The sequence below is a fragment of the Hyphomonas sp. NPDC076881 genome, from assembly GCF_050269995.1.
GTDB lineage: Bacteria > Pseudomonadota > Alphaproteobacteria > Caulobacterales > Hyphomonadaceae > Hyphomonas.
In genome coordinates this window covers 219,435-273,878 of the sequence record NZ_JBNNJJ010000004.1, presented here as the reverse complement: position 1 = coordinate 273,878, position 54,444 = coordinate 219,435, and the positions used below count along the sequence as shown (strand labels likewise).

Sequence of the window (54,444 nt, the reverse complement as noted above, 5' to 3'; positions counted from 1 at the left end):
AAGCGAGACCTTCATCCGCGAAAGCCGGTCTGCCAGCCCATTCCCCAGCCCTTCGGGCGAGACATAGAGGAGGTCCATCTCCCCGCGCGCGGCGGCGTCCAGCGCGGCGGTGCGGGCATGGAAATCCATCGAGCTGTCAAGGCGCTCGGCGCGCACCCCGGCGAGTTTCAGCGCATCGACCTGATCGGCCATCAGCGCGATCAGCGGCGAAACGACGATGCCTACCCCTTCCCGCAGCAGCGCGGGGATCTGGTAGCAGAGGGATTTGCCCCCGCCGGTCGGCAGCACGGCGAGGCCATCGCGGCCCGCCAGCGTGTCGGCAATCACCGCTTCCTGCAGGCCCCGGAAGGCATCATAGCCATAGACGCGCTTCAACAGCGCGCGGGCATCAGTGAGGGTGGGCGGCGACGGCATGGCCCCGTTCTGGGGAGATGCGGAGGCAAGAGCAAGGGGTGGGCTGCCCGTATTCGCTCAGGCAACCCGCAAGGGCTTTATCTCCATGATTTCATTCGCTGGGTCTGCAGTCAGCAGATCATAATGCATCTGAAGGTTCAGCCAGAACTCGACACTCGTTCCAAAAGCGCGGGCGAGGCGTTTGGCGGTATCGACCGTTACGGCTGTCTCTTCCCTGACAAGACGCTCGATCCGCGTCCGCGGTACGCGAATATGTTTGGCTAGCCCGATGGCGCTCAGCCCCATCGGCTCAAGGAATTCGTGCTTGAGAATCTCACCGGGATGGACCGGCACTTGCAGGGTTACCATAGTCATTTCCTTTCAGTGGTAATCCACAATCTCAACGTCTTCAGGCCCCCTATCCGTCCATTTGAAACAGAGACGCCACTGGTCATTGATGCGGATCGAGTGCTGGCCCGCCCGGCCGCCCGTTAACGCTTCCAGCCTGTTCCCGGGCGGTACCCGAAGGTCGTCCAGCTGCACTGCGGCCTGAAGCAATGCGACCTTCCGGACTGCAACACGGAATATATCCGCAGGAAATCCCTTACGGGCTTTTCCTGCCAGAACCTGCCCGATCAGATCGCCTTTGGTGCTCTGTATCATTTATCGAGAGATGTATCACGATACGATACATTGTCAAGGAGAGTTGCAGGTTCGGGCCATCGCCGCGCGTTGCGATTTGCAAGAAGGACGGCGGGCACTGTCCGAGACAAGTTTTCCAAGATTGGATGCGTGATGGATTAATCCACAAAGTCGATCCGGTTGTCGTGGATCAGCGTCTTGAGGCTGGGGGCTTGGCGGCGGCGGGTTTCTTCGGCGAGGAAATTTAGGATGTCGTCGCGTTCGGTGAGGGGCTGGCCGGTGGCGGCTTCCCATTTGTCCGGCGGCGGAACATCTATGCTGAAATGCACCGGGCGGATGCACATTTCATGATAGAAGCGCAGGCGGATGTCGCCGTCGATATAGATGATGGTGCCCGCGCGGGCGTTGCCTTCAAATTCGAGGCGGCGGGAGAAGCGCGCGGCGATTCTTTTCAGCGCCGCTTCGCGCATCTCAAGATCCGTATCCGGAATTATATTTCCAAATCCGTCGCGGTAGACGATGGGGCCTTTGGCGGGCTCTGGCGCCGGGGCGGGGTCTGGCGGCGGGATTACGCCTGCCTCCAGCTTCTGGAGGGCGAGCGTGTGGGCCCAGCCTTCAGCATGGGTGATGTCGATCCGGTACTCACCGGGGGGCCAGGGATAGGTATCCACCAATATCTGGACGCGGCCATTGAGGCGGGCGGTGAGCGGGCCTTCCTCGATCAGCGCGCCTTCGGGGCCGGTGATGCGCAGGGTGTCATAGCCCGACCAGCCATCGGCCGGCAGCCAGAGGATGACCTGCTGGACGCCGGGATAGACGGCGGTTTTTGCGTGCAGTAGGCCTGCACCTTCGGGCGCGCCGGTATTTTCCGCCGGGGCGAGGATGAGGTGTCCGTCAAAGCCGGGCTGGTCTGTCATCTGCGTCTCCCGACACTTCCATAGCAGGGCGCGGGCCGGCCTGCCAATTCATGCGCGCTCCGCATGAATGCTATCTCCCCGCAGGGTCTGCCCTGCCCCGGCGAATATCCCATATACCTCTCAACCGTAACGTTCTGAGAGGAGACATCCCATGATCGAACTCCGTCCCTTCGATAAGCTTGGCCGGTTCCGCAATGACTGGCTGAACGCGCATTATCACTTTTCCTTTTCCGGCTATCATGATCCGAGCCGGGTTCACCATGGCGCCCTGCGCGTGTGGAATGATGACGAGATCCAGCCCCATACTGGCTTTCCCCCGCATGGGCATGAGTCCATGGAAATCATCACCTATGTTCGCCAGGGCGCGATTACCCACAAGGATTCGCTTGGCAATCATGGCCGCACCGAAGCGGGCGATGTGCAGGTGATGAGCGCAGGATCAGGTGTTCAGCACTCGGAATGGAATGCCGAGGATGATGTGACCAAGATATTCCAGCTGTGGATCATTCCCCGCACTCGCGGCGGCAAGCCAAGCTGGGGGGCGCGCCAGTTTCCCAAGGGCGACCGGTCTGGCCAATGGGCCGTGTTCGCTTCGGGCACCGGCGAGAATGACAGCCTGCAGATCAATCAGGATGCCAAGGTTCTGGGCGCAACCGTGAAGGCCGGTGAAACGCTGACCTATGAACTGCCCCAAGGCCGGTATGGCTATCTGGTGGTGGCGGACGGCGAAGTGGTTCTCAATGGCCAGACGCTGAAAACGCGGGATGGCGCAGCCATTTCCGGCGGTGAGACGCTGATCCTTGAAGGCGTAAACTCGGCAGAGCTGGTTCTGGTCGATACCGTCTGAAGGCTCACAGCCTCGTGACTTTCTTTGCCCGGCGGGCGCCTGTTACCTAGATGAAGGAGCAGGCGCCCGCCGGGCGCATCATGTCTGAAGAGGAGTTTTCCGCCATGCACAGAGAGACAGGACTTGCCGCCGCCCTGGCCGCGCTGATTGTGGCAGCCTGCGGCGTCAGCACGGCGCAGGGGGAGACGAAGACGGCCACCGCCACCGGCCATGATGTGTCCCACCTCACCGAGCAGCAGAAATACGTCACCCTGCATGACGGCACCGAGCCGCCCTTCGACAATGAATACTGGAACCACAAGGAAGAAGGCATCTATGTCGATGCCATCTCCGGCGAGGCGCTGTTTTCCTCCACCGACAAGTTCGATTCCGGCACCGGCTGGCCAAGCTTTACCAAACCCATCCATGAGAAACTGGTGTCAGAATTCCAGGATGACAGCCTCGGCATGAGCCGCACCGAAGTGCGCTCCAGCGGGGCGGACGCGCATCTCGGCCACCTCTTTGATGACGGCCCGAAGGAGACCGGCGGCCAGCGCTATTGCATCAATTCGGCCAGCCTCAAATTCATCCCGAAAAATGAAATGGCCGCCAAAGGGTATGGCGAATATCTCTATCTCTTTGCGGGCAAGGAGAAGGCGAAGAAGTGAAGCACCCGCGCCCGCGCGGCGAGCGCCTCACGCTTGTGTGACTTCTTTCGCCCGCCGCCCTGCCCTATATTGAGACTATGAACATGGCGGGCCCCACTGGCCGGCCAATTACCGGAGAGAAACCATGAAACGCCTTTTTGCAGCCGCCGCGCTTGCTGCGGTTCTGGTTCAGGGCGCGCAGGCGGCCGAGATATCGGTCGGCTACGCGCCTGAGTTCACCAAGAAACTCCAGGAGGATTACGGCGAGAAGGAAGGCGAAGTGCTCGCTGGACGGATCGAACGTGATCTGACGCGGGAACTGGCGAAAGCCGGTGTGGATGTGGCGCGGGTGGAGGTGACCATCCTGGATGCGCGCCCTTCCCGGCCGACCTTCAAACAGGCCGGTGACAAGCCGGGGCTCGACATGATGCGCTCTGTCAGCGTTGGCGGCATGAAGCTGAAAGCCGTGGCGTATGACGCGGCCGGCGCGCCAGCCGGAGAGCTGGAATATGACTGGTATGAGAATGACATCCGCCAGGCTGGCCTGACCACCTGGCATGACGCCAGCCGCGCGTCTGACCGGTTTGCCCGCCGGTTTGCCGAAGCTCTGGACTAGGCCCGCACCCCTCGGGCCGTCCCGCCGCTGCCGCCACCCCTCCAGGCGGCAGCGGCCTCAGCTTTCCTGATCGCCGCTTTTCTTCAGATCACCCGATTCAATCCGCACGCTGAGCGTGTCGGGTGATTTGATGTGCAGGTCGCGCTGCGGCATCGAGACATGGATCTCGTATTTCTCCAGCGCCGAATGCATCGCCCAGATATAATCAGCCATCACCTTTTGCGGGCGCAGCACGGCCTCATCCGTCAGCCAGACGATCAGTTCGAACTCCAGGCGGAACTCGCCGAACTTCACCAGCCAGACCTGCGGGGTATGCTCGCCCCGGTCGTCATAGGTCCAGGGCACGCTGCCGGCTGCTTCGAGGCCCGCCTTCTGCACCAGCTCCTTGGACGTGCCATAGGCCACCCCGAACGGCACATGGATGCGCCGGCGGGCTTCGGTCATCGTCCAGTTGATCAGCTGCGCCTTGATGAAGGCTTCGTTGGGCACGATGATGTCGACATTGTCGTTCGTCATCACCACGGTGGAGCGGAAGTTGATCTCCTTCACCACGCCCGACAGGCCAGACTGAAGCTCGATGAAGTCTCCCACCTTCAGCGACTTTTCCATCAGGATGATGACGCCGGAGATGAAGTTGGAGAAGACCGACTGCAGGCCGAAGCCGATGCCGACGCCGAGCGCGCCTGAGAAGAAAGTGAGCGCGGCGATGTTCACGCCGAGGAAATTCAGCGCGATCAGCACGGCGACGATCATCACGCCGATCTTGATGCTCTGCCCCAGGAGCCCGCCGACCGAGGCGGGCAGGTCCGGCGAGCCGCGCAGCTGGGACTGGGCCACATTGCCGATGAGGCGGCCCAGCCAGATGGCAAACCAGGCAAGCGCCAGGCTGACCAGGATGCGCAGCAGCGAGACTTCATGCTCGCCAAAATCGAAGGTGACACTGTTCAGCCAGCCGGTGAACGGGCGCAGCCAGCCGACGATGTAGAGCGCGGTGATCGCCCAGGCGAAATAGGCAATCGCCTTCGACCAGAAGCCGCGCCGCATGCTGGCGGTGAAGATGCGCACGATGATCCAGGCCAAGAGGAGACTGGTGGCGATGTGCAGCGTGTTGTTGCCAAGGCCCAGGGCCTCGAAGGCCGCTGTGGCTGCGGCCAGCAGGATGACGGTGAAAACCGGCCAGACGATGCGCGAGAGGGAATGATAGGTTAAGAGGACAAAATCGATCCGCCCGCGCTTTTCCGCCGCCTGCATCAGCATGGTCTTGGGGAAGCGCGAGAGCAGATAGCCCAGCAGGGCGGACGCCACCAGCGCGCCGGCCTGCCAGAGCGTATCAGGCGAGCTCAGCTCATTGCGGGCCGCATCGATCAGCCGGGTGACCGACTCCTGCACCTTGGCAATCAGCGGAGCGGCCGTTTCCGGCTGGAGAAGGTCGAGGCTCATCCCTGTGGCCAATCCTCAAAGGCATTGAATCGACAAGAGGAAACCTTATCGGCCTCGCCTATGCATGCAAGCCCGGGAAGGCTCCCAAGCTGATGCGAAAAGCGATGCTTGGCAAGGTCCAGCAGTATTGGTGTAGGTATTGGCAGCAGCAACCGCTCAAAGCGAAAAATCGCCTGAAATGGCACCCCGCTACTGTGTGAGCGATGGGGACATTTGCACTGAAAGGCACCAATCTTAGCGCTTTTGCGCAGCATATGCATTTGTTGTCAGTTGCTGAGGAATAGCGTTTGGGTAGATTTGGGCGTTGAGTTCGAGTGCCCGCAAGCGTTGATATCCTTGAAGAATGCCCGAAATATGATTTAAATGTCAATTCGTCGCATAAATTTGATATCATATATTCTTTAATTGGCCACAGAGTTGATTTATATGTCAATCCAACAGGAGATAGATTACCGGATATCGGAGGGAAGGCTCAGCCTCCTCGAACCTTTGATCGCTAGCGATCCGAAGGTTAGGAAAATATATGTTGGCGAAGAGGTTCGTGATTTTGTGGAAGGACCTTGGCAGAATGACAACGACCACGAACGAGCGAAGCGTTTACGAGCGGATCTTGATACGTTCATTCGCGGCGCGCCGATCAGCATCGCAGCAGACCCCTATCAGAAGCCCAATGACAGCTTTCTTGCCCCAATCGACCCCATGTCCGATCGCGTATACGCGATTCGCAACCGCATTAAGCCATCCATTCGCTTGGTCGGATGCTTTGCTGCCAAGGACGTCTTCGTTGCTTTGGTGTGGGCCTATCGCATCGACCTTGGACAGAACAAGAGGACATGGCGAAATTTGAGCAAGAGATGCAAGGCCGAGTGGAAGTCTCTTTTCAATACTTATCAGCCGTTACCAGGAGCAGATCGTGACCAACTCGCAAGCAAAATCATTCGTGTCTGAGGTATTGGCGGAGACGCCGATCTCAGAAGGCAACAAGATTTATTTTCAGGAGCGTCTTAAGTCTCGTCTTCACGAAATTCTGGTGAATACTTTCCAAACGGCAGAACAACAGGGAACGATCACAAAGACGGAACTGGCTCGCAAGCTTGGTAAGCGACCCGAACAAATCTCTCGTTGGCTAAATTCGTCCAGCAATATGCAGCTAAATACGCTTAGCGATATGCTGCTCGGTCTAGGATATGAACCGGATATATCCGTGCGCGAACTTTCGGATCAATCCGCGCAAACGGCTAGTTCTACAGTTTCTGGAATTGAAAATAACGAAACGTTTGCGCCAGTCAGTTGGCTGATAGTGCACCAAGTTCAGCCCAACCAAACCAATAGACCCATTGCCGCATCTACTTACTCGAATTGGCCAAATACTTATCGCGAGAATGAGCGTATAAATGCTTGAAGTAGGTCCTTTTAGAATTTTGAATGCTATCGTTTGCGACGATGCTCGCAGGGAAGATAATGGCAAAGCCATACTCATTGGAGTTTACACTGGCTCAATTCTGATTTCGAGGTTCCCAGCGCAAATGCAGCTCGCCGTTTGGATAGAGCATGAAGTCACAAAAATCGGAAATTTCCAATTCTCATGCCGGATTATTTTGGATGATGAGCTTGAGATTTTCCAAGTAACCGGCGACGCGCTTCTAAACGAGCTTGCTCCAGGCGTGCTCGCTTTCGGAGGGGTGCCACTTCAACTGCAGAGGCCTGGAAGCTTGAAAGTAGAACTTCGTATCGCCGAAGAGGAATGGACCACAGTCCGAACGATTTCAATAATCAAGGGCCAAGCTCCAACCGGAGCGGTAAATTTCTAATCATTCTACCAATTAGCGCGAGGTGCGCGCCGTTCTCACAACTTGGTAGCTGAGACAATAACAAACAAAACCAATCGCCAGCACGCCTCAGATACGCTTGAGGACGAGTTCGCAGCGTTCGTTGAGGCTGGGGCGGGCGACGGCGACGCGGGCGAGGCCGGGGAGCGTCTTGCCGAGGTCTGCGGCGGCCCAGAGGCAGATGCGCTCAAGGGTGGGCACTTCCAGGCCTTCGATTTCGTTCAGCAGCTTGTGGTCGAGCTTGGCAGCGGTCGCCTCAAGCGTGGCGGTGAGGTGGCTGAAATCCTCCACCCATTGCTCGCCCGGCTTCACGACGCCGGCCACGGTCGCCTCCAGGCGGAAGGAGTGGCCATGCACGGAGCGGTAGGGATGGCCTTCGGGCTTGCCGCCCATGAAATGGGCGGCCTCGAAGAACACCGCCTTCGAGATCTCGAAAATCTGACCCTCGGCCTTCAGGGTAGACCGGTCAGTTTGTGGGTTTGCAAGCTCAGTCGCCATTTTGGATTCTTCAAGCAATAGGCCGCCACCGCCGCCACATGGCTGACGCCGGGTCCATCGTCCCTCGGTTGGAGGAAAAAGTGCTCAAAGTCCAGTGTTTCAAAGCATTCCGGTTGCGCTTCCGGCTCATTCTGAGGGTAAACCAGCTTTAACTCATTGCCGCGCGTCTGGGCCAGCGGGGCGTTCGCCTTGGGGCTGACGCAGATCCAGTCAATCGAAGCGGGCGCGGGCAGCGTGCCATTGGTCTCGATGGCGATTTCGAAGCCGGCCGCGTGGAGCGCATCGATCAGCGGCGCGTCCAGCTGCATCAGGGGCTCGCCCCCGGTGCAGACGACATAGGGGCGCCCGCCGGAAGACGCATTGGCCTCCCAGATGGCCTTCACATGCGCGGCAAGCAGGCCCGGCTCGCGGAACTTGCCGCCCCCTTCGCCATTGGTGCCGACAAAATCGGTGTCGCAGAAGCGGCAGACGGCCTTTTCCCGGTCGCGCTCCAGCCCGCTCCACAGATTGCAGCCGGCAAAGCGCAGGAACACGGCCGCGCGCCCCGTATGCGCGCCTTCGCCCTGCAGGGTGTAGAAGGCTTCCTTGACCGAATAGGTCACGCCGCGCTCCCCTTCCCGGCCTGCCAGCGCTGCCAGCCATTTGCCCGCAGCTCGCAGGCCGGGCATGTGCCGCAGCCATAGCCCCAGGCGTGACGCGCCCCGCGCTGGCCCAGATAGCAGGTATGGGTTTCCTCCGCGATCAGATCGACCAGCATGTCCCCGCCCAGATCCTGGGCGAGCTGCCAGGTGGCAGCCTTGTCGAGATACATCAGCGGGGTGTCGATGCGGATGTCGGCGTCGAGGCCGAGGCGGAGGGTTTCTTCCTGCGCTTTCAGGGTGGCGGCGCGGCAGTCGGGATAGCCCGAATAGTCCGTCTCGCACATGCCGCCGACCAGCACGCCATGCCCCCGCCGCACGGCCAGGGCGCCTGCCAGGGTGAAAAACAGAAGGTTCCGGCCCGGAACAAAAGTGTTCGGCAGGCCCGCCGCCGTGAGCGTGATTTCGACATCATGCGTCATCGCCGTGGCGCCGAGCGCCTTGAGTACGGAGGCATCTATTATGTGATCGCCATCCAATTTCTCGCCCCATGCCGGAAAATTCTGGCGAATCGCATCCAGAAATTTCGGCCTGCAGGCGAGTTCGACGCCGTGGCGCTGGCCATAGTCGAAGCCGATCGTCTCGACCCGGTCAAACCGGGTGAGTGCCCAGGCAAGGCAGGTGGCCGAATCCTGGCCGCCGGAAAACAGGACGAGCGCGGAAGAAAGGGGCTGTGTCATGCCCGCCGCTGTACCAGCGCGCCCCGCCCGGGCCAAGGCTACGTTGCGGAAGGCGTTACATTTTTGACACCGAAGTGAAGACTTTCGCCTTTGGAGCGGACAGGACAATTGACACGCGCCACGCCATGGCATTGTGTTGAACTTGAAGCCGTCCCGCCAATGAGGATGGCTCATAAACACATCAATGTATTCGGGACCGGATAACCGGCCCGAGGGGAGGAAAAATCGAAATGAGCCGAAACACAGACTCGAAGTATGTCTTGTTGGCAGGGGCCTCTGCCCTTGCCCTCAGCTTCTTCGGTAGCGCGTATGCCCAGGAAGAAACCGCTCCGGATGACTCCCGGCGCCTCGGCACCGTTACCGTCACCACACAGAAGGTCGAACAGTCCATCCAGGACGTTCCGATTGCCGTTTCGGCCTTCGATGAGGAAGCGCTGAACAAGATGCAGCTGTCCGGGGGCCCGGACCTCGTCAAGTCGATCCCGAACGTCTCCTTCACCAAGGGGAACTTCAACGGGTTCAACTTCAAGATCCGCGGGATCGGGGCTGACCTTGTGGCCCAGTCGGGCGATGCCGGCGTCGGCGTCCACCAGAACGATGTGCCGCTGACCGCCAACCGCCTGTTCGAAGCCGAATTCTTCGACATGGAACGGATCGAGGTGCTGCGCGGTCCTCAGGGTACGCTCTATGGCCGGAACGCAACGGGCGGCGTGTTCAACGCCATTACCGCCAAGCCGGTGCTGGAAGAGTATCAGGGCAATGTCTCTGCCACGCTCGGCAATTACGGCACCAAGAAAATAAAGGGCATGCTGAACATCCCGATCGGGGACAAGGTGGCCGTGCGTCTGGCCGGCAACTATCTCGAGCGGGATGGCTACGCCACCAACACCGTGACGGGCGAGTCGATCGACGGGCGTGAGCTCTATGGCTATCGCGCCACGATCCTGGCCGAGCCGACCGAGCGCCTGCGCGGCTGGCTCTCCTATGAATATTTCGAGGAAGAAGATGACCGCCTGCGGTCTGGCAAGCAGCTCTGCACCAAGAGCCCGCTGAAAACCTCCTATGCGGGTATTCCGATCGGCTTCCTGGATCAGACAGTCACCTCTCAAGGTTGTGTGGATACTCCGCTCAGCGATATGAAGGACCGCCTGAATTCGGTCGCGACACTTGGTGGCGGCATGGGTGTTGTGGCAGGCTTGCTCAGCGGCGACGCCTTTACCCAGCCCGCCAACCTGAACATGCGCGAGATCGAGTCTGCTTATGATCCGCAATACTATGCGGATCAGGAACTGATCACCGGCAAGATTGAGTTCGATGTTACGGATTCCCTGAAGCTGACCTATCTGGGCAGCTACAGCACCAGCGCTTCTGTTTCGATCGAGGATTATAACAAGCAGGCAGCCGACGTTGCGTTCAATACCAATGGTCAGGTGCTCTTCGGCTCGCTCGACGCAACCCTTGGAGCTGGCGCCAGCGCGGCGATATACCAGATGCTATTCCCCGGCGGCGTGGTGAACGATCCAATCCTCGGCGCATCCAACCTGTTCCGGTCATTTGACGTTGCCGGCGGCACCTCGGAGCAGACCACTCACGAACTTCGCCTGCAGTCGTCCTTTGATGGCCCCTTCAACTTCAACCTCGGCGTCATCTCGATGGACTTCGAGGCGATTGATCCGACCGCAAACAATACCGACGGTTATTATGTGATCTCCAACTCGCTGACAGCTGTAGCTCTGCTAAACAATGCATTGGGCGGCGCGCTGTTCTGTGGAACAGGCTCGGCCTGCGCATCAGCCATCCCGGCTGGGGCCGGACGGCTCGTTCCGATTGATGCGGCCGGCACGCTCGAAGGGCAGGATTTCTCGGGCCTCGGCGGCCAGTATTTCCGCTCTCTGTCGCCCTATGAGATGAACTCGCTGGCTGTTTTCGGCGAAGGGTACTATGATATCAGTGACAACCTGAAGGCGACTGTTGGCCTACGTTATACAAAAGACGAAAAAAGCCAGCAGAATATTCCCACCTATCTGTTCGTACCTGCCGGAGTCTATGGAACCGGCACGGCGCAGGACGGGAGCCCGATCAATCCGAGCCCGAATGCGGGGACGGATGCCAATGGCTATTATCATGCGGAGTTCGAGGAAATCACGGGGCGCGCCGGTCTCGACTGGCGTCCGGATCTGGCCTTCACGGATGACACGCTGATCTACGGCTTCTATTCACGGGGCTATAAAGGCGGCGGCATCAACCCGCCACAACCAGCAGACAACCCGAACGCCTTCAGCCAGTTCTTCGATCCAGAGTTCATCAACTCTTACGAAGTCGGTACGAAGAACACCCTCGCCAATGGCGCACTGCAGCTGAATGCGACCGGCTTCTACTACGACTACAAAGGGTATCAGATTACCCAGATCATCAACCGGACTTCGGTGAACTTCAACGTCGATACCAAACTCAAAGGCCTTGAACTCGAAACAATCTGGAATCCGGTTTCCACCTTCGTCGTCAATGCCAACCTCGGCCTGCTCGACTCCGAACTGGGTGATCTGTACTCGATCGATGTGATCGACCGGACCAATGGCCGCTCGGACCTCGTGGTTCTCAAGAACACGTCCAGCTACAGCAACTGCGTGATCTCTGCGCAGGGCTATGCGACGGTTCTGGGCGCCATCCAGGCCAACCCGGCCCTGACGGGCATCACGCGGAACCTCTGTAACGGCGACCTGGCCGCTGTGGGTGGCCGCGCGGGCTTTGAAGCCCTCCTCGGCCTCACCGGCGTGACCGTAACCTACACTGATGTCAATGGTAACACGCAGACGGCCACCGCTCTGCAGCCGATCGAAGGCGACGCGAAAAACCTGAAGGGCAATTCGATGCCAGGCGCACCGGAAGTGACCTTCAACATCGGTGCCGAGTACACCTGGCTGCCGGGTTCGTTCGGCGACTGGGGCCTCACCGGCCGCGTCGACTACTACCGCCAGTCCGACAGCGTATCCCGGGTCTACAACTCCCCGCGCGACAAGCTGCCGAGCTGGGATAACATGAACGTCTCGCTGGCGTTCACCAACGACCCCAACGGCGTGCGCGTCGAACTGTTCGGCAAGAACATCTTCGACGAGACCGCCATCACCGGCGCCTATCTGACGGACGACTCGTCGGGCCTCTACACCAACATCTTCCTGAACGAGCCGCGCACTTACGGCATCGCTGTCACGAAGTCCTGGTAAGCGGGCGTCACGCCTGAAAACTTGCGGGGCGGCCTTTCGGGGCCGCCCCTTTTTCATTGGCGCAGAGACCGGAACGGCCTATCTCTGCCCCCAATCAGATTTCTGCGCACTTACAGACCCTCAACTCTACAGGAGCCGGTATGTCCGTCTTTTCCCGCCTCGCCGCTCTCGGCCCGCTTGTCCTTATGCTGTCTGCCTGCGGAGAGCCTGCCGTGCCCCCGCAGGCGCCGGTCACAGCCCCGGCCGAGCCCGGCGCGGTCAAGGGTGTCAGCCTGGAACTCATCACCCCGGCCGAACAACCCTGGGGCATGGCCTTCCTGCCCGAGGGCGGCCTTCTGTTCACGGAGAAGGAAGGCGGCCTGAAATTCTTTGCCGCCGCGGGTGAAGCAACGCCTGTAACCGGCCTGCCGGAAGCCTATGTCGAAGGCCAGGCCGGCTATCTGGGTATTGCGCTGGACCCGGACTTTGCCAGCAACCGCCTTGTTTATGTATCGCTCTCCACCGGCACCAAGGCGGCCAACTCCACCGCCGTCGTGCGCGGGCGCCTTAGCGATGACAATACCGCGCTGGAAAATGTGCAGCAGATATTCAAGGCCGATGATCGCGACACGGCCTACCATTATGGCTCCCGCCTTGCCTTTGGCGGGGATGGCACGCTGTTTGTCTCCCTCGGCGAGGGCTTCAAATATATGCAGGATGCCCAGAACCCGAAGAATACCCATGGCACCCTCGTGCGGATCAATTCCGATGGCACGATCCCTGCGGACAATCCGTTTGCGGACGGGGTGAATGGCAAGCCGGAAGTCTGGTCCTATGGCCACCGCAACGTGCAGGGGCTCTACTATGACGCGGCCACCGATACGCTCTGGGCCACCGAGCATGGCCCGCGCGGCGGGGATGAACTCAACATCGTCAAACCCGGCAACAATTATGGCTGGCCGAAAATCACCTATGGCGTGAACTATGACGGCACGGTCATCACCAAGGAAACCGCCGCCGAAGGCATGGTGCAGCCGGAAACCTATTGGGTGCCCTCCATTGCGCCCTCCGGCCTCACCATGGTGACCAGCGACAAATATCCCGGCTGGGAGGGAGACCTTTTCGCCGGCGGCATGAATGGCCCGGACGGTCTCGTCCTTGTGCGGATCGATCTTCAGGAGGGCAAGGTTGCCGGCAAGGAAAACCTGCTGAAGGGCGAGTTGTCGATCCGGGATGTGGTTCAGGGCCCGGACGGCTATCTCTATGTCGCGGGCAAGGATTTCGACGGCATCTTCCGGGTGGTTCCGCAGGAATAGCCCCCGCGCGCCCTCCCCCAACAGAAAGCGGCCCCGTCATCAGGCGGGGCCGCTTTCTGTTGGGGCGAAAGATCAAGGGCGTTTCAGCCCTTGTCTTTCTCGGCAATCGGCACGCCATAAAGCTCCAGCCGGTGATCCACCAGCCGGTAGCCGAGCTTGCGGGCGATCTCTTCCTGCAGCTTCTCGATCTCTTCGGAATGGAACTCCACCACAGCGCCCGTCTTCACATCGATCAGGTGATCGTGATGTTCGGCGGGCACTTCTTCATAGCGCGCGCGGCCATCGCGGAAGTCGTGCGCCTGGATGATCCCCGCATCCTCGAACAGCTTCACTGTCCGGTAGACCGTGGCGAGCGAAATCGAGGCGTCGAGCGAGTTGGCCCGGCGGTGCAGTTCTTCGGCGTCCGGATGGTCATCCGCGACCGAAAGCACACGCGCGATGATGCGCCGCGGCTCCGTCATGCGGAGGCCCTTCTCAATGCAGAGTTTTTCTAGTCTGTCCATGGTCCCTAAATGCCCTTCCGAAGCGGGAAAGTCCAGTTCAACCTTGTCAGCTTTCGCGCAGATGGGCCGCAAAGAAGGCCAGCGTGCGGGACCAGGCGAGCGCGGCGGCCTCCGGATTAAAGCGCGGCGTGGTATCATTATGGAAACCATGCTGCGTGCCTTCATACCAGTGCAGCTCGTAAGGCTTGCCTGCGGCCTTCAAGGCCGCCTCATAGGACACCCACCCCTCATTCACGCGCGGATCATCGCTGGCGAGGTGAATCTGGAGGGGCACGTCCAGCTTCGCGGCGTCCTCATCCGCCGGCCAGCCGCCATAATAGGGCACAGATGCCTTGAGCCAGGGCAGGCTAACCGCAAGCTGGTTGGCCATCGCCCCGCCAAAGCAGAAGCCGGTGACGCCGACGGCGCCATTGACCGCCTGATGCCCGCGCAGAAATTCGGCGGCCGCGACGAAATCGGCGAACATGTCCTCCCGCGTCCGCTGAGCCTGCAGGGCGCGGCCATCATCATCATTTCCGGGATAGCCGCCGAGCGGATAGAGCGCGTCCGGGCCGAAGGCGACATAGCCTGCCTTGGCGGCCCGGCGCGTCACATCACGGATATAGGGGTTAAGCCCCCGGTTCTCATGGATCACCAGAATGGCGGGCAGCTTGCCGGCGGCATTGGCCGGGCGGACGAGATAGCCGCCCATCGTTCCGGCGCTGCTGGGGGTGGTGTAGGTGATGTCTTCCTCGATGAGGTCAGTGTCGCCTGTCAGCGTCTGGGCCTGGCTGTAATCGGGCATCACGCACGCTGCCAGCATCGAAACGGTAATGCCGCCCCCGGCGAAGGCGCTCAGCCGCGAGAAGAAGGCCCGGCGCGAAAGGTCGCCATGGCAATAGGCGTCGTAAAGCCGGAACACTTCGGGCGGAATGTCGATCTTGCCTGGATTTCCGTCTGCCATGGTGTGCCTCCTTCTCGGGTTCGTGAGAACTATAGACCGGCAGGCGGCAGAGGCCAGCTTTTCAGACGCCCCGCTATGCCCCGATCGGCCGGGACATCAGAATGGCGTCCACCGGCGCGGGGCGCCCGGCGGTGTAGTAGCGCTTGCGCCGGCCATCCTCGGTGAAACCGAACCGGGCATAAAGGCGCCGGGCCGAGGTGTTGTCCTCAGCCACATCCAGAAGCAGCCGGCTGTCGCCGCCGGCCACGAGCACCGGGATCGCCGCATCCAGCAGCGCGCCGGCAAGCCCCTGCCCGCGCCGGGCGGGGGCCGTGGCGATGGTCAGGAGTTCGCACTCCCCCGCAGAGGACTGGAAGAGGGCAAAAGCCATGAGGGTGCCCCCCTCTTCCCAGCCGAGGGCGAGCACATTCGGGCTGGTGATCAGCCCCTCGATCGAAGCCGCGCTCCACGCATCGGCAAAGCCCGCCGCATGCAGCGCGGCGGCGGCCGCCGCGTCGGCTGGCGTCAGTCGGCGAATGGGGTCAGTCATCGGGCAAAAGCCTTCGGAAGCGGCAGAAAGATCGCAGATCAAGGACAATCAGGATTGATTGGCAATGCCTGCCTCTGTTAGGTCGCCTGCCCTTTGCCCCAGCACAAGGCAGCAAGATGACCCAGGCGACCTCGACGCTCGGCCTAGACTTCGGCACGACCAACAGCGTTGCCTCCCTCGCCCGCCCCGATGGCAGCACGGAGGCGATGAGCTTCAGCCATGGCGGCGAGGAGTTTTCCGCCTGCCGCTCGGTGCTCTGTTTCTGGCGCGATGAAGATGAAGCGCGCGCGATGATGGAGATCGGCCCCTGGGCCATTGACCAGTTCCTGGAGCTGGGCGGGGATTGCCGGTTCATCCAGTCGTTCAAGACCTTCGCGGCCAGCCCGCTTTTCGTCTCCACCGTGATCCATAACAAGAACTGGCAGTTCGAGGATCTGCTGGCCGCCTATCTGCGGCGTCTGGCCGAGCGGTCGGGCGCGCCCTGGCCGGCCCAGGTGGTGATGGGGCGCCCCGTGCGCTTTGCCGGCGCCCAGCCGGATGAGGCCCTGGCGCAAACCCGCTATGAAACGGCGCTGAAGCGGCTTGGCTTCGAGACGATCCATCATGTGTATGAGCCCGTCGCGGCGGCCTTCTTCTATGCCCAGCGGCTGACGGAGGCCTCGACCATTCTGGTGGCAGACTTTGGCGGGGGCACCAGCGACTTCTCGATCATCCGGTTTGACCCCGCGGGCGGAAAGCTGCGCGCCCAGGCGCTCTCCCATTCCGGCATCGGCATTGCGGGCGACGCCTTCGACCAGAAGATCATCGAGCATGTGGTGGCGCCGCTGTTTGGCAAACACAGCAGCTTCCGCAGCGGGGAGAAAACCCTGCCGGTGCCCTCGTCTTTCTACAGCCGGTTTGCGCAATGGAACCAGCTGTCGATCATGCGCCACACGCGCGATTATGCTGACCTCCAGAAGCTGCTGCAGGCGTCAAACGAGCCTCGCCTGATCCAGGCCTTCATCGACTTTCTGGAGGCAGATGCCAGCTACCTGCTCTACCGCGCCGTGGCGCAGGTGAAGTCTCAGCTTTCGCAGTCAGACACCGCCCGGTTCAGCCTTCAGGCCGGCAGCCTGAATATCGAGCGGGACATCGCCCGCGCAGAATTTGATGGCTGGATCGGAGAAGATGTCAGCGCCATCCGCGCCACGGTCGATCTGGCGCTGGAGCGGGCGGGCCTTGGGCCAGGCGGCATCGACCGGGTGTTCCTCACCGGGGGCACATCCTTCGTGCCGGCTTTGCGGCGCAGCTTCGAGGACCAGTTTGGCGCCGGCAAGGTGGAAACCGGCAGCCAGTTCGTATCGATCGCCCACGGACTATCCCTGATCGCCCAGCAGGATGATCTGGAGCCCTGGCTGGCGCGGGCGAGCTAGTTTTTCGGCGTGGGCAGGGTTGCGTCCGGCTCGCGGGCATAGACCGGCTGGGGCGGATGTTTGGCCGGATCGAAGCGGGCCGCTTTCAGCGCGGCGGTCACCGCGCTTGGGCGCATGGGGCGGATGTCGAGCTTGGCGGCCTGATCGCCGAGCGCCTCGGCGCCGTCCATAAAGATCGGCGCATGGAATCCGTCCAGCATGGCGGACAGCGCGGCGAGGCCCACCTCCTGCACCGGGGCGATGCCCGCGTCCTCGCTGATGCCCTGCACCCACCAGGTCTGGTCGGGCGGGCGGCGCTGGGCCATCAGGGCGCCAAGGCTTGGCCCCTCCATCCCGGCGGGGATGGCCGCTTCAAGGCTCGTAACGCCAACAGCCGGCGCGCCGGTGACGAGGGCCAGGCCGCGCACATAGGCAACGCCGATGCGCAGGCCGGTGAAACTGCCCGGCCCCGTGACCACGGCAAACCGGCCGACATCGCCAAAGCCGGCGCCCTCTTCCTTCAGCAACGCCTCGACAAAGCCCGGCAGGGCCTTCTCCTGGCCACGCGGCAGGGTCTCGCGCGCATCGGCGAGGATTTCGCCATCGCGCACAAGCGCCGCTTCCATCGTGGTGAAGGCCGTGTTCAGGGCAAGGATCAGCATCTGATCCCGCTAGAGGATGCGGCAGCCCTCGTCAAATTCGAGACGCGGCAGGCGGTCCATGATCTTGGTCTTGTCGCCATAGCCGAGATTGCAGATGAAGTTGGCGCGCCAATGCTGCTCCTCGCCCTCCTGGCTCTCGAAGAATTCGCGGTTCACGCCCGCCATGTCAAAGCCGCTCATCGGCCCGCAATCGAGGCCAAGGGAGCGCGCGGCCAGCATCAGATAGGCTGCCTGCAGCGTGCCATTCCGGAAGGCGGTCTCTTCGGTGTTGTTGTCAAACCAGTGCTTGGCATCGGGATTGTGCGGGAAGAGCTGGGGGATCTTCTCTGCAAAGCGCATGTCGTAGGCGAGGATCACCGTCCAGGGCGCGGCAGCGGTCTTCTCGCGGTTGCCCGCGCTCATGAAGGGCAGAAGGCGCTCCTTCCCTTCCGGCGTGGTGACGAACACGAAACGGGCGGGCGAGCAGTTGGCACTCGTCGGCCCCATCTTGGCGAGATCGTAAACCGCGCGGATCAGAACCTCCGGCACCGGCCGGTCAAGATAGCCATTCTGGCTGCGGGCATCGCGGAAGATGATGTCGAGCGCGTGATCGTTGACCGGGTGGGCCATGAGGCAGTTCCTTCCTTGCTGATGGCACTGACCACCGGTGACGGGCGGGCTCAGGACCGGATTTTTTGCTGCACACTCGTTAGAGTTTTCAGGCGGCTTGTTGGAGTAACCGTTGGAGTTTTTTGCGCGCCTTTTAAAGCGCTGCCTCTACCGCAGTCACTTCTGGCACATAGGTGCGCAGCATGTTCTCGATGCCCTGTTTCAGGGTCATGGTCGAGGACGGACACCCCGCGCAGGCCCCGCGCATGGAGAGGTGAACGATGCCCGTCTCGGGATCGAAGCGCTGGAAGGTGATGTCGCCGCCATCCTGGGCCACGGCGGGCCGCACGCGCGTTTCGATCAGTTCTTTGATCTCGTTGACGATTTCGGCCGCCTCGCCCTCATATTCGATCTCGTCGGAGAGGCCGGGGGCGCCCTCTTCGACCACCGGCAGGCCGGACATGTAATGATCCATGATGGCGGCCAGCACCATCGGCTTCACATGCCGCCAATCCTTCGCCTGTACCTTGTTAATGCTGACAAAATCGCTGCCGAGGAAGACACGCTCCACCCCGTCCACCTGAAACAGGGCGCGGGCCAGCAGGCTCATGCGCGCGCTGGCCGCGTCGGGGAAGTCAAACGGGCCGCGATCTCCGGCAACGGGTTGACCCGGAAGGAATTTTATCGTGTCCGGGTTCGGGGTAGCTTCGGTCTGGATAAACATGGCGGGCCTTTTTACGTCTGGCCCCTGACATGGCCCGCGCGCGCGGTGAGATCAAGGGAGCGCGGCTCAGGGCAGCGCAGTCTCTGCATCCCCGGCCGTCTGGGCAACAGAGGTTTCCTCAATCACCTCATCGCCCGCAGAAGGCTCCATCAGCGCAATCAGATGCCGCGAGGCAACTTCTGCCTCCAGCAGGAAATAAGCCATGCTTGCCAGATGGTTGGGCGTGAGAACCGCCGAATCCGACTGGTTGGAAACCAGAAGCGGCTTCATCTTTGCGGCGCGTTCCCAGGCCGCTTCCACACGGTCAGCCGCCACCAGAACGGCTGTATCCGTCAGCGTCAGGGCCTTGGCGGCATTGGCGGCGAACATCTCATGGGCGACATGGGCGCGGGCCTTGGCGCGGTAAAAGGCGGCGATGTCTTCCTTGCTGGCGGGCCAGCCGCCTTCCTGAGTGGCATTGATCCGGTCAGACAGGGCCGCGCGGTCTTCCCCCGCCCAACCGGCAAAGAGCGCCAGTTCCTCCGGCATGATCTCTTCCGGCATCGGCCGCATGGCAAGGCCGCGCGAGGCGCGCGTGTCAAACCGGTTGAGCGCTTCAGCCGCCGCCGTCAGGCGGGGACGCATCGGCTCACCGGGCACTTCCATCAGGAGGCGCGAGGCGGCGGCCAGATCGCTATCCGGCGCGCCTTCATAAGGGGCGAGTTCCGAGATGAGCTTCACATGCTGCGAGAGGGCTTCGGTGGTGCCGGCCTGCCAGGCGGGCAGCGCCGTCAGGCGTGCCTGCGGGTGCCAGACCGGGCGGTTGCTGGCCCAGCCAGCGCCTTCCAGTTCCCGCGCAATCTTGTGAATGGCGACTGCAATGCCCGGCACGGCCCAGCTCTGCTCAGCCGGGATGCCCACGGGCCTGTCATTGATATGGCTGGAAAGAACCACAGCGGCCGGATAGGCGCCGACCAGGGCCACCACCGCGCCGATCTTCAGCATACGTTTCAGCGCGCGCCAGCCCTTCTGGAAACCGATCATGATCGGGCTGGGCTCGGCATAATCGAGCGAGATGAAGTGGTTGGGGTCTGAGGCGGGGGCGGGAACGTGTTCCTGCTCCTCGTAAGCTCGTGGGAGTTTCACTGCCGCCGCTGCCGCCATGACTTTACGCCGCTTCTTCCTGGGTGCTGTGGATTTGTCCATCCTGTGCCGTTTATGAAGCCGTTAAACCGTTATTAACAGGCCAGTTGCGCATGAAATTTCAGCAAACCGGGCGGTGTGGTAAATTCGGGCACCAAATCACCGCCTGCTGATACAATTCCAGCCGCAGCAGGTGTCCCGGCCCGCTACCCCAACTCGCCTACGAGGCACTACCCAATCTACACCCGCCACCCATGCGAGAAGAACTCTCCGCAGAGGATGGCGTGATTCCCCACACAGCCGAAAACAATGCGCAGCGCCTGCGGCGCTTTTAAGGCAGCGCGGCGCAGTCTCTGCAGTCAGGCGCCCGGAAGGCGCCTAGGGGCGCCAGAAGCCGACGATCCGGCGCACATCATCCATGATGGGTGCGGCCACGGCATTGGCCCGCGCGGCGCCGTCTGCGAGGATGCGGTCGAGACCTGCCTGGTCGTCCAGGATCTCGCGGAATCGCGCCGTGATCGGAGCAAGATGCGCCACGGTGACATCGGCCAGCGCCGGCTTGAACACGCCAAAGCCCTTGCCTTCGAACTCGGCCAGCACATCCTCTGCGGTGCGGCCCGAGAGCGCTGCGAAGATGCCGACGAGGTTTTCAACTTCTGGACGGCCCTCCAATTCTTTGACCGTACCCGGAATGACGCCGGCATCGGTGGTGGCCTTTTTGATCTTCTTGGCGATCGTGTCGGCATCGTCCACCAGGTTGATGCGGGAGAGGTCTGACGGGTCAGACTTCGACATCTTCTTGGTGCCGTCCTTGAGGCTCATGATCCGCGCGCCGGGGCCTTTGATCATCGGCTCAGGCTGGGGGAAGAAGCCTGGCACATCATATTCACGGTTGAACCGCTCGGCGATGTCGCGGCTGAGCTCGAGATGCTGTTTCTGGTCTTCGCCGACGGGCACATGCGTTGCCTTGTAGACGAGAATGTCTGCCGCCTGCAGCACCGGATAGGTGAAGAGGCCCACAGACGCGCGCTCGGCATCCTTGCCGGCCTTGTCCTTGAACTGGGTCATCCGCTCGACCCAGCCCATCCGCGCCACGCAGTTGAAGATCCAGGCGAGTTCCACATGCGCCAGCACCGAAGACTGCGCAAAAATGATCGATCTGGAAGGGTCAACGCCCGCAGCAATGAAGGCCGCCGCGATCTGACGTGTCGTCGAGATCAGCGCGCCCTTCTCCACCGGCATGGTGATGGCGTGCAGGTCCACGACGCTGAAGATACAGTCATGGCCTTCGCGCTGAAGGTCAGCGAACTTCTTGAGCGCCCCGAGATAATTCCCGAGGTGGAGATTGCCGGTCGGCTGGACGCCGGAGAATACGCGCTGCGGGCCGGTATAGGCGGGGGTCTGGTCTGTCATGGTCTGGCGCCTTTAGCGCGTTTGATCAGCGGCGCAAAGCCTGCCGGATGTCGCTTGGCCGCACCGCGCCGGTCAGCAGGGCAGCGAAGGCATAGATGAAGCCCCCGGCCAGCACGATGACAGCGGCGGCGATCTCCTTGGAGCCGCCCAGCGCTCTCTGGATTGCCGGGAGCTGCCATAGCATCAGCCAGATGGCCGCTGACAGGATCAGCGTGGCCAGCAGCGCCCGGACGAGGCCGGACACCGCGCGGGGGCCGGGCACATACCAGCCGCGCCGGGCAAGCGTCGCCGCCAGCAGCAGAGCATTCACCCAGGAGGCGGTAGAGGTGGCGACGGCGAGGCCGGTAAAGCCCAACTGGCCGGACTGCTTGAGCCAGAAGAAGAGGCCAGCCCCGAGCAGCGTATTGATGACCACCGAGACGAGCGCAAAGCGCATCGGCGTCTTGGTATCTTCCCGCGCAAAGAAAGGCGGGGCGAGCACCTTGATCAGGACGAAGGCCGGCACGCCCCAGGCGAAATGGAACAGCGCCGCGCCCGCCGCCACGGCGTCCGATGGCAGGAAGGCGCCGCGCACGAAGAAGGCATCGATCAGAAAGACAGGCGCGACCATCAGCGCGGCGGCCGCCGGCAGCGTCAGCGCCATTGCAAGGCCGAGGCCTTCATCCATGGTGCGGCTGCCTGCTTCCCCGTCCCCTGCCCGCGCGGCGCGGCTGAGGCGGGGCAGGATGGCGACGCCCACCGCCACGCCGACCAGGCCGAGCGGCAGCTGGTAGAGCCGGTCTGCCGCATAGAGCCAGCTCTTGGCGCTGACCTCGAAACTGGCGAGCGACTGGCTGACGATGATGTTGATCTGTGTGCCCGAGGCCGCAATCGTGCCCGGCACGGCCAGCAGCAGCACCTTCTTCACAGCCGGGGTAAGCCGCGGCCAGCCGAGCAGGCTGAGACGGACCTTCTGGCGGCGGACACCCCACCAGAGCAGCGCGGCCTGAAGCAACCCGGCGAACAGGAAGGCAATCGCTGCATACTGGGTCGTGATGACCGGCGTTGTGCCCAGAAGGCCGGCCGGGATGAGGCAGAGATTGAGCACGGTCGGGGCGCCGGCGGAAAGAATGAACCGCTCTGCCGAATTCAGCACGCCCGAAAGCAGAGCCCCGATGGCCATGAAGGTAAGGTAGGGCATCGTGATGCGGGTGAGCAGCACGGCGAGATTGTAGTGCTCCGGATCATCGGCCTGCCCGCCATGGATCAGCAGCAGCACCCAGGGCATGAATATCTGGGCAAGGACGGTCAGCCCCGCCGTCATGGCGAAGAGGACGCGCAGGGCATCCTGCGCCACCTTCTGCGCGGCTTCAGGCCCTTCGGCCTCCAGCGTGCGGGCATAGGAGGGCACGAAGGCCGAGGCGAAGGCGCCTTCGGCAAAGATGCGCCGGAAGAGATTGGGAAACTGCTGGGCGGTTGCCCAGGCATCCCCCACCGGCCCTGCCCCGATCTTGGCAGCCAGGATGACATCCCGCAGGAGGCCCAGGATGCGGCTCGCCAGGGTCAGCGATGCCTGAACGGCAGTGTTTCGGGCGAGGCTCATGGTTTCCCCGGTTGAACCAATTCTCAGAAGCTGTCCACGGCGCGCGAGCGTTTGAGCTTGCGGGCCGGGGTGTGCGGGCCTTCAGGTTCTTCGCGGGAAAGTACGGCAAGAAGACGTTCGCGGAGGGTCTCTTTGCGGGCTTTTGACAGGGTGGCCGCCCCGCCCTCCGCGCGCACATAGAAGGCATCGAACACGCGCTCGCCATAGGAGCCGACATGCGCCGAATGGATCGATAGCTTCATGTCCGCCAGCACTTCGGCAACCTCATGCAGCAGGCCCGGCCGGTCGCGCGCGGCCACATCGATCACCGTATATTCCAGCGAGACGTCCTCATGGATCTGCACCGATGGCTGGACCAGGAAGGCCGCCTCCCGGCGCCCGGCGCGGGATTTGACAGTGCCGCCCGGCACCTTGCCATCCAGCGCGCCGAGAATGGCGTGTTCGAGTTTCGCAAGACGCGGCCCGTCGCCCTCGCCATAGGGCAGGCCGCGGGCGTCCTGCAGCATGAACACGTCGACGATGCGCCCGCCCTTGGAGGTGAACACCTGCGCGGCGACAATGTTGGCGCCCAGACGGGCCAGCGTGCCGGCCAGGTCTGCAAAGAGGCCGGTGCGGTCCTTGCCCGAGACGAGCAGCGCCACGGCGCCGCCTTCGGGCGCCATACGCGAGGTGACCACATCCCCGCCCTTGGCGAGCGCGGCGGCATGCCAGGCAATGTCGTCAGGATCAAAGCCCGTCCAGTAAGCGGTTTCCAGTTCCAGCAGCAGGGCCGGTACAGAGCCGATACGCTCAACCAGCGCTTCGCGGCGTTTCTCCGCGCGCCGTTCCAGTTCTGCCTGAACGGCCGCTTCATCCGTACGCCCCCCACGCAGCGCGGCCGCCGTATTGTGATAGAGGTCAGCCAGAAGCTGGCCCTTCCAGGCGTTCCAGACCGCCGGGCCCACCGCCTTGATATCGGCGACTGTCAGAATATAGAGAAGGCGCAGCCGCTCCAGCGAGCCGACGAGGCGCGCAAAGGTCGCCACGGTGCGCGGGTCGCCGATGTCGCGCTTCTGCGCGGTTTCACTCATCTCCAGATGGTGACCGACCAGCCAGACGACGAGATCGGTTTCCTCCTCCGGAATGCCGAGCCGTTCGCAGGCCTTGCGGGCCGTGCGCATGCCCGCTTCCTGCTGGTCGCCTTTCCCCTTGCCGGTGTCATGCAGCAGCATGGCAAGATAGAGCGCGCGGCGGTTCTCGATCTGGCCGAACAGTTCTGTGGCCAGCGGCGCGGTGTTGCCCCGGCCATATTCGAGATCAGCGATTGTCTCAACCGCGCGCAGCGTATGCTCATCCACCGTATAATGATGATACATGTTGAACTGCGTCTGCGCGACAATGGAGCCGAATTCGGGGATGGCACGCCCCAGAACACCGGCCTCGTTCATGCGCCGCAATATCGGGCCGGGCTCCTTGCCGCCAAGGATGGCATCCAGGATCAGCGCGCGCGCCTCATCTGTTTCGCGCACGGGTTCGTTCAGACCCCGGAGGTTCCGGGTCAGGGCCGTCAGCGCGGTGGGGTGAATATCCTTCTGCTCGCGCCGGGCAATGGTGAACAGGCGGATCATGTTGAGGGGGTCAACCGCCATCACCTTGTCTTCGGCGATATTGATGCGGCCCGCCTCGATCAGGAACCCCTCCTCCGGCAGCGGCTGCGGCGGGCGGGACGGCAGGAAACGGCGCAGACCCTCAGGCTTTTTCTTGTGATCGGCCTCCAGCTTTGCGGCCAGGATACGGGTCAGCCCGCCGACATCCTTGGCCACCAGGAAATAGCGCTTCATGAAGCGCTCCACGCCCTGCTGGCCTTCCCGGTCCCGGTAGCCCATGCGCGCGGCGATCTCGGGCTGAAGGTCAAAACTCAGCCGGTCTTCGGCGCGGCCGGTCACGAAGTGCATATGGCAACGCACCGTCCAGAGGAAACGCGCGGCCCGGATGAAAATGACATATTCAGGGTCCGTAAACGGACCAGCGCGCATGACGTCTTCCAGCGTGCGGCCGCCATACATGTGCTTGACGATCCAGTAGAGCGTCTGCAGATCCCGCAGCCCGCCCTTCCCGTCCTTCACATTCGGCTCCACCACATAGCGCGCATCCCCCATACGGGTATGGCGCGCGTCGCGCTCGGCCAGCTTGTCAGCAATGAACTGGGCATCCTTGCCCTTGATCGCATCCTTCTGGAAAAGCGCCATCATGTCGGTCGCCAGAAGCTCATCCCCGCAGATGAACCGCGCGTCCAGCAGGCTGGTCTTGATGGTCACGTCTTCAGCGGCAAGTTTTACACAATCTATTGGTGTACGGAAGGCATTCCCCACTTTCAGCCCCATATCCCACAGGGCATAGAGCATGTATTCGATCACGCTCTCTGTGTGGGGGCTGGCCTTGTAGGCGCGCAGGAACAAGAGATCTGTATCCGAAGACGGCGCCATCACGCTGCGGCCATAACCGCCCGTGGCGAGGACAGCGAGACGTTCCGCCTCGGTCGGGTTGGACGCGCGGTGCACATGGGTGACCGTGAAGTCGTAAAGCGCGTGGATCACCTCGTCCTGCACCGCCGCGAGAAGCCGGGCCGTGTCGAGGCCATCGGCCCCCTGCTGCAGCCGCTCCTGCGCAATCAGGCGGCCCCGGAACATGGCCCCGTGCAGCAGGTTCAGCGCGGCTTTGCGGGCCGCAGCATCATTGCCGAGATTGTCCAGCGCCGCCGCCGTCAGCTTCACCCGCAGCGCCCGGCCATCAATGATGTCGGCAATGCGCCATTTGCCGGGGCGGCGGGAAGCAGGCGCGCGGCCAGCAGACAGGAGCGTCGGAGGGGATTTTGTCGGAGGCGTCATCAAGGGGCTACTTAGCAGGTTTTCATGGCGGGCCGCTATGCACCCTTTTGGGCGATGACGGGAAGAATACGCGACTTCTTGACCACGCCATACGCGAAACTGGTTTCAATTGAAGCAATGCCGGGCAGCGTCTGGATGGTCTGGCGCACAAGCTGTTCATAATCGTCCAGGCTGCGGGCGACCACGCGCAGCTCATAATCGGCCCCGCCGGTCATCAGATAGCAGTCCAGCACTGCGTCCGTTTCGGCAATCTTCTGCTCGAAGGCGCGCACCGTGTCCTGCCCGTGATTGGCGAGGCGGATGCGCACGAGACAGGTGATCGGGAAGCCGCAGGCCTTCTGATCCACCAGCGCCGAATAGCCCTGAATGATACCGGCTGCTTCGAGATTCTTCACCCGCCGCAGGCAAGGTGAGGGCGAGAGGCCCACCTCCTCTGCCAGCTCCAGATTGGTCAGCCGCCCATCTCGCTGCAGCGCACGCAGAATTCTGGCATCTATGGCGTCCATAAGGCCCCTCATTAGCATATTATGCTAAATCTTCAGCATATAATGGGCATCTATGGCAAGTATCGCCGATGATTTCCTGCTAAAATCACCTCAGATCAGGAGGAACTGCCATGGCTTTTGACGCTTCCCGCCCGCTGGGCCCGGCGACCCGCGCGATCCATCACGGATACGACCCGGCAAAGAACGACTTCGCGCTGACCCCGCCCCTGCACCTCACCTCCACTTTCGCCTTCCCCGACGCTGAAACGGGCGGCGCCCTGTTTGCCGGGGAAGCGGAGGGCCACATCTATTCGCGCATCTCCAATCCCACCGTTGCCCTGCTGGAAGCGCGGATTGCCAATCTGGAAGGGGCCGAAGCCGGCCTCGCCACGGCCTCGGGCATGGGGGCCATCTCGTCTCTGATGTGGACCCTGCTGAAACCGGGCGATGAGATCATCACCGACAAGACGCTCTATGGCTGCACCTTTGCCTTCATGCGCGACGGGCTTTCCCGCTTTGGCATCAAGATCACCCATGTGGACCTTCGCGAACCGGAAAATCTGGCCGCCGCAATCAGCGACAAGACACGCCTTGTCTATTTCGAGACGCCGGCCAATCCGAACATGCGCCTGGTGGACATCCGCGCCGCCGCGCGCATTGCCCATGAGGCCGGCGCGCTGGTTGCCGTCGACAATACCTATGCCACCCCCCTGCTGACCCGGCCGATTGAGCTGGGCGCTGATTTCGTGGTCCATTCGGCCACCAAATATCTCGGCGGCCATGGCGACCTTGTGGCGGGCATGGTGCTCGGCCGCGCCGGGGCCATCAAGGAAGTGCGCATGGTGGGCGTGAAAGACATGACGGGATCGGTCATGTCACCCTTCAATGCGATGCTGGTGATGCGGGGCCTGAAGACCCTGCAACTGCGCATGGCGCGCCATTGCGAAAGCGGCCTAAGACTGGCCCGCTGGCTGGAAGCGCAGCCCGGCGTGGCCGCGGTCTATTATCCCGGCCTTGAAAGCCATCCGCAGCATGACCTCGCCAAGCGCCAGATGCCGGGCTTTGGCGGCATGATCGCGCTGGAACTGAAAGGCGGCTATGAAGCGGGCATTGCCATGATGAACCGCCTGCGGATGATCCGCCGCGCCGTCAGCCTGGGGGACGCTGAAACCCTGATCCAGCACCCAGCCAGCATGACCCACTCCACCTACACCCGCGAGGAGCGGATCGAGCATGGCATCAGCGACGGCCTCGTGCGCCTCTCCGTGGGCCTAGAGGACGCCGAGGACATTCTCGCCGACCTCGCCGATGCTCTGGGCACGAATGAGGGGTGACGATCACCCGACAATCGTGTGAACGCGGTTGTACCAGAGGGGCGAGTTGGCAAGATCGATGAAGTTGCGTTCATCCTCCAGCAACTCGCGCGCGGCTTCCGACACGCCGGGATTGCGCCCGGCGGCCTGCATGGCCTCTTCGCTCTCGAACCAGATTTCGGCGATGCCGTCATAGGGTCCGGGCGCGTTGCGGGAGGCGCGGATGGCCTCGCTCATCGCGTCAAAACCCGCATGGGTCTGCTCATACCGGACGATCCCCAGCGTCTTTGCCCTGGCGGCCACCAGCGGGGCGTGCTGCTCCCGCCAGTAGCGTTGGAACTCTTCCCGGCTGAGATGCGGCAGGCGTCGCAGACAGAAGGTCAGTTTGATCACAGAATATCTCCGCCCGCGGCCGCCGCCGTGGTGCCATCCTTCTTGTAGGCGCGAATGACATTCTTGCCCGTGATCCATTTGTGCACTTCATCAGGCCCATCCACGAGGCGCTGGGAGCGGATATGCGTGTACCAGGCCGCGAGCGGCGTATCGAGCGAATAGCCGAGCGCGCCGTGAAGCTGGATGGCGGTGTCGACCACCTTGTGAACCATATTGGCGAGGAAGACCTTGGCGATGCCGTTTTCCTGGCGGATGTCCATGCCATTCTCTGCCTTGTAGGCAATGTGAATCAGCATCAGGCGCGCGATGTAGAGCTGGCTGGCGCATTCGGCCAGCATGAACTGCACGCCCTGGCGATCCTCCAGTCCCTTGCCGAAGGTAGACCGCGTTGTCACCTGCTCCGTGGCCAGATCAAGCGCCCGCTGCGCCATCGCCACATTGTGCATGCCATGGCGCAGACGGCCATAGGCAAGCCGGTGCTGGCCCATGGCAAAGCCCATCCCTTCCCCGCCCAGCAGGTTTGCTTCGGGCACGACCAGGTTGTCGATCTTCACCTCAGCATGGCCGCCGCCCATCTCGGTATAGTGCTTGCCATGCACGGCCATGGTCGGAATGTCGCGGATGATCTTGTAGCCGGGATTGGGCAACTCGACGATGAAGGTGGAGAATTGCTGATGGCGCGGCGCGTCCGGATTAGTCTTGGCCATCACCACGGCAATGTCAGCCGCCGTGGCCGCCGAAGAGAACCATTTCTCGCCATTGAGAACGTAATTCCCCTTGCCGTCTTTCACGGCCACCGTTTGCATGCCGGTCGCGTCCGCGCCGGCTGCTTTCTCCGTCATCGAATAGCAGACGCGCTTTTCCCCGTTGAGAATCGGCTTGAGATATTTCTCCTTCTGGAAGTCGGTGCCATGCGCCAGCAGCGTCAGCATGGTTGCATCGTCCGGCCCCTGAGAATTCATCGACAGCGCGCCCAGATGGCTTTGCCCCAGTTCCATCTGCACAAGGGCATTGGCCAGGGGCCCCAGCCCCATCCCGCCATGCTCCTTCGGAATGAAGGGCAACCACAGCCCCTGCGCGCGCGCTTTCGTGCGCAACGCGGCGAGAACTTCCTTGTAAGGCTTACCCGCAGCCATCTCCTGTTCAGCGGGAATGCACTCTTCCTGCACCCAGCGGCGCACACGCTCGCGCACTTCCTTTGCGTCTTCCGGAATCGTGAAATCAATGGCCATTGGCGTTCCTCCTCATCTTGTCTGGAGGAAGGCTAACCCCGAAAAACGGGCCTGCACAGGATTGCCTTCGCGTCAGCCGGGGCCGTAATCAACCCGCTCCAGGAAGAGGCCGTCGGCCGGCGCCACGGGCCCACAGCGCGTGCGGTCGGCTGCCTCCAGGATCTCGCGCGCCCATGTCACGGGCCGGTGCCCCCGCCCCACCTCAACCAGGCTGCCCACCATGGAGCGCACCTGCCGGTGAATGAAACTCGGCGCCGAGCAGGTAAACTCGATCCGTTCGCCATAACGCGCCACGTCAAACCGCGTCAGCGTCTTCACCGGGCTCAGCGCCTGGCATTCGGTGTCGCGGAAGGTCGAGAAATCATGCGTACCAATGAAAAACTGCGCGGCCTCATGCATCTTCTCGGCGACCAGTTTGGACGGTACGCGCCAGGCAATGCCGCGGTCCACCGTCAGGTCCGCGCGCCGGTTGATGACGACATAGCGGTAATGCCGCGCCGTGGCAGAGAAGCGCGCGTGGAACTCCTCGTCCACTCTCTCGGCTTTCAGCACCGCAATCGGATGAGGCCGCAGATGGAAGTTCATCGCATCGGCCACCTTGTTGGGCCGGTCCTGCCGCAGATCCATATGGGCAACCTGCCCGGTGGCATGAACGCCCGCGTCCGTCCTGCCCGCGCCGATCACTTCCACCGGCCCACCATCCAGCTTGGCGGCAGCCTCCTCCAGCGCGCCCTGCACGGTCTGCAGGCCGGGCAGGCGCATCCAGCCCTGATAGGCGCCGCCGTGATATTCAATGAGGAGCTTGTAACGTGGCATGACAAAGCCCGCTGCCAAAGGCGGGGCGCAAGGTCAACTGGCCATTCAGCCGCCAAACGCCACCGAATGGGTTTTCCCCGCCTCCGAGAGGCCCGGCAGCAGCCGGTATGGCAAGCAAGACGGGGCGTCTCCAACGATCCATCAGCCGAGCTGTGTTCCTTCCGGCAATGGAGACCCCGCCAGAAATTCGCGCGCGGCAAGCGGCTTGCCACCGGGCTTCTGCAGGCGCAGCAGGCGCACAACGCGGCCATCCCCACAGGCGACACTCAGCCGGTCATCGATCAGCGCGCCGGGAACGGCGACCGTCGCATGATCCGTCAGCTCACTGAGGAGAACCTTCAGCCGAACCGGCCCCTGCCCGAGATCAGCCTCACACCAGGCGCCCGGCGCCGGGGAGAGAGCGCGGATCTGGCAGTCGATCTCGGCCGCCGGCCTTGTCCAGTCTATCCGCTGGTCTTCAGCGGTGATCTTCTGCGCATAGGTCATGCCGTCTTCAATCTGCGGCGAGGGCTTCAGGCTGCCATCGGCAAGGCCCGCCAGCGCGCGCGGCGCAAGCTCTGCGGCGAGGGCGGCCAGCCGGTCATGCAGACTGCCGGCGGTATCCTGCGGGGTAATAGGTGTGCGGACGGAGGCGAGCACCGGGCCGGTATCAAGCCCTGCTTCCATCATCATCGCGTCCACGCCGGTTTCCGTGTCGCCCGCCATGATCGCGCGCTGGATCGGCGCCGCGCCCCGCCAGCGCGGCAGGATAGAGGCGTGCATGTTGAGGCAGCCAAGGCGCGGCGCATCCAGGATGGGTTGCGGCAGGATAAGGCCATAGGCGACCACCACAGCGGCATCGAGGTTCAGCGCGGCAAAGGCGGCCTGCTCTTCGGGCTTTTTTAGCGATTTCGGCGTGCGCACCTCAAGCCCGCGCGCTTCAGCAAAGGCGTGCACCGGCGTCGGTGTCAGCTTCTGCCCCCGGCCCGCCGGGCGCGGCGGCTGGGAATAGACGCAGGCGACCTCCTGGCCCGCCGCGATCAGGGCTTCGAGCACGCCGAGCGCAATGCCGGGGCTTCCCATGAAGGCAATACGGAGAGGCATTTTGAGGCTCCTTGGACTTGGCGGAACCGGAACACCATCAGCCAGGCGATGGCAAGCTTGTGAGGCTCAGAGGCCCGAACGCGCCGGAAGACCGTCACCACCCGCCAGCCACACAATCACGGCGGCGACCAATACTGCCAACAGCCACCGGAACCGCATGTCCCGGAAAAAGCGCATCAGTTGGCGTCTTCGCGGATCGCGCGGATCTTGGCTTTCTTCACCTTGTCGATGGCGCGGTCGCGCTTCAGGCGGGAGAGGTAATCGATGAACAGCGTGCCTTCGAGATGGTCCATCTCATGCTGGATGCAGACCGCATAGAGGTCTTCGGCCCACTCATCGACCTGGTTGCCATCATAGTCCAGATAACGGATCCTGCACCGGGCCGGACGCTCCACCTGGTCGAAAATATCCGGTACGGAGAGACAGCCTTCTTCATAAGGCTTTGTTTCTTCGATAGTCTCGACGATTTCCGGATTCACGAAATAGCGCGGCTGGGGCTCCTCGCCTTCGCGCGCCAGATCCATCACGATCACCCGCAGCGGCACGCCAATCTGGATGGCGGCCAGGCCGATGCCCGGCGCGTCATACATCGTCTCCAGCATGTCATCCATGAGCGCCCGAATCTCGCCGGTCACGCCGCCCTCAACAGGCTTGGACACCTGCTTCAGGCGCGGATCAGGTACAGTGAGGATTTCGCGAATAGCCATGACCGTCAGATATGCACCCCTCGCCGCAGCGTCAACGGGAGATCACTCCGCCGGCAGCTTTGGCGGGGCTTCAAGCGGCAGTTGGCCCGTATCGGGCGTGTTGGCCCGCGCTTCGATCAGCTTTGCCTCCGGAGGCACCTTGCCGGGCGGGGCAATCTGCATGTCTTCGAACTTGCGCAGCGTCGGCAGCACGCGCTTGTCGATGGAGCCGAGCAGGCTGTTATAATGATCGACTGAAGAGTTCAGCGATTTTCCGAGCTTTTCAGTATGCCCCAGCAGGACGCCCATCCGAGTGTAGAGTTCTGCGCCCAGTTCCGCGGCGGCCTGCGCATTTTCATTCATCTCGTGCTGACGCCAGAGATGGGCCACTGTCCGCGCCAGCGCGATCAGTGTCGTCGGTGTGGTGACAATCACGGAGCGGTTCATCGCCTTCTCAATCAGATCCGGTGACTGTTCGAGCGCGGCGGCGAAGAAGTTCTCCCCCGGAATGAACATGGCGATATAGTCAAACCGGTTACCGAGATTGGACTGATAGTCCTTTGAGGCCAGGGTGGTAACATGCCGCTGCACGCTGGCCGCATGCTGTTTCAGGTGCGCCTGCCGCTCCGCCGGGTCGTCGGTATTCGTGGCGGCCATATAGGAGGCAAGCGACACCTTGGAATCGATCACGATCTGCCGGTCACCCGGCAGGCGGATGATGGCATCCGGGCGCTGCCGCCCCTCTTCGGTATCATCATGAACCTGCTCGCTGAAATCGCAATGGGCGGACAGGCCAGCCTGCTCCATCACATTGCGAAGGGTCATCTCCCCCCAGCGCCCGCCGCCCTTGGGTGCGGTCAGCGCGTTCACGAGCTTGCCAGTCTCGGCCGTATTTCTGTGCAGGCTTTCGGCAATCGCGCGCACCTGCTCGGAGAGGAGGGACTTGTCCTCGGTGCGCACCTTTTCGATCGCCTCCACTTTCTGGCGGAAGCTCTCGAAATTCTCGCCGATGGGCTTCATCAGCTCTTTCAACTCGCCCTGGGCCCCTTCCCGGTGGCGTTTGAAGGTTTCTTCGGCCCGCTCCAGAAACATGGAATTGGCCCGCGCCAGGACGCCCTGGGCGAGTTCGGCGAATTTGCGCTCATCCTCGGCGCTGCGCGCCTCTGCCGCCGCGAGCTTCAGTTCTGCATCCCGGCGTGCCGCCTCCAGCGTCTGCTCGCGCTGGCGCAGGCGCGACAGCTCATCCTGCGCGGCGTTGCGTTCGGTCATCAGGCGTTCGCGCTCGACATCCCCGCGCTGGCGGGATTGCCAGAGAAACACGCCGAGCCCCGCCGCAATCAGCAGCAGGACGGCATGCACCAGGTCAAACCCGGCAGACCCAATTGTGATCACAGGCGTCATGGCAGGCCCTCTGGAATCGAGCCCAGAACATAATCGGAACGATTAGCCGCTGTCTACACCCGCAAGGCGAGCGGACTGTGCTCCGCAGGCGAATTTCGCCGCCTGCGGAAGACTGGTTAACGCCGGCTGGAACGAAACACGTCCGCCGATCAGCCTTTCAGGAAGCCGGCCAGCCGCTTGGTGATGATCTCTTCGGCCTCGGCCATGATCCGGTCGATCAGTTCCTGGCAGGTCGGGATGTCATAGATGAGGCCCGCCACCATGCCGCAGGACCAGGCGCCCGCGTCCATGTCGCCGTCTTTCATGATCTTCGGATACACGCCGGCTACTTCCTCGATGATGTCCTCAAACTTGATGCTTGCGCCGAGTTCCTTCTCCTTCTGGAGAAGACGCTCCACCGCAGGGTTCGTCAGCACACGTTCGGTATTGCGCAGCGGGCGCATGACGAGGCGGGTGTCGAGTTCAGACGCCGCAACCAGCGCCTGCTTCACATTCTCGTGCACCGGGGCTTCTTTCGTGGCGATGAAGCGCGTGCCCATGTTCATGCCTTCTGCGCCCAGCGCCATCGCCGCCACCAGCGAGCGGCCATCAGCCATGCCGCCCGAGGCGATGAAGGGAATATCCAACTCGTCCATCGCGCGCGGCAGAAGGATGAAGTTGGGCACATCGTCTTCGCCGGGGTGGCCACCACATTCGAAGCCATCCACCGACACCGCATCACAGCCGATCTTCTGGGCCTTCAGGGCATGGCGCACGGCAGTGCACTTATGGATGACCCTGATGCCATTATCCTTGAGAATGGGGAGTACCTGCACGGGGTTGTTGCCGGCGGTTTCAACCACCTTCACGCCGCCCTCGATGATGGCTTTCACATAGCCGGGATAGTCCGGCTGGTTGACCGCAGGCAGGAAGGTCAGGTTCACGCCGATCGGCTTGTCCGTCATGTCGCGGCAGCGGGCGATTTCATTGGCGAGGTCTGCCGGGGTCCGCTGCGTCAGGGCGGTAATGATGCCGAGGCCGCCCGCATTGGAAACGGCCGCCGCCATTTCAGCAAAACCGACAAAGTGCATGCCCCCCTGAACAATCGGGTGCTTGATGCCGAGCATTTCAGTGATGCGGGTTTTCATGGCCGGGTCTCCCAAAGGCTTTTCTCTCGCGGCATCCTTGGACAGAGCCTCGCCCGCGCGCAAGTCTGACATCGGGGAAATCACCCCGCGCCCGGGGCGGGATAAAGATTGCCCCTCACCCGAAAGCGTTTTACCCCAAAGGGCCCATGGCTGATGGAGTTTCCATGAAATACGCGCTTCCAATTCTTTCTTTCATGGCGCTGGCAGCCTGCCAGACGGCGACGATGACGGCGCCGGAGCCCGCCCCGGCCGCGCAACAACCCGTGGCAGCATCGGCCCCTGAAGCGCGCCCCTTCCCCGCGGACCAATGGCTTTTCGGCTCAGCCGAAGCGCAGATCATGATGGAGCAGAGCTGGAAGCGGATTGCCGCCTATGCCGAAGCCGGCGCAGCCGCCCGCCCGGAATACAGCGTCATTCTCGCGCCCGGCGCGACGGCCGAGGCGCCCGAATTTCTGGCTTGCGGGGGAAAGCCTCTCGCCGCCGTCTTCGATGTGGATGAAACCCTGATCTGGAACCTTGGCTCGGCAGGCGCCTTCCGCCGCCTGGGCATCGAATTCGATTCGAAAATCTGGAGCGAGTGGGAACGCACCGGCGCGGGCAAGACCGTTGCCATTCCCGGCGCGCTGGAAGGGGTGGAGCGCATCCGCAAGGCCGGCGTTGAGGTGATCCTCAACACCAACCGCGAGGCGGCCAACGTGGCCGGAAATATCGAAACGATCCGCGAAGCGGGCTTCGGCGACTATGTGCACGGCGAAACCCTGTTCCTGAAAGGCGATACGCCCGGCGGCTCGGCCAAGGATGGACGCCGCTATGCCATCTCGGAGAATTACTGCGTCATTGCGCTCGTCGGCGACCAGCTGGGCGACATAGCCGACATCTTCAACGACAAATCCCTGAGCCCCGCCGGCCGCCGTGACCTCGCCGCCGCCCCTGCCTTCGGCGGCCTCTGGGACAAAGGCTGGTTCATCCTGCCCAACCCGACCTATGGCCCGTCGATTGCCGGCAGCATGGAAGAAATCTTCCCGCCGGAAACCTATTGGGCCCCGGCCAGCAAGGAATGATGCCATGATCCTCTTCGTCCACGGCGTTCCCGATACCCCCGTTCTCTGGCAGCCGCTTGTGGCCGCGCTTGGTCTGGGTCCGGAGGATTACCGCGCGCCCGCCCTTCCCGGTTTCGGCACGGAAAAGCCGCCCGGCTTCCACAGCACGAAGGATGAATATGCCAGCTGGCTGATCACACAGATGGAAGCGGCCGGCGAGCCGGTCCACATCGTTGGCCATGACTGGGGCGCCCTGCTCACCCTGCGCGCCGCCAGCCTGCGGCCAGATCTTGTGAAAAGCTGGTGCGTCACCAATGCCGTGATCGATCCGGACTATTCCGGCCACAGAACAGCTCGCATGTGGGCAACCCCGCTGCTGGGCGAGTTCGTGATGCTGAACATGCGCAACAAACCGCGCCTGATCGAAGGCCTCGTTCAAGGCGGTATGCCGCGCGAACTCGCCGAAATCGAAGTGCCCCATATCGACAAGCGGATGCGCCAGTCGATCCTCAGCCTCTACCGCTCCGCCATCGGCCTGCGCTTCAGCGGGCATTGGGTGGACGATCTGGCAAACCTTCCCCAGCATGGCCAGCTGTTCTGGGGCGAGAATGATCCGTTCGTGGAGCTTCCCGTGGCAGAGCGCTTTTCAAAGCGTCATGGCACACCGCTGCATGTGGAGCGCGGCACCGGCCATTGGGCCTGTCATGACCGGGCTGAAAACTTCGCAGCGGTCCTGAAGGCCCTATGGCAAAAGGCCGGCTGAGAAGCCGGCCCTTTTCCTGTTTCGAGAGGCGGAGGATCAGGCCGCTTCCTTGCCGCCAACCCCTGCCAGTTCCTGTTTGATCCGCTCCGACAGCTGACGAACTGTGAACGGTTTGGGCAGGAAGGAGACCGCCCGGTCATCATCCAGCTGCTGGGCAAGATCGCGTTCGGCATAGCCGGAGATGAAGATCACGCGCGCATGGCCAAGCTTGTCCTTGGCTTCGCGGATGAGCGTTGGCCCATCCATGCCCGGCATCACCACGTCCGAGATGATGAGATCGAACGAACCCGGCATATCGGTGAGGATGTCCAATGCCTCCTCGCCGTCGCAGGCTTCTTCCACCTCATAGCCGCGCTGTCGCAGATGGGTGGCCGCGATGGAGCGCACGCCATCCTCATCCTCGACGAGCAGGATACGTCCGCGTCCGGACATATCCATCGGGCGCGCAACCGCCTTGGTGTTCTCGGCAATATCCGACGGCTCGGGAATTTCTTCTGCGGCCAGCGCCGGCAGATAGATGTAGAAGGTCGTACCCTTGCCCACCGAGGAAATCGGGCAGACATAGCCGCCCGATTGCTTGATGATGCCATAGACGGTTGCCAGACCAAGCCCCGTGCCAGAGCCCTGCTCCTTGGTCGTGAAGAAGGGCTGGAAAATCTTGTCCAGCAGATCGCGGGGCATGCCCGTGCCGTTGTCTTCCACCTCGATCAGCAGGTATTCGCCATCTTCCACATAATTGAAGCCCAGCGCATGGGCCTCCTTGCCGGTGGAGCGCGCCGTGCGGATCGACAGCTTGCCGCCATTGCGATGCGCAATCATGGCATCGCGGGCATTGGTGGCCAGGTTGATGATCGCCGTTTCCAGCTGGTTCTTGTCCGCCTTGATCCAGGGCACATCCCGGCCATGTTTCACATCCAGCTCCACCCGCTCATCCAGCACCTGGCGCAGCAGGATCGAGAATTCGGAGAGGAAGTCGGTAACGTTGAAGATTTCCCGCTTGAAGGTCTGCGCGCGGGCATAGGCCAGCAGCATACGGACGAGTTCACGCGCCCGCGACGAGAATTCGTGGATCGATTGCAGGTATTCGTACGACGGGTCCCCCACGGGGTGGCGCGTCATCAGCTCTTCATAGTTGAAGATGATGCCCTGCAGCACATTGTTGAAGTCATGCGCCACAACCCCGGCCAGTTGGCCGATGGAGCGCATCTTCTCGCCATGGGCAAGGCGCGTCTCCAGCTGGCGCTGCTCGGTGATGTCGATGATATAGGCCACCGAGGGGCGCCCCGTATTGTTGAGCGTGACGAACACGTTCACGTCCCGCGCCTCGTCTCCCGCCGTCTTCAGCGCGACCGGCTTGTCGATGGCGTCCACCAGCAGTGTGGCGAGCGCGTCCTCGCCCTCTTCCGATACAAAGAGATCAGCAAAGCGCGTGCCCGGTGTTGCCCGGCCCCCGGTGACTTCCATCAGCGCGCGGTTGGCGTCGAGGATTACCGCGCTGTCCACCCGGTCGCCATCCAGACGCACGGCGCCGAACGGCGCGTCATCGAACATCGGATCGCCATCCGGGCGCGGCGGGCGCGAAGCCGCCTGCAGCGCAAAGCGCTCTTCCCCGCCATTCAGCACCTGCGGGCTTGCCAGCACGATCGTGCGCCCGGCGGCGTCAGCGCCCCGGCCCGTCCAGCTGGTGATCGCCTGCACCGGGATCTCCACCCCGTCGCGCGCGCGCAGCTGGATGTCGGCCCGGCCCGGCGCGCCGGACTTGCGGTCCCGCGCCAGCATCTTCACGAATTCCGGACGCATGATGTCGTCGGTGCGGATATTCTTGGCCGTCTCCGGCAGGCCGAGCAGTTCCCGCAGCCAGGAGTTGGCATAGGTGATCGTACCGTCCGGCTTGGCGGCGAAGAAGCCCATCGGGGCATCTTCGACATAGAGGGATTTGAGGTCTGCCGCGCCCGTTGCCTCGATCTGGCCGGCGATGCGGCGGATACGCCACAAGACGCGGCCCCGCGGCAGCGGAGAGACGGACACTTCAAACTGCGCGGGAACCTGTTCCGGGCCAAGCGCCAGCGGCGGCAGCACTTCGCGGCGCTGCGTGCCTGCCTTGGCAGATTTCGACAGGCGGTAAACCGGTGCGGCGAGGCCAGGATTGGCGCCGAACAGGCGGTCAACCGTTACCGGGCCGCTTTCCGCGGTGCCAGCGATCAGGGCCATCCGGGTCAGATCGGAATAGGCAGTGTTGGCGGCCACCGGCGCGCCGCCGGGATCAGTTACCAGAACGGCTTCATCCAGGGCTTCAATCCAGGGAAAACGCGGCGCGCTGGCATTCGCGACCCGCGCGGCAGCGCCCTTTTCCGGGAAGAGGCCGATGTACCGCCCCGCGCCGCGCACAGTCCAGAGCAGGAAGACGAGGCCGCCTGACGCCATTGTGATCAGCAGGATCGAGCCGGTCGCGCCCGACGCATTCGGCCAGGCAAGCGAGATGCTGGCTGCGGCGATGGACAGGAGCAGACAGCCCCAAAAACCCAGCTGCAGGAAGTCGATACGCCGCCCTTCCCGCTCACCGGCATTCGCCTCCTCGCCTGGCGTTGCCGCAGCGAGAGTCAGCTCAAGGGTGTCTGCTTCGTTACTCATGGTCTACCACCATTCTATTGGCCGGTTCCCTTTCCGGGCTGGCCATGCCTTATGCGAGGTGGGCATCACATGACTCGAGGCCCAACCTTCACCTAGTTTATCGTTTTTGACACGGCAAAGGTTAACGAACCCGAAAAAGCCGCTAACAGACGCAGTATAATCGAGCCCAGAAGAACAGGATTCGGCTAACCATGGTATCACGCACGCTCGCAATGTTCACCGCAATGGCGCTGGTCGCCAGCTGCGGCTCCCCCGCCCACCGCGAACCCAAAATTCCGGAATATTCCACCGAGGTGGTGGCTGCCGAATCCGAGCGGCTGAACGAATGGTTTGAGCAGAAGTTCGAGGAAGCCATTGCCCGCGACCCGATGCGGATGACTGCGCTGGGCCGGCGCGACCGCTATGGCGAGTGGACCGACCCCTCCCGCGCTTTCGACGCGGAAAGCCTGGCTATCCAGCGGGCTACTGTTCAGGAAATGAAGGAAAAATTCGACTTCAACAAGCTGAACGACCAGGCGAAGCTGTCCTGGCGCCTCGCAGAATATGAGCTGGAGCGCTCGGAACTGAACGAACCGTTCCGCGATCACGGCTACACCTTCAACCAGATGTTTGGCGTCCAGTCGTCGATCCCCGCCTTTCTGATAAACCAGCACAAGGTCACCAGCCTGGCAGATGCGGAGGCCTACATCACGCGCCTGAACGCCCTGCCCGCCTATCTCGGCGGCCATGTCGAAAACGCCCGCGCGGCCGCTGAAAAAGGCATTCAGCCGCCTGCGTTTGTCTATGACTATGTCCTCTCCGACGCCCGCGGCCTCATCACCGGCTATCCTTTCTCGGGAAAGGATGATGGCAGTGAAGACAGCCCGCTGATGAGCGACATCCGGGGCAAGATCACCGCGCTCGTCAATAACAGCACGATCTCGCCGGAACAGGCCACAGAGCTGACCGAGCGCGCCGCAGAGGCCCTCACCACCGCCGTTGGCCCCGCCTATCAGGCCGCCATTGAGGAACTCACCCGCCAGCAGCTCAGCGCCACCGCCGATGACGGCGCCTGGAAACTGCCCGATGGCGCGGCCTATTACGAAACGCGCCTGAAGGCGATGACGACGACCGATCTCACCGCTGCCGAAATCCACCAGATCGGCCTGGATGAAGTTGCCCGCATCCATGCGGAGATGGAGGCGATCATGCAGCAGGTCGGCTTTGAGGGAGACCTGCAGGACTTTTTCGAGTTCATGCGCACCGATCCGCGCTTCTACAAATCCGAAACACCTGAAGGCCGTGAGGAATATCTCGCCGAGGCGCGCGCGGCGATTGCCCGTATGGAGGCAGACCTCCCGAACCTCTTCAACACGTTCCCGAAAGCCGGCATGATCGTTCAGGCGGTCGAGCCCTTCCGGGAGCGGTCCGCCGGCAAGGCCTTCTACAACCGCCCTGCCCCGGATGGCAGCCGCCCCGGCATCTACTACGCCAACCTTTACCGCATGTCCGACATGCCGACCTATCAGCTGGAAGCCCTCGCTTTCCATGAAGGCATTCCGGGCCACCATATGCAGATTGCCATCGCGCAGGAGCTTGAAGGTGTTCCCAGCTTCCGGCGCTTTGGTGGCTATACCGCCTATTCCGAAGGCTGGGGCCTCTATACGGAGCTTCTGCCCAAAGAGATCGGCTACTACACCGATCCGTATTCGGACTTTGGCCGCCTCGCCATGGAAATCTGGCGCGCCGCCCGCCTGGTGGTCGATACCGGCCTTCACTCCAAACAGTGGACGCGCGAACAGGCCGTCCAGTATCTTCTGGAGAACACCCCCAATCCGGAAGGCGATGCCCGCAAGGCCATCGATCGCTACATCGTGATGCCGGGCCAGGCCACCGCCTACAAGATCGGCATGATCAAGATCGTCGAGCTGCGCGAACGCGCCAAGACAGAGCTGGGCGACGCCTTCGACATCCGGGACTTCCACGATGTCGTATTGAAGAATGGCGCCGTGCCGCTGGCCATACTTGAGGAGAATGTCGACGCATGGATCGCGGAGACCAGGGCCAGCTAGGCCACCCTATCCTCCGGGCGGGCGCGTCTCTCGCGCTCGCCACCCTCTTTCTCGCCGGCTGCAGCAGTGTAGCCGGCGCCCTCCTGGCCCCGAAAATAGATACCGCCGCCAGCCGCCTGACGCCGGGCGACTTTGCGCTCGATACGAAACACGCCGCGCTCGTCTTCCGGATCAATCATCTCGGCTTTTCGGGCCTGCCGACCAATACCGCCTGGATAGAGGCTGAAGCGGAGTTTATCCGGCAAAAGCCGGATTGAGGGCGCGCAGCGCCGGGCCGCGCCGCGAAATGCGCACGGCCATACGATTGCCCTTACGCCCGATCTGAGCTTCGGCGGCCACCTCGCCGTCCAGTCCTCCGGACAGCAGTTCCACCGGCTGATCCGCCGGCACGCCCAGCAGCAGCGTGGCGCCGGGACGCAGGCTGGTGAGTTTGGAGAGCGGCATTTCCACCCGGGCCACGCGCGCTGTCATCAACACGGTCAGCGCCGGCCCGCCTCGCTCTGCCCTGAGCGCTGCCTCCTCGCTGGCAGGCGTCTCGGGTAGCAGCGATTGCGCCACCAGCAGGCGCGCCGGCCAGTCGGCCCCGCCCGCGCGAACCGATAGCGTGATCTCGTAAGCCGCCCCCGGCGCCGCGATGGAGGCGGCAAACAGCGGATCGGTTTCGATGCCGGAAAAGTTCATCCCGGCGCCCACGACGCTCGCCAGCGGACGGGCCAGACCTTCCAGCAGCGCCAGATCAATCGGGCTGAGCTCTCTTGGCTGGGAATTGGGCACCGGGCCGCCACAGGCCGTCTCGATCATGATCTGGGCAAGCCCTGCCCCGATCACCAGCATCGCCGCCACATCGCCCTCGGCGCCGGCGCAGCAGACAATCGCCTGCCCCGGCTCTTCGCGCGCTGAAACAGCCTGCGCCAGGCTCACCGGCGAAATGCGCTGCATGGTGAAGGCGGCGGCAATCCCGCAATGCTCGCGCATGGCGCGCGACAGGCGGGCCGAAATGCGGCGGGCGGCCTCTTCCCGTCCGGCCCCGGACGGGGCAGCGGCAGGCGGCGCAAACTCGGCAACCGTCCTCGGCTGGGGCTCTGGCGGGGCCTCTTCAGGCAGGTCATCCATGTCCGAAAGGTCGGGACGCAGCAGCATCTCGATCTCAGCGGGCGTCAGCACGCCCCGCGAGGTCGGCAGCGGGCGGTCAGGCGCAATCGGTTCGCGCGGGGGCGGGGTATCCGTCATGATGCGGCGCCGAAGCCTGGGTGAAACATCCCATCCATCCTCCGCCAGGTCCGGCGGGGATGCACTCTTCACTGAAGAGGCGAAAGGCAGGGTCATCCTGCCTAAGTCGCCCGGAAAAGGTTAATGGCGCGTTAGTAAATTCGCCGTGACGGCATTTATTAACAGCAACCGCTTGAGGGATTCACTCAAGTCTCTCGAATTTTACCTTCTGGTCAGGCCTCGGTAAGGCGTGATTCGGATCTGCGCGTCATGATGGTTGTGCGGCCAAAGAAGCTCGTACAACATCCGCCAAAGGCGTGGGGAAAGATGACTGGAAAAAGGCGGCACTCCGATCTGGAGAGCCGCCTTTTTACTGTCTGAAGAACTTTGAAAAGCCCGATGACTAGTCGTCGCGCAGGGTGCGTTCCTTGCGCTCGTGACGCTCCTGCGCCTCGAGGCTGAGAGTTGCGGTGGGGCGCGCTTCCAGGCGCCGCAGGCCGATCGGCTCACCGGTCGCCTCGCAATAGCCGTACGAACCGTCTTCGATCCGGCGCAGGGCCGCGTCGATCTTGGAGATCAGCTTGCGCTGGCGGTCCCGCGTGCGCAGCTCAAGCGCCTTGTCGCTCTCGGCCGAAGCACGGTCCACAATGTCGGGGAGAGAGCCTGACTCGTCCTGAAGATTGTGAATGGTCTGCTTGGCGCCGTCGAGAATGTCGGCCTTCCAGGCTTCCAGCAGACGCCTGAAATAGGCCAGCTGCCGCTCATTCATGAACTCTTCGTCTTCCGAGGGGCGATAATCGTCTGAGAGATCGATACTCACGGCAGACTCCTTCACTCGTTTGTGTGCCATATAGAGCGGACCTCGATTCTCCGCAATGTCCGAGACTGAGAGGGTAAATCCTGTAATTTCAGACAATTACGACAAAAACATGCCGAAACACTGTCAGTAAACGCTTCAATGCCCCACAAAGGGCGTTCTGCACAGTGCAAGTTGCAGACCACCCCTTGATCTTTGCCCCCCCGGCACGCTCTATGTGCAACTGCCCTTACAGTCTGCCCAAACGGTAAAATCGACGGAATGGCCCGCCAACGGAAAGTACAATCCCGCAGAGCGGGCTGGATGCTGGCGGTGATGTTCAATTCCCTGCTGATACTTCTGCCTGTGATCGGCGCACGCGCCATTTCCAATGCTTACGATCAGGATCTGACCTCCCGCGAAGGCGCTGCCGAGGCGCTTCAGCATGCCAATGTCCGGCTGCTTGAGGAGCTGACCACGTTCGGGCCCCGCGACGAAGACAGCAAGCTCCCCTACTGGCAGGACCGGATTGTGGCGGAGATGGACGCGCGCAACATGTCCGCCGTGCGGGGCTATCTGCTCGCCGCGCCGCAGATGCTGGGCCGTGATCTGGGCGAGCAGATCCGGGTGCGCGCCGAAGCGGAGGTCACCGGCACGCCGGACGAACGCCTGATCCGCGCCGCCCTGCAGAAGCTGCCTGAAAATGTTGCCATGCGGATCATGGAAACCGAGCGCTACAATCCCCCTGCTCCCCAGGCGCCCGCAGCGCTCCCCGGCGAAGCAGGCCCCGCCGAGACGCCGGAACCTCCGTCAGAACTGGCGGAAGCAGCTGCGCCAGCAGAAGAGCCCGAGGCGCCGGAGCCCGCCGCCGGCGCCCCCATCGTGCTGCAGGCGAATGTCCGCAATGAAGACGAGCGCCGGTTCCAGATCCTCGGCAGCTATGCCGACCTTGCCGTCATGTCTCAGCGCTGGATCGAGGGCGACCGCTCTGACGAACTTGTTCTCAAGCTGACCGGCCTTGGCCTTGTCCAGCAGGACTATAGCGACGGTCTTTCCGACGCGACCGCACTTTCCGTCTCGATCCTGAAATCGGCCCGCCGCTCTCAGCGCCTGACGCCGAGCTTCTCGGACTATCTTGCCGAACAGGTGGACGCTGCCCTGCCCGACGCGGCGCTGGAGCCTGCCTTGCAGGAAGCGTTCAGAGACCTCGCCACCACCGAAGTCCGGGCCGAACGTGTCCGCGCCGCCTATGGGGGCTCGATCAATCAGGCAGGCCTCGGCCCGCTGGAGGTTGACCTTGACCAGATCCAGCGCCTTGCCGCCCAGACCAGCCCCGGCGGCGCGCTCACGGTTCTGGCGGTGATCGAGGACGGCACAGACCTTCAGCGGGCCCGCCTGCTGGCAGAGGCGGGCGGCGAACGCCTGATTGTGCTGGTGCGTGAACGGGGCCGGGAGGCGCTCAAGATCGCCGATGCCGGCATCAGCTGGAACCGCAATACTGTGCTGGAAATCATGAGCCTGACGGCTGCCGGCATGCTGCTGTTCTGGGTGATGCTCTCAACCGTGCGGCTCTACATCAAGCTGCCCAAGCCGAGGGCCGAGCCCCAGGGCGCCTGAGACAGCATCTGAAAAATCAGCCGATATTGAACGCGCCGCGAATGCCGTCGATGATCAGCTGCGCCGATAGCGCCGCCAGGATAACCCCCAGGATGCGAGTCAGCGCGCCGGCCACGCTTGCCCCGATGAGGCGGACAATCGGCCCGGCCAGCAGGAAAACCACCAGCGTGATCAGCAGGTTGAGGCCGATGGCCGCCAGCACGACACTCTGATGCACAAAGGTCGGCGCTTCCGACATGTAGAACATCGCCGTGGCAATCGAGCCGGGCCCCGCAATCATCGGAATGCCCATCGGGAACACCGACACATCTTCCGGCTCCGGATCATCGCGGTGGCCTTCCAGCACTTCCTCGGCGCGGTGTTCGCGCCGTTCGGTCCGCTTCTCGAACACCATGTCGAGCGCGATCAGGAACAGCAGCACCCCGCCTGCAGCCCGGAAGGCATCAATCGAGATGTGCATCGCGTCCAGCAGCCAGGCGCCGCCAAAGGCGAACAGCAGCATGATGATCGTTGCCACCAGCACCGACTTGTAAGCCATCTTGCGGCGATAAGCGGGTGATCCCTTCGCCGTCAGCGTCGCAAAGATCGGCGCCACCCCCGGTGCATCAATAAGCACGAAGAAGGTTACAAAAGCAGCGGTGAAGAGGGAAATCAGTTCAGGCGACATGGCGCGGCGCTAGGCCTTGCGTGCCGCTGCGTCAAGGATCTCGCGCACAGCAGGCGCCACTTGCAGGTCGCCCGGCATGGTTTTGAGCCGCGAAAGGTCTGCCTTGCCAGAAGCCAGCGCCAGCAGCATCCTGTGGCCGCGCAGGCGCTGCAGCAGGCCTTCCTCGCCGCGCGGACTGTCGGCCCGGGCAATCCGCCCGCCGCCAAGGTCCACCGCCAGACCGGCCCCGGCGCCCGCTTCGAGCTTGCCGATAGCCTCTTCCAGGCCCGTGGTTACTTCAGCGCGCAGCGCGCGCGCCTGCATCTGGTTGCCATCCGCCATCATGCGGCCTCCGTGCCCAGGGCCGGCATCAGCTTCCGGCAGCGGCCGAGCGCCTTGTAGAGATCGCCAGCGACCACATCGGCCGAGATCTGCAGCACATCCTCACGCGCGTCCGGCATGTCGGCAAGCAGCCCGGCAAGGGCTTCGGCAGTCTGGGTGTAGAGCGGGCCATCGACCTCGCCGAGCAGATACATCTGCATCACGGCGAAATAGGCGCGCTCGGCAGGTGTCGAAACGGCAGACGGGGCCAGAATATCCTTCTCGCGCAGGATCCGCGCCTGGGTTTCCAGCAGCAGCACGCCGCGCCGGTCACCGTTGCGGACGACCGCGCCGTTCACAACGAAGGTCTCGCCTGGCTTGAGAGAAAGTTTGAGCGGCATGCGTCTCCGGCCCCATGGTGCGGATTGTTTCAAATTCACACAAAGGCGTTAACGCTTGCTTTCCAAATATTTACGGCAGGTTGGGAAGCCATGCGCCCGACAGCCGGGGGCAGTTGGATCATAAGGTCAAAAACCAGCTTCTTCGGGCCAACCGGGCCGGCCAGCCTGCCTGAAACCGGCGCGACGCTTAGCGTGAAGCTTGAGCCTCTGTGGCGGCGCGCATGGCATAGTCCTTGTACCACAGCTTCCGCTTTCCCCTAAGGAAATTCGATTCTGCACCGCAGCACTTTCCTTCAGGTCAGCGCTTGCCCGCGCCCCGCGCGGCCTTATTGTGCAAGGTCAGCAAGCAGAATGAAGGGACGAGACGGATGCGGTTTGAGGGCACCAAGGATTATGTCGCAACAGATGACCTGCGCGTGGCCGTCAACGCCGCCATTGCCCTGGAACGTCCGCTGCTGATCAAGGGCGAGCCCGGCACCGGCAAGACCGTACTGGCCATCGAGGTTGCCAAGGCCCTCGGCTCGGAACTGATCGAATGGCACATCAAGTCCACCACCAAGGCCAATCAGGGCCTCTACGAATATGACGCGGTCTCTCGCCTCCGCGACGGCCAGATGGGCGAAGAGCGCGCCAAGGACGTCAAGAACTACATCAAGAAGGGCAAGCTCTGGGAGGCGTTCACCGCTGGCAAGCGCCCTGTCCTGCTGATCGACGAAATCGACAAGGCCGACATCGAATTCCCGAACGATCTCCTGCAGGAGCTCGATCGGATGGAATTCTTCGTCTACGAAACCGGCGAAACGGTGAAAGCCATCCAACGCCCGATCGTCATCATCACCTCGAACAATGAGAAAGAACTGCCCGACGCCTTCCTGCGCCGCTGCTTCTTCCACTTCATCAAATTCCCGGACGAGCCGACGATGCGTGCCATCATCGATGTCCACTTCCCCGGCATCAAGAAAAAGCTCGTCGGTGACGCCCTCTCCACCTTCTATGCCATGCGCGAACTGCCGGGCGTGAAGAAGAAGCCTTCTACCTCCGAGTTGCTCGACTGGCTGAAACTCCTCATGAATGAGGATATCGACCTTGAGACGCTGCGCGAGAAGGATCCCGACCGCCTCACCCCGCCGCTGCACGGCGCGCTGCTGAAAAACGAGCAGGACGTGGCCCTCTTCGAACGCCTCGCCTTCCTCTCCCGCCGCAGCGATGGCGGCGGCACGGGCGGCGGCCGCCGCGGCCCTGCGGGCTGATCGGCCTCGACAAGCACTGCAATTGAGTGTCATGTTTCCTCTTTAGAAGGGAGGACATGATGCGCGCAGGAACCTTTATTCTGGCCGGGATCCTGCTGGCGGCAAGCGCTTATGCGGCGCCCCATGTCGATGGCACGGCGAAAGTCCCGGCCGACCCGTCGCCCCCGTCTCACTTCACGCCTCGCGAGGATGGCGGCTTCGATCATGCTGCCAGCCTTGGCCAATGCCCAGCCAGCATTGCGGGATTCCGGTTCAGGGAAGTTGCCGTCTTCCAGGCAGACGGAACCGACGTCTCTTGCCAATACGATGGCGAAGAGGATGCGTCTCACATGACGGTCTACTTCTACCAATCAACGCAGGCGGCCGATGCCGCCGCATCTGCGCAGCAAGCCGGCGGAGCGATTGTACAACGGTTTCCCGAGGCGGAATTCCTGTCGGAGGAGAGCGAATCCTGCGCCATGATGATTGACCTGCTGCACGGCCTGACGCTTGCGGCTGAAGCAACAACGGATACGACGATCACGATCGGTCAAACGCCCTGTTTCATCTTTCGGCTCGCGTCGGGTGTCGCACTGGTCACCACTGATAAAATCGGCCCATGGCATCTGAAAGTCCGCATCACCGAGATAAAAGGCGAAACGGATATGAGCGCGCTGACGATGCAGGCTGCGAATATTCTGAATTTCGAGCGCGGCGTCATGGCCGGACAACCCGCGTCAAGTCTTGAGTAATTCCTGACCGACTGAGCAGACCCGCCCGCATTGTCCGGAGCCCCCCTGAAGACCGCTGCGCCACAAGCTTTCTTCGGATCAATTCTGCCTTCCGCGCGTTCCTTCCGCTCAGGCAGAAGGAGGCCCCCATGTTCATCGCAGTCTACTGGTGGCGGGTTCATCCGGGCAAAGAAGACCAGTTCCGCAAGGCTTGGGTGCGCGGCACTGAGCTGATCCGCAAGCGCTATGGCAGTTATGGCTCGCGCCTGCATCAGGAGCGAGATGGCCGCTTTGTCGGCTATGCCGAATGGCCCGACGAGGAAACCTGGCAGCGCGCCTATGACCAGAAGATGGTCTATGACGATCCTGAAACCCGCGCCGCCTTCTCCGATGCCATCTGCGAAACGCCGCCCGGCAATGATCCGGTCTTCACCATGGAAGTGACCGACGACCTGTTGGACCGCGCGAAAGACTAGGCCTCAGCCCAGCGCCGAATCATGCGCGTTCGCTGCGCGCACATAGTTCACGTCTTCCCGGCTCTTCAGGAAGTCGGCCATCTTGGTCTTGTCGGTGCGCTCGTCCCACCAGGTTTTCCAGGCCAGGAATATCCACGCCACATGAAACGCGCAGCCGCCCGCAATCGCCACCCAGCCGGGGATCGGCCCGATATGCGCCCGCCGGAAGAGCTGCTCCCAGGAGGTCACATCCACCGGATGGATCGCGATCTTGGCAAAATAAGCCGCGCCCAGAATGGCAAAGATCCAGCCATAATTGCGCCGAAGCCGCCGCCCCACGCACCGGATCATCGAAATCCTGTATTGCGGCTTTTCATAATCGTCTGACAGCGCCGTCCCCCGGTCGAGGCGGATCTTCGTCCCCTCCCCGCGCAGGATCGGCACATAGAACGCAATCTCGATTACCCGCGCCCGGAAGCGCCACACATAGAAAAACCGGTAGCGCCGCGCCTCCAGCATCAGGAACACGATGCACAGCATCCCCACCAGCACGATGGGGAATGGCGAGGCGCGCTCATTGGCAAACGCCACGGAGAGGCCAATCCCGGTCGAGATCACAGCCCAGTTCGTCGTCTGATCAAGCCGCTGGCGCCACACCGTCGAGCGGTAGACTTCCGCGCGGTAGAGGTGGGAGAGCGCCGTCACCTCAGACGGGCCGCACAGCCCTTCTGCGGGCGGAACAACATGATCGGCTTCGGTTTCGTCCATCGTATCCATGCGCAGACCCTATGCCTCACCTTTGTGACCGGGAAAAGTCTTCAAGGCCCCGCGCGTTGCAATCAGCCCGGACAATATCCCTGCCGCAGAACCGGCCCATACCCTTCCAGAACATGCCGCACGAAGGTCGTATCGTCCGTGCCGTCGCCCTGGCGTATCCGGGGCGCGAGCTTTCCCGCCCCGCCGGTCATCCGCGTACGCCACAGCTCATAGCGGATGGACTCCGGCGCCGCCGTCAGGCCCCGCGCCCGGTCGAAGGCCACGAGATTGCAATCCTTCATCATCTGTTCGGCCAGCACATGGCCGAGCGAGGCGCGCTCGAAATCGTCCGGGCTGATGAAGCCGCTGGTGCCGGGCTTGGGCGCTCCGGCGAGCGAAAACATGATGTCGATAAGATAGACGCGCTGGTCAGGGTCGGGCGCCAGCTCCACTGCCGCCGCCAGAATCTCCGGCCGCCCCATATTCAGCGGCGCCTCGCCCCGATGGGCGCGCGAGAGAAAACCCTGCCAGCCATATTGAGCAATCGCCGCTTCGGCCTGGCGGCGCGCAAAATCCGGCGCCGGCTGGGGCGGAGGCGCCGTGCCAAGCCGCATCTGCCATCTGGAGGCAAGCGCCGCGTCCTTCAGGCCGCGCGTCACCTCAGCAAAGGCGGGTTTCAGCCGCGCCTGCTTGTCCTGGGGCAGCAATCCGGCCGCCTGCCAGGCTGCGTCCAGCATACAGCTTGCCTCTGCCGGTCCGCGGCAATCACCCTGCGCGCCTGCGCCCGGCGTAAACATCGGCGCCGGCGGCGGGCCGGACGGGGCCGCCGTGGCCGCGCAGGCGCCAACCGCCACCAGACAGGAGAAAAGAGCCGCCCGAACCATATCCTTTCCTACCCCCGCCCATATGAACCGCAAATGACCACACTTTTCCCAGCGTCAGCTTGGACATTCGCCCCCTTGAGGGTTATCTTCTTTCCCAAGAGAAGCAGAAAGGCCCTGCCGATGTTCCTGAATTTCTTCAACGAGCTGCGCGCGGCGAAAGTCCCGGTCACGCTGAAGGAATACCTCCTCCTGATGGAGGCGATGGACAAGCAGGTCATCGATATGGAGGTGGAGGAGTTCTACTACCTCTCCCGCGCCGCCCTGGTGAAGGACGAGCGCAATATCGACAAGTTCGACCGCGTCTTCTCCCACACCTTCAAGGGCCTCGACACGCTGTCTGACGCCGTGAACGTGCAGGATCTGCCCGAAGAATGGCTCAAGAAAATGAGCGAGAAATTCCTCACGCCCGAGGAAATGGCCGAAATCGAAGCCATGGGCGGCTTTGAAAAGCTGATGGAGACGCTGAAAAAGCGCCTCGAAGAGCAGAAAAAGCGCCATGAGGGCGGCAACAAGATGATCGGCACGGGCGGCACCTCGCCCTTCGGGGCCAATGGCTACAATCCCGAAGGTGTCCGCATCGGCCAAGACAAGTCGCGCCACCGCCGCGCCGTGAAGGTGTGGGACAAGCGCGAATTCAAGAATTACGATGACAAGATTGAACTCGGCACGCGCAACATCAAGGTCGCCATGAAGCGCCTGCGCAAATGGGCCCGCAAGGGCGCGCCCGATGAGCTCGATCTGGACGGCACCATCCGCAACACCGCTCGCAAGGGCTATCTCGACATCGAGATGCGCCCGGAAAAGCGCAACACGATTTCCGTCCTCCTGCTGCTCGATGTCGGCGGCTCGATGGACCCGCATGTCCGCGTGATGGAGGAGCTGTTCTCCGCCGCGCGTTCGGAAATCAAGAACCTCGAATACTACTACTTCCACAACTGCCCCTATGAGGGCCTCTGGAAGGATAACCGCCGCCGGATGAACAACCGCATCCCGACATGGGATGTTCTGAACAAATATCCGTCAGACTACAAAGTAATCGTTGTGGGCGACGCCACGATGAGCCCCTACGAGATCACCTATGCCGGCGGCTCGGTCGAACACTGGAATGAAGAGGCCGGCGGCCTCTGGATCCAGCGCTTCGTGGAACGCTACCCCAACTTCGTCTGGCTGAACCCCACCAAGGAAGGCGCCTGGGAATATACCGGCTCGATCAAGCTCATCCGTGAACTGATCGGCCCCCACCGCATGTTCGAACTCACCCTCGCCGGCCTGGACGAGGCGATGAAGGAACTCAGCCGCTAGCGCCGCCCTGCTCCCCGCCGAAACAATATCGGCGAGGAGCAGGGGTTGTTACTAGTACTCGCCACAAAACGCCGGATTATCGCCTGCATCCCCAATTCCGCAGCCGCGGCGGATTTCGTCGCGGATCATGTCGCAGCTGTTCTGCGCATTACACGGCGGCCGGGTCGCGGGCGAAATTGCCAGACACTGATCCACCAGAACCTGGGCTGCAGCCGCCCCTACTTCATCGGCGCAACTGGCTGGCTGCGCTGGCATATCCTGCTCTGCCGGGCCACCAGGCGCTGTTTCCGGAACAGCCATTCTCTCGTCCTGCGGCAAGGCTGCCGGCGTTTCTTCTGGCGCGGGCGAACACGCCGCCAGAAGCGCAAAAGCAAACAGCGGCCAATAGCGTAGATGTTTCATGGAATTTTCCTCCTGCAGGGCAGGAACGCCCAGCGCATTCAGAAGTTTCCCGGCCATCCATCTGGAATCGCAGCTTTGTCCGCCGCCACGGCGACTTCGCAGGCTAGGCCGCAACCTTGTAAATCCGCCACAGCGCAAACACGCCGATCGCCACCCACAGGATGTTGATCGCCACAGACGGGATCGCCCCGTGATAGCCGCTATTGAGGATAAACCCCGCCGCGCCGATCACATTGGCCCACTGATAGGCGGGCGAGTTCCCCTGCAGCCGCCCGAGCGACAGCAGGATATATGCGCCCAGGATCAGCGCCGCGCCGGTCCAGCCAGCTGCCTCGATAAGAAGTTCCGTGATCGTCATGGCGCGCCCGCTAGCCGCTCGCCGCAGACTTGGCAATCAGACTTTGCCGTGGCGCGCGTCCCAGTCCGCCCGCGTCATCTCCCAGACCAGACTGGCCCGCTCTGTCCCGTCGCTGCGCGTGCTGGTGACCTCCCCCTTCCGCGCAAAGCCCAGCCCGTCGAGCAGGCGCTGCGTCGCCACATTGTCCAGCGCCGCCGTCTCACAGAGCAGGTCCAGCCCAAGCCCCTCGAACATCCAGGCAAAGCTCGCCGCCGCCCCACGCGCGCCGCTGCCCTGCCCGTGCAGCGAGGGGTGCAGCGCCCCGCCGAGTTCGCCCGCAGCAAATTCCGGCCAAACCTGCACATCTGAATAGCCCATGACCCGCCCATCCTGCCCCTCGCGCACAAAAAGCAGGCCAATCCCCGCCTCGCGCTCCAGAATGTGCGTCTCGATGAAATCCTCCACGCTCCGCCCGGTCAGCGGGCGCGGCAGCGTATAGATCGGCGCATGCACGGCCGGGTCAGACAGCAGCGCAAAAAGGCCGCCGGCATCCTCCATCCGCGCCAGCCGCGAATCGCCCAACCGTGTTGCCAGGCGCACCGCGCAGCGGATCGCCTCGGCCTTTTCAGGCAAGGCCGGAATGCGTGTGATCGGAAGTTCGCCTGCCATCAGTCCAAATTCGCAGCTTTCCCCGGCGCCTGCCAAGCCCTCTCAGTCCATCATGCACAATTTCGTTTGACTGATGGCGCGCCTTGCCGACATTCCTGCGCCATGACCGATGCCGCGACGCGCCCGCCCGGGCGGAATGCCTTTTTCTTCGTTCTGGTGACGGTCTTCATAGACCATCTTGCCTTTGGGTTGATCATCCCCGTCCTGCCGACCCTGATCCAGGATCTGGCGCATGTCCCGCCCTCCGATGCCACCCTGTGGCTGGGCGGGCTCGCCGCCACCTATGCCGTGATGACCTTCCTGTTCGGCCCGGTGATCGGCGCCCTGTCAGACAGGTTTGGCCGCCGCCCGGTGCTGCTGGTGTCGATGGCCACCCTCGGGCTCGATTTCCTTATCATGGGCCTTGCCCCGAATATCTGGCTGCTGTTCCTCGGCCGGGCGCTCGCCGGTATCTCCGGCGCCACCTTCTCCACCGCCAACGCCTATATCGCCGACACCACCACCCCGGCAGAGCGCGGCCGCGCCTTTGGCTTCATCGGCGCCTCTTTCGGTCTCGGCTTCATCTTCGGCCCGGTGATCGGCGGCCTGCTGGGAGAGCTTGGGCCCCGCGTGCCCTTCTTCGCCGCCGTCGGCCTCGCCTTCGTGAACTTCCTCTATGGCGTCTTCGTGCTGCCCGAATCCCTGCCGAAGGAGCGCCGCCGCGCGCTGAACTTCAAACGCGCCAACCCGCTGGGCGCCGCGCGTCATTTCTCAAAGCTGCCTCAGGTCTCCTGGTTTCTCTTTGCGGGCGGCATCTTCTTCCTCGCCCACACCGTCTTCCCCGCCACCTGGGCCGTGCATGGCGAAATCCGGTATGACTGGTCGCCGATGCAGATCGGCCTGTCGCTTGGGGCCGTCGGCGTCGGCGCTGCGGTTGTTCAGGCGGGCCTGATGGGCCTCATCCTCAAACGCCTCGGCACCGTGCGCACCATCGTGCTCGGCTACAGCGTCAATGTCATCGCAATGACGGCCTTCGCCTTCGCGGCCAATCCGGTCTTCATATATTTCATCATTCCGTTTGCAGCCCTTGGCGGGGTCACCATGCCCGCGGCCAATGGCCTGATGTCCAGCCTCACCCCGCCCGATGCGCAGGGCGAGCTTCAGGGCGCGGCCTCCAGCCTCAATGCGCTGGGCATGATCATCGGCCCCCTGATCATGAGCGCCACGCTGTTCAGCTTTTCCCGTGAGGGCGCGCCCGTCCAGTTCGCGGGCGCGGCCTTCCTGCTCGCCGCGCTGCTCACGGCGCTCGCCTTCCTGCCCTTCCAGCGCGGCCTTGCCGTCAATCGCGGCGCCCTGCCGGCTGGCACGCCCTGATCAGAACGGGGCGGCCCCGGCTCAGCGCTTCTTCAGCACCGCGCCTGCCAGCAAGCCAAGAACACCGCCGCCGATCCCGCCTTCAACAAAGTTCTGCAGGTGGATCATCACCGGCGAACTGCCAAACAGCAGTCCGACCTCGGCAGCCTCAGCGCCGTAATGCGCGCCGATGCCGCCCAGAATGCCGCCAACAACCCCCATCGCGCCGCTGCCACCCAGCAGCCGGGCAAGGATTGGCCCCAGCACCGTGCCACCCAGCGCGCTCACGATCAGCGGAATATATGGTTCCATATCTTGTCCCTCCCTCAGGGTTCCCGCAGGCATCTCCGGCCTGTCGTAACGGCAG

The 54,444-nt window shown here is 62.8% G+C and carries 58 protein-coding genes (1 of these 58 cut by a window edge); 20 read left to right on the top strand and 38 right to left on the bottom strand.

The genetic code is table 11. The features are described 5' to 3' along the window. From recQ to ACQKI2_RS06720, 4 genes are all read right to left on the bottom strand, one after another. Window positions 1-414 carry the beginning of a DNA helicase RecQ gene (gene recQ, locus ACQKI2_RS06735; protein WP_427378931.1) on the bottom strand. Its footprint begins 1,422 nt before the window's first position, so only the first 414 of its 1,836 coding nucleotides appear in the window; the start codon lies at window positions 412-414; its stop codon lies beyond the left edge, outside the window. A 57-nt stretch (window positions 415-471) separates the two neighbouring features. Beyond that, window positions 472-762, bottom strand: a complete 291-nt coding sequence (locus ACQKI2_RS06730) for a HigA family addiction module antitoxin (protein ID WP_427378930.1) — start codon at window positions 760-762, stop codon at window positions 472-474. A gap of 12 nt (window positions 763-774) precedes the next feature. Continuing rightward, window positions 775-1,056: a type II toxin-antitoxin system RelE/ParE family toxin gene (locus ACQKI2_RS06725; RefSeq protein ID WP_427378929.1), complete on the bottom strand. Its 282-nt coding sequence runs from the start codon at window positions 1,054-1,056 to the stop codon at window positions 775-777. Between the two features lie 137 nt (window positions 1,057-1,193). After that, window positions 1,194-1,952 (bottom strand): hypothetical protein, encoded by a 759-nt coding sequence (locus ACQKI2_RS06720; RefSeq protein ID WP_427378928.1) that lies wholly within the window; start codon window positions 1,950-1,952, stop codon window positions 1,194-1,196. A 151-nt stretch (window positions 1,953-2,103) separates the two neighbouring features. Here ACQKI2_RS06720 and ACQKI2_RS06715 point away from each other — a divergent pair, with 151 nt between their 5' ends. The 3 genes from ACQKI2_RS06715 to ACQKI2_RS06705 all read left to right on the top strand — a co-directional run bounded on the left by ACQKI2_RS06715 (window position 2,104) and on the right by ACQKI2_RS06705 (window position 4,041). Next, window positions 2,104-2,799, top strand: a complete 696-nt coding sequence (locus ACQKI2_RS06715; RefSeq protein ID WP_427378927.1) for a pirin family protein — start codon at window positions 2,104-2,106, stop codon at window positions 2,797-2,799. A 104-nt stretch (window positions 2,800-2,903) separates the two neighbouring features. Continuing rightward, a complete protein-coding gene (msrB, locus tag ACQKI2_RS06710) occupies window positions 2,904-3,446 on the top strand; it encodes a peptide-methionine (R)-S-oxide reductase MsrB (RefSeq protein WP_427378926.1) in 543 nt (180 codons plus the stop codon). 124 nt (window positions 3,447-3,570) lie between these two features. Next, a complete protein-coding gene (locus ACQKI2_RS06705; protein ID WP_427378925.1) occupies window positions 3,571-4,041 on the top strand; it encodes a hypothetical protein in 471 nt (156 codons plus the stop codon). Between the two features lie 57 nt (window positions 4,042-4,098). On the opposite strand, the gene ACQKI2_RS06700 is transcribed toward ACQKI2_RS06705, so the two are convergent. Then, entirely contained in the window at window positions 4,099-5,481 is a 1,383-nt protein-coding gene (locus ACQKI2_RS06700; RefSeq protein WP_427378924.1) for a mechanosensitive ion channel family protein, read from the bottom strand. Window positions 5,482-5,907: 426 nt separating this feature from the next. Between ACQKI2_RS06700 and ACQKI2_RS06695 the strand changes: the two genes are divergently transcribed. Genes ACQKI2_RS06695 through ACQKI2_RS06685 form a run of 3 tightly spaced genes read left to right on the top strand, consistent with a single transcriptional unit; the run spans window position 5,908 to window position 7,292 of the window. Then, the gene (locus ACQKI2_RS06695) at window positions 5,908-6,429 is read left to right on the top strand and encodes a hypothetical protein (RefSeq protein ID WP_427378923.1); all 522 of its coding nucleotides are present in this window, start codon (window positions 5,908-5,910) and stop codon (window positions 6,427-6,429) included. Beyond that, window positions 6,395-6,883 (top strand): helix-turn-helix domain-containing protein, encoded by a 489-nt coding sequence (locus tag ACQKI2_RS06690; RefSeq protein ID WP_427378922.1) that lies wholly within the window; start codon window positions 6,395-6,397, stop codon window positions 6,881-6,883. The genes ACQKI2_RS06695 and ACQKI2_RS06690 overlap by 35 nt, the downstream gene beginning before the upstream one ends. After that, on the top strand, window positions 6,876-7,292 hold the full coding sequence (locus ACQKI2_RS06685; protein ID WP_427378921.1) for a DUF6941 family protein: 417 nt from the start codon (window positions 6,876-6,878) through the stop codon (window positions 7,290-7,292). The genes ACQKI2_RS06690 and ACQKI2_RS06685 overlap by 8 nt, the downstream gene beginning before the upstream one ends. A gap of 87 nt (window positions 7,293-7,379) precedes the next feature. Here the strand turns inward: ACQKI2_RS06685 and ACQKI2_RS06680 are convergent, their stop codons facing one another. The 3 genes from ACQKI2_RS06680 to queC are packed head-to-tail and all read right to left on the bottom strand — an operon-like array spanning window position 7,380 to window position 9,126. Continuing rightward, window positions 7,380-7,808: a 6-carboxytetrahydropterin synthase gene (locus ACQKI2_RS06680; RefSeq protein ID WP_427378920.1), complete on the bottom strand. Its 429-nt coding sequence runs from the start codon at window positions 7,806-7,808 to the stop codon at window positions 7,380-7,382. After that, window positions 7,763-8,410 (bottom strand): 7-carboxy-7-deazaguanine synthase, encoded by a 648-nt coding sequence (queE, locus tag ACQKI2_RS06675; protein ID WP_427378945.1) that lies wholly within the window; start codon window positions 8,408-8,410, stop codon window positions 7,763-7,765. The genes ACQKI2_RS06680 and queE overlap by 46 nt, the downstream gene beginning before the upstream one ends. Further along, entirely contained in the window at window positions 8,407-9,126 is a 720-nt protein-coding gene (gene queC, locus ACQKI2_RS06670) for a 7-cyano-7-deazaguanine synthase QueC (RefSeq protein WP_427378919.1), read from the bottom strand. The genes queE and queC overlap by 4 nt, the downstream gene beginning before the upstream one ends. Window positions 9,127-9,356: 230 nt before the next feature. On the opposite strand from queC, the gene ACQKI2_RS06665 reads away from it, so the two are divergent. Both ACQKI2_RS06665 and ACQKI2_RS06660 read left to right on the top strand, forming a co-directional pair. Next, window positions 9,357-12,350 (top strand): TonB-dependent receptor, encoded by a 2,994-nt coding sequence (locus ACQKI2_RS06665; protein ID WP_427378918.1) that lies wholly within the window; start codon window positions 9,357-9,359, stop codon window positions 12,348-12,350. Window positions 12,351-12,490: 140 nt separating this feature from the next. After that, window positions 12,491-13,645 (top strand): PQQ-dependent sugar dehydrogenase, encoded by a 1,155-nt coding sequence (locus tag ACQKI2_RS06660; protein WP_427378917.1) that lies wholly within the window; start codon window positions 12,491-12,493, stop codon window positions 13,643-13,645. An 83-nt stretch (window positions 13,646-13,728) separates the two neighbouring features. Here the strand turns inward: ACQKI2_RS06660 and ACQKI2_RS06655 are convergent, their stop codons facing one another. From ACQKI2_RS06655 to ACQKI2_RS06645, 3 genes are all read right to left on the bottom strand, one after another. Continuing rightward, window positions 13,729-14,148: a Fur family transcriptional regulator gene (locus ACQKI2_RS06655; RefSeq protein WP_035593968.1), complete on the bottom strand. Its 420-nt coding sequence runs from the start codon at window positions 14,146-14,148 to the stop codon at window positions 13,729-13,731. A 46-nt stretch (window positions 14,149-14,194) separates the two neighbouring features. Then, entirely contained in the window at window positions 14,195-15,091 is an 897-nt protein-coding gene (locus ACQKI2_RS06650; protein ID WP_427378916.1) for a dienelactone hydrolase family protein, read from the bottom strand. A gap of 73 nt (window positions 15,092-15,164) precedes the next feature. Further along, window positions 15,165-15,620 carry a GNAT family N-acetyltransferase gene (locus ACQKI2_RS06645; protein WP_427378915.1) on the bottom strand — a complete coding sequence of 152 codons (456 nt, stop codon included), beginning with the start codon at window positions 15,618-15,620 and terminating at the stop codon, window positions 15,165-15,167. Window positions 15,621-15,736: 116 nt separating this feature from the next. Here ACQKI2_RS06645 and ACQKI2_RS06640 point away from each other — a divergent pair, with 116 nt between their 5' ends. Further along, a complete protein-coding gene (locus ACQKI2_RS06640) occupies window positions 15,737-17,032 on the top strand; it encodes an Hsp70 family protein (RefSeq protein ID WP_427378914.1) in 1,296 nt (431 codons plus the stop codon). Here the strand turns inward: ACQKI2_RS06640 and tsaB are convergent. From tsaB to ACQKI2_RS06600, 8 genes are all read right to left on the bottom strand, one after another. Next, a complete protein-coding gene (gene tsaB, locus ACQKI2_RS06635) occupies window positions 17,029-17,673 on the bottom strand; it encodes a tRNA (adenosine(37)-N6)-threonylcarbamoyltransferase complex dimerization subunit type 1 TsaB (protein WP_427378913.1) in 645 nt (214 codons plus the stop codon). The two genes, ACQKI2_RS06640 and tsaB, sit on opposite strands and share 4 nt — an antisense overlap. A 9-nt stretch (window positions 17,674-17,682) precedes the next feature. Then, a complete protein-coding gene (locus ACQKI2_RS06630) occupies window positions 17,683-18,282 on the bottom strand; it encodes a malonic semialdehyde reductase (protein ID WP_427378912.1) in 600 nt (199 codons plus the stop codon). A gap of 133 nt (window positions 18,283-18,415) precedes the next feature. After that, window positions 18,416-18,985, bottom strand: a complete 570-nt coding sequence (locus ACQKI2_RS06625; RefSeq protein ID WP_427378911.1) for a NifU family protein — start codon at window positions 18,983-18,985, stop codon at window positions 18,416-18,418. A gap of 66 nt (window positions 18,986-19,051) precedes the next feature. Further along, a complete protein-coding gene (locus ACQKI2_RS06620; protein WP_427378910.1) occupies window positions 19,052-20,110 on the bottom strand; it encodes a hypothetical protein in 1,059 nt (352 codons plus the stop codon). A gap of 375 nt (window positions 20,111-20,485) precedes the next feature. Continuing rightward, window positions 20,486-21,520, bottom strand: coding sequence for a tryptophan--tRNA ligase (gene trpS, locus ACQKI2_RS06615; RefSeq protein ID WP_427378909.1), 1,035 nt, complete (start codon window positions 21,518-21,520; stop codon window positions 20,486-20,488). A 25-nt stretch (window positions 21,521-21,545) separates the two neighbouring features. Continuing rightward, window positions 21,546-23,102: a murein biosynthesis integral membrane protein MurJ gene (gene murJ / locus ACQKI2_RS06610; RefSeq protein ID WP_427378908.1), complete on the bottom strand. Its 1,557-nt coding sequence runs from the start codon at window positions 23,100-23,102 to the stop codon at window positions 21,546-21,548. 23 nt (window positions 23,103-23,125) lie between these two features. Further along, entirely contained in the window at window positions 23,126-25,969 is a 2,844-nt protein-coding gene (locus ACQKI2_RS06605; protein WP_427378907.1) for a [protein-PII] uridylyltransferase, read from the bottom strand. Window positions 25,970-26,004: 35 nt separating this feature from the next. Beyond that, window positions 26,005-26,475, bottom strand: coding sequence for an Lrp/AsnC family transcriptional regulator (locus ACQKI2_RS06600; RefSeq protein ID WP_427378906.1), 471 nt, complete (start codon window positions 26,473-26,475; stop codon window positions 26,005-26,007). 110 nt (window positions 26,476-26,585) lie between these two features. Between ACQKI2_RS06600 and ACQKI2_RS06595 the strand changes: the two genes are divergently transcribed. Continuing rightward, window positions 26,586-27,788 carry a methionine gamma-lyase gene (locus ACQKI2_RS06595; protein WP_427378905.1) on the top strand — a complete coding sequence of 401 codons (1,203 nt, stop codon included), beginning with the start codon at window positions 26,586-26,588 and terminating at the stop codon, window positions 27,786-27,788. A 3-nt stretch (window positions 27,789-27,791) separates the two neighbouring features. Here ACQKI2_RS06595 and ACQKI2_RS06590 read toward each other — a convergent pair whose 3' ends face one another. From ACQKI2_RS06590 to ACQKI2_RS06560, 7 genes are all read right to left on the bottom strand, one after another. Continuing rightward, on the bottom strand, window positions 27,792-28,160 hold the full coding sequence (locus ACQKI2_RS06590; protein ID WP_427378904.1) for an EthD domain-containing protein: 369 nt from the start codon (window positions 28,158-28,160) through the stop codon (window positions 27,792-27,794). Beyond that, on the bottom strand, window positions 28,157-29,392 hold the full coding sequence (locus ACQKI2_RS06585) for an acyl-CoA dehydrogenase family protein (RefSeq protein WP_427378903.1): 1,236 nt from the start codon (window positions 29,390-29,392) through the stop codon (window positions 28,157-28,159). Before ACQKI2_RS06585 ends, ACQKI2_RS06590 begins: the two co-directional genes overlap by 4 nt. A gap of 72 nt (window positions 29,393-29,464) precedes the next feature. Continuing rightward, on the bottom strand, window positions 29,465-30,208 hold the full coding sequence (truA, locus tag ACQKI2_RS06580) for a tRNA pseudouridine(38-40) synthase TruA (protein ID WP_427378902.1): 744 nt from the start codon (window positions 30,206-30,208) through the stop codon (window positions 29,465-29,467). A 141-nt stretch (window positions 30,209-30,349) separates the two neighbouring features. Then, window positions 30,350-31,291, bottom strand: coding sequence for a methionyl-tRNA formyltransferase (fmt, locus tag ACQKI2_RS06575; protein ID WP_427378901.1), 942 nt, complete (start codon window positions 31,289-31,291; stop codon window positions 30,350-30,352). Between the two features lie 176 nt (window positions 31,292-31,467). Next, entirely contained in the window at window positions 31,468-31,998 is a 531-nt protein-coding gene (def, locus tag ACQKI2_RS06570; protein ID WP_427378900.1) for a peptide deformylase, read from the bottom strand. A gap of 42 nt (window positions 31,999-32,040) precedes the next feature. Next, window positions 32,041-33,378: a DNA recombination protein RmuC gene (gene rmuC / locus ACQKI2_RS06565; RefSeq protein WP_427378899.1), complete on the bottom strand. Its 1,338-nt coding sequence runs from the start codon at window positions 33,376-33,378 to the stop codon at window positions 32,041-32,043. A 149-nt stretch (window positions 33,379-33,527) separates the two neighbouring features. Further along, complete coding sequence (locus ACQKI2_RS06560; protein WP_427378898.1) at window positions 33,528-34,505, bottom strand: NAD(P)H-dependent flavin oxidoreductase; 978 nt, start codon at window positions 34,503-34,505, stop codon at window positions 33,528-33,530. A gap of 164 nt (window positions 34,506-34,669) precedes the next feature. Between ACQKI2_RS06560 and ACQKI2_RS06555 the strand changes: the two genes are divergently transcribed. Beyond that, window positions 34,670-35,566: a 5'-nucleotidase, lipoprotein e(P4) family gene (locus tag ACQKI2_RS06555; protein WP_427378897.1), complete on the top strand. Its 897-nt coding sequence runs from the start codon at window positions 34,670-34,672 to the stop codon at window positions 35,564-35,566. 4 nt (window positions 35,567-35,570) lie between these two features. Next, on the top strand, window positions 35,571-36,308 hold the full coding sequence (locus tag ACQKI2_RS06550; protein WP_427378896.1) for an alpha/beta fold hydrolase: 738 nt from the start codon (window positions 35,571-35,573) through the stop codon (window positions 36,306-36,308). Window positions 36,309-36,344: 36 nt separating this feature from the next. Here ACQKI2_RS06550 and ACQKI2_RS06545 read toward each other — a convergent pair whose 3' ends face one another. Then, the gene (locus ACQKI2_RS06545) at window positions 36,345-38,939 is read right to left on the bottom strand and encodes a response regulator (protein WP_427378895.1); all 2,595 of its coding nucleotides are present in this window, start codon (window positions 38,937-38,939) and stop codon (window positions 36,345-36,347) included. Window positions 38,940-39,130: 191 nt separating this feature from the next. On the opposite strand from ACQKI2_RS06545, the gene ACQKI2_RS06540 reads away from it, so the two are divergent. Together ACQKI2_RS06540 and ACQKI2_RS06535 are read left to right on the top strand one after the other, a co-directional pair. After that, on the top strand, window positions 39,131-40,990 hold the full coding sequence (locus tag ACQKI2_RS06540) for a DUF885 domain-containing protein (protein WP_427378894.1): 1,860 nt from the start codon (window positions 39,131-39,133) through the stop codon (window positions 40,988-40,990). Continuing rightward, entirely contained in the window at window positions 40,963-41,247 is a 285-nt protein-coding gene (locus ACQKI2_RS06535; protein WP_427378893.1) for a hypothetical protein, read from the top strand. The genes ACQKI2_RS06540 and ACQKI2_RS06535 overlap by 28 nt, the downstream gene beginning before the upstream one ends. On the opposite strand, the gene ACQKI2_RS06530 is transcribed toward ACQKI2_RS06535, so the two are convergent. Both ACQKI2_RS06530 and dksA read right to left on the bottom strand, forming a co-directional pair. Further along, window positions 41,225-42,220 carry a FliM/FliN family flagellar motor switch protein gene (locus ACQKI2_RS06530; protein WP_427378892.1) on the bottom strand — a complete coding sequence of 332 codons (996 nt, stop codon included), beginning with the start codon at window positions 42,218-42,220 and terminating at the stop codon, window positions 41,225-41,227. The two genes, ACQKI2_RS06535 and ACQKI2_RS06530, sit on opposite strands and share 23 nt — an antisense overlap. 382 nt (window positions 42,221-42,602) lie before the next feature. Continuing rightward, window positions 42,603-43,049 (bottom strand): RNA polymerase-binding protein DksA, encoded by a 447-nt coding sequence (dksA, locus tag ACQKI2_RS06525; RefSeq protein ID WP_051612182.1) that lies wholly within the window; start codon window positions 43,047-43,049, stop codon window positions 42,603-42,605. Window positions 43,050-43,319: 270 nt separating this feature from the next. On the opposite strand from dksA, the gene ACQKI2_RS06520 reads away from it, so the two are divergent. Further along, a complete protein-coding gene (locus tag ACQKI2_RS06520; RefSeq protein ID WP_427378891.1) occupies window positions 43,320-44,612 on the top strand; it encodes a hypothetical protein in 1,293 nt (430 codons plus the stop codon). Between the two features lie 16 nt (window positions 44,613-44,628). On the opposite strand, the gene ACQKI2_RS06515 is transcribed toward ACQKI2_RS06520, so the two are convergent. From ACQKI2_RS06515 to ACQKI2_RS06505, 3 genes are read right to left on the bottom strand one after another with little or no spacing between them, the layout of a single operon-like run. Beyond that, window positions 44,629-45,279, bottom strand: a complete 651-nt coding sequence (locus ACQKI2_RS06515; protein WP_427378890.1) for a MarC family protein — start codon at window positions 45,277-45,279, stop codon at window positions 44,629-44,631. A gap of 9 nt (window positions 45,280-45,288) precedes the next feature. Next, on the bottom strand, window positions 45,289-45,600 hold the full coding sequence (locus ACQKI2_RS06510; protein WP_427378889.1) for a hypothetical protein: 312 nt from the start codon (window positions 45,598-45,600) through the stop codon (window positions 45,289-45,291). Next, window positions 45,600-45,980 carry a flagellar biosynthesis repressor FlbT gene (locus ACQKI2_RS06505; RefSeq protein WP_427378888.1) on the bottom strand — a complete coding sequence of 127 codons (381 nt, stop codon included), beginning with the start codon at window positions 45,978-45,980 and terminating at the stop codon, window positions 45,600-45,602. Before ACQKI2_RS06505 ends, ACQKI2_RS06510 begins: the two co-directional genes overlap by 1 nt. Before the next feature lie 368 nt (window positions 45,981-46,348). Between ACQKI2_RS06505 and ACQKI2_RS06500 the strand changes: the two genes are divergently transcribed. The 3 genes from ACQKI2_RS06500 to ACQKI2_RS06490 all read left to right on the top strand — a co-directional run bounded on the left by ACQKI2_RS06500 (window position 46,349) and on the right by ACQKI2_RS06490 (window position 48,416). Next, on the top strand, window positions 46,349-47,230 hold the full coding sequence (locus ACQKI2_RS06500; protein ID WP_427378887.1) for an AAA family ATPase: 882 nt from the start codon (window positions 46,349-46,351) through the stop codon (window positions 47,228-47,230). Window positions 47,231-47,286: 56 nt separating this feature from the next. Then, a complete protein-coding gene (locus tag ACQKI2_RS06495) occupies window positions 47,287-47,961 on the top strand; it encodes a hypothetical protein (protein WP_427378886.1) in 675 nt (224 codons plus the stop codon). A 128-nt stretch (window positions 47,962-48,089) separates the two neighbouring features. Beyond that, window positions 48,090-48,416, top strand: a complete 327-nt coding sequence (locus tag ACQKI2_RS06490; protein WP_427378885.1) for an antibiotic biosynthesis monooxygenase family protein — start codon at window positions 48,090-48,092, stop codon at window positions 48,414-48,416. A gap of 3 nt (window positions 48,417-48,419) precedes the next feature. Here ACQKI2_RS06490 and ACQKI2_RS06485 read toward each other — a convergent pair whose 3' ends face one another. Beyond that, window positions 48,420-49,172, bottom strand: a complete 753-nt coding sequence (locus ACQKI2_RS06485) for a DUF2270 domain-containing protein (protein WP_427378884.1) — start codon at window positions 49,170-49,172, stop codon at window positions 48,420-48,422. Window positions 49,173-49,234: 62 nt separating this feature from the next. Further along, window positions 49,235-50,035 (bottom strand): hypothetical protein, encoded by an 801-nt coding sequence (locus ACQKI2_RS06480; protein ID WP_427378883.1) that lies wholly within the window; start codon window positions 50,033-50,035, stop codon window positions 49,235-49,237. A gap of 120 nt (window positions 50,036-50,155) precedes the next feature. Between ACQKI2_RS06480 and ACQKI2_RS06475 the strand changes: the two genes are divergently transcribed. Continuing rightward, entirely contained in the window at window positions 50,156-51,337 is a 1,182-nt protein-coding gene (locus ACQKI2_RS06475; RefSeq protein ID WP_427378882.1) for a vWA domain-containing protein, read from the top strand. Window positions 51,338-51,388: 51 nt separating this feature from the next. Here the strand turns inward: ACQKI2_RS06475 and ACQKI2_RS06470 are convergent, their stop codons facing one another. The 3 genes from ACQKI2_RS06470 to ACQKI2_RS06460 form a co-directional block, all read right to left on the bottom strand. Beyond that, window positions 51,389-51,739 carry a hypothetical protein gene (locus ACQKI2_RS06470; protein WP_427378881.1) on the bottom strand — a complete coding sequence of 117 codons (351 nt, stop codon included), beginning with the start codon at window positions 51,737-51,739 and terminating at the stop codon, window positions 51,389-51,391. Between the two features lie 103 nt (window positions 51,740-51,842). Next, a complete protein-coding gene (locus ACQKI2_RS06465; RefSeq protein WP_427378880.1) occupies window positions 51,843-52,097 on the bottom strand; it encodes a CBU_0592 family membrane protein in 255 nt (84 codons plus the stop codon). Between the two features lie 36 nt (window positions 52,098-52,133). Continuing rightward, a complete protein-coding gene (locus ACQKI2_RS06460) occupies window positions 52,134-52,745 on the bottom strand; it encodes a GNAT family N-acetyltransferase (protein ID WP_427378879.1) in 612 nt (203 codons plus the stop codon). 102 nt (window positions 52,746-52,847) lie between these two features. On the opposite strand from ACQKI2_RS06460, the gene ACQKI2_RS06455 reads away from it, so the two are divergent. After that, the gene (locus ACQKI2_RS06455; protein WP_427378878.1) at window positions 52,848-54,098 is read left to right on the top strand and encodes a TCR/Tet family MFS transporter; all 1,251 of its coding nucleotides are present in this window, start codon (window positions 52,848-52,850) and stop codon (window positions 54,096-54,098) included. Between the two features lie 21 nt (window positions 54,099-54,119). Here ACQKI2_RS06455 and ACQKI2_RS06450 read toward each other — a convergent pair whose 3' ends face one another. Beyond that, complete coding sequence (locus ACQKI2_RS06450; RefSeq protein ID WP_427378877.1) at window positions 54,120-54,389, bottom strand: hypothetical protein; 270 nt, start codon at window positions 54,387-54,389, stop codon at window positions 54,120-54,122. Window positions 54,390-54,444: the final 55 nt, after the last annotated feature.

Coding starts and splice junctions, on each gene's coding strand:
- ACQKI2_RS06730 (WP_427378930.1), bottom strand. CDS start 762: ATGGTAACCCTGCAAGTGCCGGTCCATCCCGGTGAGATTCTCAAGCAC.
- ACQKI2_RS06725 (WP_427378929.1), bottom strand. CDS start 1,056: ATGATACAGAGCACCAAAGGCGATCTGATCGGGCAGGTTCTGGCAGGA.
- ACQKI2_RS06720 (WP_427378928.1), bottom strand. CDS start 1,952: ATGACAGACCAGCCCGGCTTTGACGGACACCTCATCCTCGCCCCGGCG.
- ACQKI2_RS06715 (WP_427378927.1), top strand. CDS start 2,104: ATGATCGAACTCCGTCCCTTCGATAAGCTTGGCCGGTTCCGCAATGAC.
- msrB (WP_427378926.1), top strand. CDS start 2,904: ATGCACAGAGAGACAGGACTTGCCGCCGCCCTGGCCGCGCTGATTGTG.
- ACQKI2_RS06705 (WP_427378925.1), top strand. CDS start 3,571: ATGAAACGCCTTTTTGCAGCCGCCGCGCTTGCTGCGGTTCTGGTTCAG.
- ACQKI2_RS06700 (WP_427378924.1), bottom strand. CDS start 5,481: ATGAGCCTCGACCTTCTCCAGCCGGAAACGGCCGCTCCGCTGATTGCC.
- ACQKI2_RS06695 (WP_427378923.1), top strand. CDS start 5,908: ATGTCAATCCAACAGGAGATAGATTACCGGATATCGGAGGGAAGGCTC.
- ACQKI2_RS06685 (WP_427378921.1), top strand. CDS start 6,876: ATGCTTGAAGTAGGTCCTTTTAGAATTTTGAATGCTATCGTTTGCGAC.
- ACQKI2_RS06680 (WP_427378920.1), bottom strand. CDS start 7,808: ATGGCGACTGAGCTTGCAAACCCACAAACTGACCGGTCTACCCTGAAG.
- queC (WP_427378919.1), bottom strand. CDS start 9,126: ATGACACAGCCCCTTTCTTCCGCGCTCGTCCTGTTTTCCGGCGGCCAG.
- ACQKI2_RS06665 (WP_427378918.1), top strand. CDS start 9,357: ATGAGCCGAAACACAGACTCGAAGTATGTCTTGTTGGCAGGGGCCTCT.
- ACQKI2_RS06660 (WP_427378917.1), top strand. CDS start 12,491: ATGTCCGTCTTTTCCCGCCTCGCCGCTCTCGGCCCGCTTGTCCTTATG.
- ACQKI2_RS06655 (WP_035593968.1), bottom strand. CDS start 14,148: ATGGACAGACTAGAAAAACTCTGCATTGAGAAGGGCCTCCGCATGACG.
- ACQKI2_RS06650 (WP_427378916.1), bottom strand. CDS start 15,091: ATGGCAGACGGAAATCCAGGCAAGATCGACATTCCGCCCGAAGTGTTC.
- ACQKI2_RS06645 (WP_427378915.1), bottom strand. CDS start 15,620: ATGACTGACCCCATTCGCCGACTGACGCCAGCCGACGCGGCGGCCGCC.
- ACQKI2_RS06640 (WP_427378914.1), top strand. CDS start 15,737: ATGACCCAGGCGACCTCGACGCTCGGCCTAGACTTCGGCACGACCAAC.
- tsaB (WP_427378913.1), bottom strand. CDS start 17,673: ATGCTGATCCTTGCCCTGAACACGGCCTTCACCACGATGGAAGCGGCG.
- ACQKI2_RS06630 (WP_427378912.1), bottom strand. CDS start 18,282: ATGGCCCACCCGGTCAACGATCACGCGCTCGACATCATCTTCCGCGAT.
- ACQKI2_RS06625 (WP_427378911.1), bottom strand. CDS start 18,985: ATGTTTATCCAGACCGAAGCTACCCCGAACCCGGACACGATAAAATTC.
- trpS (WP_427378909.1), bottom strand. CDS start 21,520: ATGACAGACCAGACCCCCGCCTATACCGGCCCGCAGCGCGTATTCTCC.
- murJ (WP_427378908.1), bottom strand. CDS start 23,102: ATGAGCCTCGCCCGAAACACTGCCGTTCAGGCATCGCTGACCCTGGCG.
- ACQKI2_RS06605 (WP_427378907.1), bottom strand. CDS start 25,969: ATGACGCCTCCGACAAAATCCCCTCCGACGCTCCTGTCTGCTGGCCGC.
- ACQKI2_RS06600 (WP_427378906.1), bottom strand. CDS start 26,475: ATGGACGCCATAGATGCCAGAATTCTGCGTGCGCTGCAGCGAGATGGG.
- ACQKI2_RS06595 (WP_427378905.1), top strand. CDS start 26,586: ATGGCTTTTGACGCTTCCCGCCCGCTGGGCCCGGCGACCCGCGCGATC.
- ACQKI2_RS06585 (WP_427378903.1), bottom strand. CDS start 29,392: ATGGCCATTGATTTCACGATTCCGGAAGACGCAAAGGAAGTGCGCGAG.
- truA (WP_427378902.1), bottom strand. CDS start 30,208: ATGCCACGTTACAAGCTCCTCATTGAATATCACGGCGGCGCCTATCAG.
- fmt (WP_427378901.1), bottom strand. CDS start 31,291: ATGCCTCTCCGTATTGCCTTCATGGGAAGCCCCGGCATTGCGCTCGGC.
- def (WP_427378900.1), bottom strand. CDS start 31,998: ATGGCTATTCGCGAAATCCTCACTGTACCTGATCCGCGCCTGAAGCAG.
- rmuC (WP_427378899.1), bottom strand. CDS start 33,378: ATGACGCCTGTGATCACAATTGGGTCTGCCGGGTTTGACCTGGTGCAT.
- ACQKI2_RS06560 (WP_427378898.1), bottom strand. CDS start 34,505: ATGAAAACCCGCATCACTGAAATGCTCGGCATCAAGCACCCGATTGTT.
- ACQKI2_RS06555 (WP_427378897.1), top strand. CDS start 34,670: ATGAAATACGCGCTTCCAATTCTTTCTTTCATGGCGCTGGCAGCCTGC.
- ACQKI2_RS06550 (WP_427378896.1), top strand. CDS start 35,571: ATGATCCTCTTCGTCCACGGCGTTCCCGATACCCCCGTTCTCTGGCAG.
- ACQKI2_RS06545 (WP_427378895.1), bottom strand. CDS start 38,939: ATGAGTAACGAAGCAGACACCCTTGAGCTGACTCTCGCTGCGGCAACG.
- ACQKI2_RS06540 (WP_427378894.1), top strand. CDS start 39,131: ATGGTATCACGCACGCTCGCAATGTTCACCGCAATGGCGCTGGTCGCC.
- ACQKI2_RS06535 (WP_427378893.1), top strand. CDS start 40,963: ATGGATCGCGGAGACCAGGGCCAGCTAGGCCACCCTATCCTCCGGGCG.
- ACQKI2_RS06530 (WP_427378892.1), bottom strand. CDS start 42,220: ATGACGGATACCCCGCCCCCGCGCGAACCGATTGCGCCTGACCGCCCG.
- dksA (WP_051612182.1), bottom strand. CDS start 43,049: ATGGCACACAAACGAGTGAAGGAGTCTGCCGTGAGTATCGATCTCTCA.
- ACQKI2_RS06520 (WP_427378891.1), top strand. CDS start 43,320: ATGCTGGCGGTGATGTTCAATTCCCTGCTGATACTTCTGCCTGTGATC.
- ACQKI2_RS06515 (WP_427378890.1), bottom strand. CDS start 45,279: ATGTCGCCTGAACTGATTTCCCTCTTCACCGCTGCTTTTGTAACCTTC.
- ACQKI2_RS06510 (WP_427378889.1), bottom strand. CDS start 45,600: ATGGCGGATGGCAACCAGATGCAGGCGCGCGCGCTGCGCGCTGAAGTA.
- ACQKI2_RS06505 (WP_427378888.1), bottom strand. CDS start 45,980: ATGCCGCTCAAACTTTCTCTCAAGCCAGGCGAGACCTTCGTTGTGAAC.
- ACQKI2_RS06500 (WP_427378887.1), top strand. CDS start 46,349: ATGCGGTTTGAGGGCACCAAGGATTATGTCGCAACAGATGACCTGCGC.
- ACQKI2_RS06495 (WP_427378886.1), top strand. CDS start 47,287: ATGATGCGCGCAGGAACCTTTATTCTGGCCGGGATCCTGCTGGCGGCA.
- ACQKI2_RS06490 (WP_427378885.1), top strand. CDS start 48,090: ATGTTCATCGCAGTCTACTGGTGGCGGGTTCATCCGGGCAAAGAAGAC.
- ACQKI2_RS06485 (WP_427378884.1), bottom strand. CDS start 49,172: ATGGATACGATGGACGAAACCGAAGCCGATCATGTTGTTCCGCCCGCA.
- ACQKI2_RS06480 (WP_427378883.1), bottom strand. CDS start 50,035: ATGGTTCGGGCGGCTCTTTTCTCCTGTCTGGTGGCGGTTGGCGCCTGC.
- ACQKI2_RS06475 (WP_427378882.1), top strand. CDS start 50,156: ATGTTCCTGAATTTCTTCAACGAGCTGCGCGCGGCGAAAGTCCCGGTC.
- ACQKI2_RS06470 (WP_427378881.1), bottom strand. CDS start 51,739: ATGAAACATCTACGCTATTGGCCGCTGTTTGCTTTTGCGCTTCTGGCG.
- ACQKI2_RS06465 (WP_427378880.1), bottom strand. CDS start 52,097: ATGACGATCACGGAACTTCTTATCGAGGCAGCTGGCTGGACCGGCGCG.
- ACQKI2_RS06460 (WP_427378879.1), bottom strand. CDS start 52,745: ATGGCAGGCGAACTTCCGATCACACGCATTCCGGCCTTGCCTGAAAAG.
- ACQKI2_RS06455 (WP_427378878.1), top strand. CDS start 52,848: ATGACCGATGCCGCGACGCGCCCGCCCGGGCGGAATGCCTTTTTCTTC.
- ACQKI2_RS06450 (WP_427378877.1), bottom strand. CDS start 54,389: ATGGAACCATATATTCCGCTGATCGTGAGCGCGCTGGGTGGCACGGTG.